The organism is Pseudomonas sp. PGPR40, assembly GCF_022014505.1.
GTDB lineage: Bacteria > Pseudomonadota > Gammaproteobacteria > Pseudomonadales > Pseudomonadaceae > Aquipseudomonas.
Window position 1 is genome coordinate 1 of sequence record NZ_JAKLSP010000011.1, and the last position, 57,671, is coordinate 57,671.

General features: G+C 59.6%; 45 protein-coding genes, 2 pseudogenes and 2 riboswitches (1 of these 49 running past the window's edge). Of the genes and pseudogenes, 17 read left to right on the forward strand and 30 right to left on the reverse strand.

Annotation, left to right across the window (positions count from 1 at the left end):
- The 11 genes from MEB48_RS29125 to MEB48_RS11410 all read right to left on the reverse strand — a co-directional run.
- Positions 1–110: transposase (locus MEB48_RS29125; RefSeq protein ID WP_269137466.1), on the reverse strand; the 110-nt coding region annotated here is incomplete at its 3' end.
- 100 nt (positions 111–210) lie between these two features.
- On the reverse strand, positions 211–1,428 hold the full coding sequence (locus tag MEB48_RS11365; RefSeq protein WP_237884336.1) for an amino acid deaminase: 1,218 nt from the start codon (positions 1,426–1,428) through the stop codon (positions 211–213).
- A 39-nt stretch (positions 1,429–1,467) separates the two neighbouring features.
- Entirely contained in the window at positions 1,468–2,232 is a 765-nt protein-coding gene (locus tag MEB48_RS11370) for an IclR family transcriptional regulator (protein WP_237884337.1), read from the reverse strand.
- A gap of 176 nt (positions 2,233–2,408) precedes the next feature.
- Complete coding sequence (locus tag MEB48_RS11375) at positions 2,409–2,798, reverse strand: RidA family protein (protein WP_038982964.1); 390 nt, start codon at positions 2,796–2,798, stop codon at positions 2,409–2,411.
- Positions 2,799–2,822: 24 nt separating this feature from the next.
- Positions 2,823–3,614: an amino acid ABC transporter ATP-binding protein gene (locus MEB48_RS11380; protein WP_237884338.1), complete on the reverse strand. Its 792-nt coding sequence runs from the start codon at positions 3,612–3,614 to the stop codon at positions 2,823–2,825.
- Positions 3,611–4,273, reverse strand: coding sequence for an amino acid ABC transporter permease (locus MEB48_RS11385; protein WP_237884339.1), 663 nt, complete (start codon positions 4,271–4,273; stop codon positions 3,611–3,613). The genes MEB48_RS11380 and MEB48_RS11385 overlap by 4 nt, the downstream gene beginning before the upstream one ends.
- 10 nt (positions 4,274–4,283) lie before the next feature.
- Positions 4,284–4,946 (reverse strand): amino acid ABC transporter permease, encoded by a 663-nt coding sequence (locus MEB48_RS11390; protein ID WP_237884340.1) that lies wholly within the window; start codon positions 4,944–4,946, stop codon positions 4,284–4,286.
- A 53-nt stretch (positions 4,947–4,999) separates the two neighbouring features.
- Positions 5,000–5,848: a transporter substrate-binding domain-containing protein gene (locus tag MEB48_RS11395; protein WP_237884341.1), complete on the reverse strand. Its 849-nt coding sequence runs from the start codon at positions 5,846–5,848 to the stop codon at positions 5,000–5,002.
- 310 nt (positions 5,849–6,158) lie between these two features.
- A complete protein-coding gene (locus MEB48_RS11400) occupies positions 6,159–6,440 on the reverse strand; it encodes a type II toxin-antitoxin system RelE family toxin (RefSeq protein ID WP_237884342.1) in 282 nt (93 codons plus the stop codon).
- Positions 6,430–6,678, reverse strand: coding sequence for a type II toxin-antitoxin system Phd/YefM family antitoxin (locus tag MEB48_RS11405; RefSeq protein WP_205887946.1), 249 nt, complete (start codon positions 6,676–6,678; stop codon positions 6,430–6,432). The genes MEB48_RS11400 and MEB48_RS11405 overlap by 11 nt, the downstream gene beginning before the upstream one ends.
- A 248-nt stretch (positions 6,679–6,926) precedes the next feature.
- Positions 6,927–7,331: a MerR family transcriptional regulator gene (locus tag MEB48_RS11410; protein WP_237884343.1), complete on the reverse strand. Its 405-nt coding sequence runs from the start codon at positions 7,329–7,331 to the stop codon at positions 6,927–6,929.
- Between the two features lie 77 nt (positions 7,332–7,408).
- On the opposite strand from MEB48_RS11410, the gene MEB48_RS11415 reads away from it, so the two are divergent.
- Entirely contained in the window at positions 7,409–8,632 is a 1,224-nt protein-coding gene (locus MEB48_RS11415) for an NADH:flavin oxidoreductase/NADH oxidase family protein (protein ID WP_237884344.1), read from the forward strand.
- 123 nt (positions 8,633–8,755) lie between these two features.
- Here the strand turns inward: MEB48_RS11415 and MEB48_RS11420 are convergent, their stop codons facing one another.
- The 5 genes from MEB48_RS11420 to cobW all read right to left on the reverse strand — a co-directional run bounded on the left by MEB48_RS11420 (position 8,756) and on the right by cobW (position 17,158).
- Positions 8,756–10,402: a phospholipase D-like domain-containing protein gene (locus MEB48_RS11420; RefSeq protein ID WP_237884345.1), complete on the reverse strand. Its 1,647-nt coding sequence runs from the start codon at positions 10,400–10,402 to the stop codon at positions 8,756–8,758.
- The gene (locus MEB48_RS11425; RefSeq protein ID WP_237884346.1) at positions 10,390–10,959 is read right to left on the reverse strand and encodes a vWA domain-containing protein; all 570 of its coding nucleotides are present in this window, start codon (positions 10,957–10,959) and stop codon (positions 10,390–10,392) included. Before MEB48_RS11425 ends, MEB48_RS11420 begins: the two co-directional genes overlap by 13 nt.
- A gap of 119 nt (positions 10,960–11,078) precedes the next feature.
- Positions 11,079–12,086, reverse strand: a complete 1,008-nt coding sequence (locus MEB48_RS11430) for an ATP-binding protein (RefSeq protein ID WP_237884347.1) — start codon at positions 12,084–12,086, stop codon at positions 11,079–11,081.
- 140 nt (positions 12,087–12,226) lie between these two features.
- Entirely contained in the window at positions 12,227–16,093 is a 3,867-nt protein-coding gene (gene cobN, locus MEB48_RS11435; RefSeq protein WP_237884348.1) for a cobaltochelatase subunit CobN, read from the reverse strand.
- A 3-nt stretch (positions 16,094–16,096) separates the two neighbouring features.
- On the reverse strand, positions 16,097–17,158 hold the full coding sequence (cobW, locus tag MEB48_RS11440; protein WP_330932702.1) for a cobalamin biosynthesis protein CobW: 1,062 nt from the start codon (positions 17,156–17,158) through the stop codon (positions 16,097–16,099).
- Between the two features lie 102 nt (positions 17,159–17,260).
- A riboswitch (cobalamin riboswitch) is annotated at positions 17,261–17,474 on the reverse strand.
- Between the two features lie 277 nt (positions 17,475–17,751).
- Positions 17,752–17,978: riboswitch (cobalamin riboswitch) on the forward strand.
- Between the two features lie 120 nt (positions 17,979–18,098).
- Here cobW and MEB48_RS11445 point away from each other — a divergent pair.
- The 4 genes from MEB48_RS11445 (at position 18,099) to cobM (ending at position 20,248) form a co-directional block, all read left to right on the forward strand.
- Positions 18,099–18,290 (forward strand): CbtB domain-containing protein, encoded by a 192-nt coding sequence (locus tag MEB48_RS11445; RefSeq protein WP_237884349.1) that lies wholly within the window; start codon positions 18,099–18,101, stop codon positions 18,288–18,290.
- Positions 18,291–18,301: 11 nt separating this feature from the next.
- Positions 18,302–19,009, forward strand: coding sequence for a CbtA family protein (locus MEB48_RS11450; protein ID WP_237884350.1), 708 nt, complete (start codon positions 18,302–18,304; stop codon positions 19,007–19,009).
- Positions 19,006–19,419 carry a cobalamin biosynthesis protein gene (locus MEB48_RS11455; RefSeq protein WP_237884351.1) on the forward strand — a complete coding sequence of 138 codons (414 nt, stop codon included), beginning with the start codon at positions 19,006–19,008 and terminating at the stop codon, positions 19,417–19,419. The genes MEB48_RS11450 and MEB48_RS11455 overlap by 4 nt, the downstream gene beginning before the upstream one ends.
- 82 nt (positions 19,420–19,501) lie before the next feature.
- Positions 19,502–20,248 (forward strand): precorrin-4 C(11)-methyltransferase, encoded by a 747-nt coding sequence (gene cobM / locus MEB48_RS11460; RefSeq protein ID WP_237884352.1) that lies wholly within the window; start codon positions 19,502–19,504, stop codon positions 20,246–20,248.
- A gap of 173 nt (positions 20,249–20,421) precedes the next feature.
- Here cobM and nfuA read toward each other — a convergent pair whose 3' ends face one another.
- A complete protein-coding gene (nfuA, locus tag MEB48_RS11465; protein ID WP_007946504.1) occupies positions 20,422–21,006 on the reverse strand; it encodes a Fe-S biogenesis protein NfuA in 585 nt (194 codons plus the stop codon).
- A 125-nt stretch (positions 21,007–21,131) separates the two neighbouring features.
- Positions 21,132–23,417, reverse strand: coding sequence for a fatty acid cis/trans isomerase (locus MEB48_RS11470; protein WP_237884353.1), 2,286 nt, complete (start codon positions 23,415–23,417; stop codon positions 21,132–21,134).
- A gap of 155 nt (positions 23,418–23,572) precedes the next feature.
- Between MEB48_RS11470 and metH the strand changes: the two genes are divergently transcribed.
- Complete coding sequence (metH, locus tag MEB48_RS11475; RefSeq protein WP_237884354.1) at positions 23,573–27,283, forward strand: methionine synthase; 3,711 nt, start codon at positions 23,573–23,575, stop codon at positions 27,281–27,283.
- Positions 27,284–27,337: 54 nt separating this feature from the next.
- Here metH and MEB48_RS11480 read toward each other — a convergent pair whose 3' ends face one another.
- Positions 27,338–28,219, reverse strand: a complete 882-nt coding sequence (locus MEB48_RS11480; RefSeq protein WP_237884355.1) for an NEL domain-containing protein — start codon at positions 28,217–28,219, stop codon at positions 27,338–27,340.
- A gap of 458 nt (positions 28,220–28,677) precedes the next feature.
- A pseudogene (locus MEB48_RS11485) lies at positions 28,678–30,527 on the reverse strand (dermonecrotic toxin domain-containing protein); the annotation flags it as partial.
- 176 nt (positions 30,528–30,703) lie between these two features.
- Here MEB48_RS11485 and MEB48_RS11495 point away from each other — a divergent pair.
- Positions 30,704–30,925 (forward strand): DUF2970 domain-containing protein, encoded by a 222-nt coding sequence (locus MEB48_RS11495; RefSeq protein ID WP_237884358.1) that lies wholly within the window; start codon positions 30,704–30,706, stop codon positions 30,923–30,925.
- A 6-nt stretch (positions 30,926–30,931) separates the two neighbouring features.
- Here MEB48_RS11495 and MEB48_RS11500 read toward each other — a convergent pair whose 3' ends face one another.
- Positions 30,932–32,017 (reverse strand): ABC transporter substrate-binding protein, encoded by a 1,086-nt coding sequence (locus tag MEB48_RS11500; protein ID WP_237884359.1) that lies wholly within the window; start codon positions 32,015–32,017, stop codon positions 30,932–30,934.
- A gap of 525 nt (positions 32,018–32,542) precedes the next feature.
- Here MEB48_RS11500 and MEB48_RS11505 point away from each other — a divergent pair.
- Positions 32,543–34,201, forward strand: a complete 1,659-nt coding sequence (locus MEB48_RS11505; RefSeq protein WP_237884360.1) for a nitrite/sulfite reductase — start codon at positions 32,543–32,545, stop codon at positions 34,199–34,201.
- On the forward strand, positions 34,185–34,679 hold the full coding sequence (locus MEB48_RS11510; protein WP_237884361.1) for a DUF934 domain-containing protein: 495 nt from the start codon (positions 34,185–34,187) through the stop codon (positions 34,677–34,679). The genes MEB48_RS11505 and MEB48_RS11510 overlap by 17 nt, the downstream gene beginning before the upstream one ends.
- A 72-nt stretch (positions 34,680–34,751) precedes the next feature.
- On the opposite strand, the pseudogene MEB48_RS11515 reads toward MEB48_RS11510, so the two are convergent.
- Positions 34,752–38,641, reverse strand: a pseudogene (locus tag MEB48_RS11515) (dermonecrotic toxin domain-containing protein).
- A 191-nt stretch (positions 38,642–38,832) separates the two neighbouring features.
- Complete coding sequence (gene sohB / locus MEB48_RS11520) at positions 38,833–39,855, reverse strand: protease SohB (RefSeq protein WP_237884362.1); 1,023 nt, start codon at positions 39,853–39,855, stop codon at positions 38,833–38,835.
- Positions 39,856–40,057: 202 nt separating this feature from the next.
- On the opposite strand from sohB, the gene MEB48_RS11525 reads away from it, so the two are divergent.
- From MEB48_RS11525 to MEB48_RS11550, 6 genes are all read left to right on the forward strand, one after another.
- Positions 40,058–40,768: a histidine phosphatase family protein gene (locus tag MEB48_RS11525; protein WP_237884363.1), complete on the forward strand. Its 711-nt coding sequence runs from the start codon at positions 40,058–40,060 to the stop codon at positions 40,766–40,768.
- A 64-nt stretch (positions 40,769–40,832) separates the two neighbouring features.
- Entirely contained in the window at positions 40,833–41,147 is a 315-nt protein-coding gene (locus tag MEB48_RS11530; protein ID WP_237884364.1) for an SCP2 sterol-binding domain-containing protein, read from the forward strand.
- Between the two features lie 306 nt (positions 41,148–41,453).
- The gene (locus tag MEB48_RS11535; protein WP_237884466.1) at positions 41,454–43,301 is read left to right on the forward strand and encodes an amidohydrolase; all 1,848 of its coding nucleotides are present in this window, start codon (positions 41,454–41,456) and stop codon (positions 43,299–43,301) included.
- Positions 43,302–43,481: 180 nt separating this feature from the next.
- Complete coding sequence (locus tag MEB48_RS11540) at positions 43,482–44,345, forward strand: LysR family transcriptional regulator (RefSeq protein ID WP_237884365.1); 864 nt, start codon at positions 43,482–43,484, stop codon at positions 44,343–44,345.
- 110 nt (positions 44,346–44,455) lie between these two features.
- Positions 44,456–45,598: a sterol desaturase/SRPBCC family protein gene (locus tag MEB48_RS11545; RefSeq protein WP_237884366.1), complete on the forward strand. Its 1,143-nt coding sequence runs from the start codon at positions 44,456–44,458 to the stop codon at positions 45,596–45,598.
- Positions 45,595–46,683: an SMP-30/gluconolactonase/LRE family protein gene (locus tag MEB48_RS11550; RefSeq protein WP_237884367.1), complete on the forward strand. Its 1,089-nt coding sequence runs from the start codon at positions 45,595–45,597 to the stop codon at positions 46,681–46,683. Before MEB48_RS11545 ends, MEB48_RS11550 begins: the two co-directional genes overlap by 4 nt.
- 198 nt (positions 46,684–46,881) lie before the next feature.
- Here MEB48_RS11550 and MEB48_RS11555 read toward each other — a convergent pair whose 3' ends face one another.
- Entirely contained in the window at positions 46,882–47,124 is a 243-nt protein-coding gene (locus MEB48_RS11555; protein ID WP_095053496.1) for a hypothetical protein, read from the reverse strand.
- A 218-nt stretch (positions 47,125–47,342) separates the two neighbouring features.
- Between MEB48_RS11555 and MEB48_RS11560 the strand changes: the two genes are divergently transcribed.
- Complete coding sequence (locus MEB48_RS11560) at positions 47,343–47,864, forward strand: DUF4142 domain-containing protein (protein ID WP_237884368.1); 522 nt, start codon at positions 47,343–47,345, stop codon at positions 47,862–47,864.
- Positions 47,865–48,009: 145 nt separating this feature from the next.
- Here the strand turns inward: MEB48_RS11560 and MEB48_RS11565 are convergent, their stop codons facing one another.
- From MEB48_RS11565 to MEB48_RS11590, 6 genes are all read right to left on the reverse strand, one after another.
- On the reverse strand, positions 48,010–50,121 hold the full coding sequence (locus tag MEB48_RS11565) for a hybrid sensor histidine kinase/response regulator (protein WP_237884369.1): 2,112 nt from the start codon (positions 50,119–50,121) through the stop codon (positions 48,010–48,012).
- A 132-nt stretch (positions 50,122–50,253) separates the two neighbouring features.
- A complete protein-coding gene (locus tag MEB48_RS11570; RefSeq protein WP_237884370.1) occupies positions 50,254–53,331 on the reverse strand; it encodes an error-prone DNA polymerase in 3,078 nt (1,025 codons plus the stop codon).
- Positions 53,328–54,743, reverse strand: coding sequence for a Y-family DNA polymerase (locus tag MEB48_RS11575; protein WP_237884371.1), 1,416 nt, complete (start codon positions 54,741–54,743; stop codon positions 53,328–53,330). The genes MEB48_RS11570 and MEB48_RS11575 overlap by 4 nt, the downstream gene beginning before the upstream one ends.
- 7 nt (positions 54,744–54,750) lie before the next feature.
- The gene (gene imuA / locus MEB48_RS11580; protein ID WP_237884372.1) at positions 54,751–55,368 is read right to left on the reverse strand and encodes a translesion DNA synthesis-associated protein ImuA; all 618 of its coding nucleotides are present in this window, start codon (positions 55,366–55,368) and stop codon (positions 54,751–54,753) included.
- Positions 55,368–55,985, reverse strand: coding sequence for a transcriptional repressor LexA (lexA, locus tag MEB48_RS11585; RefSeq protein ID WP_237884373.1), 618 nt, complete (start codon positions 55,983–55,985; stop codon positions 55,368–55,370). Before lexA ends, imuA begins: the two co-directional genes overlap by 1 nt.
- A gap of 239 nt (positions 55,986–56,224) precedes the next feature.
- Entirely contained in the window at positions 56,225–57,112 is an 888-nt protein-coding gene (locus MEB48_RS11590) for a Dyp-type peroxidase (protein ID WP_237884374.1), read from the reverse strand.
- Between the two features lie 238 nt (positions 57,113–57,350).
- Here MEB48_RS11590 and MEB48_RS11595 point away from each other — a divergent pair, with 238 nt between their 5' ends.
- On the forward strand, positions 57,351–57,671 hold the beginning of the coding sequence (locus MEB48_RS11595; RefSeq protein WP_237884375.1) for an NADP-dependent glyceraldehyde-3-phosphate dehydrogenase. It continues 1,305 nt past the right edge of the window; only the first 321 of its 1,626 coding nucleotides appear in the window; it begins with the start codon at positions 57,351–57,353; its stop codon lies off the right edge, out of view.

A 57,671-nucleotide genomic window follows, 5' to 3' on the forward strand; every position in this document is an offset into this window, starting at 1 on the left:
GCACTGATGTCCAGCGACGCGCAGACCTCCTGTACCGAACAACCGTCATCAATCACCATGCTGGCTGCACGATGTTTGAACTCGCGGGAAAAGACTCTTCTTTCTTTCATGGAACCTCCAAATTGGCAAAATCATATCGCCCTTAAGAGGTGTCCGGAATTATTAGGCCAGATCAGGCTTGCCCGCGAAGGCCGCACCTCGGTCTGAACCTTAAAAACAGGTTTCCATGGTTTCGATGACATTCAGTTGCTCATCCACCAAACACCCAACTCGCCACTTGTCGAACGTCAAACACGGGTGCGAAGTACCGAACGAAATGATATCGCCCACCCGCAACTCAACCCCCGGCGCCACGGTCATGAACGCATGCTGGTCCATCACCGCCGTCACTTTGCAGGCACTCACATCATCGCCGACCACCGGCACCACGCCGGCCTTGTAACGCAGCAACGGCACCGGTAAACCGGCGTCATAGGCGACGTCACGTTTGCCCAGGGCGATCACCGCAAAACCTGGCTCCGGCAACGACTGCACATGCGCCCAGACTTCCAGCGCCGGGCGCAAACCTTCGTGCAGGTCGCTGCGACGGTCGAGCACGCAGCATTGCGCTTCTTTGTAGATGCCATGGTCGTGGGCCACGTAACTGCCGGGGCGCAACACGCTGAGGAAACGCCCACCGGCGTTCTGAGCTTCGAAGGATTCGGCAATCAAGTCGTACCAGGCCGAACCCGAAGCGGTGATGATCGGCTTGGCAATGGCGAACGCACCGTTGTCCTGCAACTGCACCGCCAGACGCACCAGCGAATCGGCAAAATCGCGAATACCAGTCACCGCGTGATCGCCGTGAATCACCCCTTCGTAACCCTCGATCCCGGTCAGCGCCAACGCCGGTTGCGCCGCGATAGCCTTGGCCAGCGCCAGCACTTCGGCTTCGGTGCGGCAACCGCAACGACCGCCGACTACGCCGTATTCAATCATTACGTTCAGGCGCACACCGCGAGAAGCGAAATACGCGCCGAGGTCCGCGACGTTATCCGGGTGATCGACCATGCAATAGAAATCGAAGCCCGGATCTGCCAACAGATCGGCGATCAGCGCCATGTTCGGCGTGCCGACCAATTGGTTAGCCATCAGCACCCGGTGCACACCATGGGCGTAAGCCGCGCGGGTTTGCGTGGCACTGGCCAAGGTGATGCCCCAGGCACCGGCGTCCAGTTGGCGACGAAACAGCGCCGGGGTCATGCTGGTTTTACCGTGAGGCGCCAGTTCCGCGCCGCTGTGGCTGACGAAGTCCTGCATCCAGCGAATGTTGTGTTCCAGCGCATCGCGGTGCAGCACCAGCGCCGGCAGGCTGACGTCACGCACCAGATTGGCGCCAGTGTGGGCAAAGCCTTTTTCCACGGAGGCAATGTTTTTGGCAGAAGACATGGTCGAACTCCTCACACACGCGGCCGCAGGCAGCCGCTGTTATTCGTTGATACGCCGGGCGAGGCTATTGGCGCTGTCGATCAGCACCCGGCGATAGTCGTTGTAATTGTTCTTCGCATCGGCCCGTGGGGCGACGATGCACAGGGTCGCGATGGCGATGCCGTTCGGGTCTTTGACCGGGGCGGCGAAGCAATGGGTAAAGGTGTCGGCGACGCTATCGAAGGAAAAGAACCCATCAACACCGGCCTGGCGGATTTCCTCGAGAAACCGCTCCAGCGGCAGACGTTCGCCATCGGGCAGGATGAAGTCGTCGGGGTCAATCAAATCGACGATCTGCTGATCGCTCAGGTGCGCCAGCAGGAGACGCCCGGAAGCGGTCCAGGGGATCGGCGCGTTCTCCCCTATGTCCGAGGAAATGCGAAAATGCCGCTCGCCCTCTTTCATTAACGCAACGGTGTATTTGCGCCCGTTGAGCAGGCACATCTGCGCGGTTTCGCGGGTCTGGCTGACGATCTCCTGCAAGGCATGGTCAGCCTCGCGGGTCAGGTCGAAATGGCGCAAATGCGCCTGCCCGAGGAAGTACAGCTGACGGCCGAGGTAAACGTGACCGTCCTTGCCCACGGGTTCGAGAATGCGTCGCTCCAATAAGGAGGCGACCAGTTCGTAGACCGTGGATTTCGGGCTGCCAATGCCGCTGGCGATTTCATTCGGGCGCAGGGGCTGGCCGATTTCCTTGAGGAAATCGAGGATATCGAACGCCCGGTCCAGACCGCGAGCCCGGCGCTTGATGGTGTCTTCGGTCATGTTTCAGGTTCCCATTCAAAGTGCCGGGCAATCTACCAGATCATGCCCTTGATGATCGTTCCCACGCTCCGCGTGGGAATGCCGCCAGGGATGCTCCGCGTTCCGCTTCCGAGAGTGACGCAGAGCGTCACGGGATGCATTCCCACGCAAAGCGTGGGAACGATCGGTGCCAGAAATCAGGCCTTTTTCTTGTACGCGACGCAATCAATCTCGACCTTGCAATCGACCATCATGTTCGCCTGTACGCAGGCCCTCGCCGGGGCGTGTTCGCTTTTGAAGTATTCGGAAAACACTTTATTGAAACTCCAGAAATCCCGTGGGTCTTCCAGCCACACGCCGGTACGGACTACGTCTTCCAGACCGTAACCGGCTTCTTCCAGGATCGCGATCAGGTTTTTCATGGTCTGGTGAGTCTGCTCGACAATCCCGCCCACGATAATTTCGCCGTCCAGCGCCGGCACCTGACCGGACACGTGCAGCCAGCCATCGGCTTCGACGGCGCGGGCGAAAGGACGGGGCTGGCCGCCACCGGCGGTGCTGCCGGTGCCGTAACGAGTAATGCTCATGAGTGTTTCTCCTGATTGAAAAAGTTAAAAGCGAGTGCTCTTGAGAAATTCCGCCAGACGCGGCGATTGCGGGCGCTCGAACAGTTCCTTGGGTGGCCCCTGCTCTTCGATCCGCCCCTGATTCATGAACACGATCTTGTCCGAGACTTCGAAGGCAAAGCGCATTTCGTGGGTCACCAACAGCATGGTCATGCCGTCTTCGGCCAGGCCCTTGATCACGTTCAGCACTTCGCCCACCAGTTCCGGATCGAGGGCCGAGGTGACTTCATCGAACAGCATCAGGCTGGGGTTCATCGCAATCGCCCGGGCAATCGCCACGCGCTGTTGCTGACCACCGGACAACTGACCGGGGTAATGATCGCGACGTTCCAGCAACCCAACCCGCTCCAGCCATTTTTCCGCCAGCGCCACGGCCTCATCCTTGTGCAGCTTTTTGACCTTGAGCAAGCCGAGAGTGACGTTCTGCAATGCGGTGAGGTGCGGGAACAGATTGAATTGCTGGAACGCCATACCGGTCATGGCGCGATGGCGGGCGATGACTTTTTCCGCGTGACGCACGCGCTTGCCGTTGACCTCGTGATAGCCGATGGATTCGCCATCGAGCAGAATCTGCCCGCCCTGGAACTCTTCGAGCATGTTCACGCAGCGCAGCAGCGTGGTCTTGCCCGAGCCGCTGGAACCGATCAGCGTGACCACGTTGCCGCGCTGCAGGGTCAAGTCGACGCCCTTGAGCACTTCGAGCTGGCCGTATTGTTTGTGCAGGCCACGAATGTCCAGCAGCGCTTGATCCTGTGTCGAAACTTGAGCTTGTGTCATGGCAAGGCCACCCGCTTTTCAATGTGCCGGCCGAGTAATTCGATGGCGTAATTGATGATGAAAAAGAGCAAACCGGCGAACAGGTAAAACTCCAGGGTCATGAAGGTCCGGGCGATGATCTGCTGGGTGCTGAGCAGCAATTCGGCAACGCCGATCACCGACAGCAGCGTCGAGGCCTTGACGATCTCGGTGGACGAGTTGACCCAGGTCGGCAAGATCTGCCGCAACGCCTGGGGCAACAACACGTAGCCCAGTGCCTGGTAAAACGTCAGGCCGATGGCCTTGCTCGCTTCCATCTGGCCACTGGGCAACGCTTGCAATGCACCGCGCACAATCTCCGCGACGTGGGAGCCGCAAAACAGCGTCAACCCCAGGGTGCCGGCCCCGAATGCGCTGATTTGCCAGCCCAGTGCCGGCGCCATGTAGAAGCAGGCCAACACCAATACAAACACCGGCGTGCCACGAATGATGTCGACGTAAAAACGGAACGGCGCGCGCATCCAGAACGTGCCGTAGGTGAGCACCAGGCCTGCAACGATGCCGACCAGCGTGCCCAAGAAAATCGCCAGCGCCGAGCATTGCACACTAGTCAGGAAGCCTTGCCACAGGACTTCCCGCGCCACCCATAATTCATGTAGCCAACTGGGGGATTCGTACATGGGGAACCTCCTATCGGCGAATCGCCAGACGCTGTTCGAGGTAACGCAGCATCATGGCAATGAGGTAACAGGCCGCAACATAGAGCGCCGTGGTCACCAGCCAGGTTTCGATCACCCGGTAGCTCTCGACATTGATCTTGCGCGCGTAATAGGTCAGCTCCGGCACGGCAATCGCCGCCGCCAACGAGGTGTCCTTGAACAGCGAAATGAAGTTGTTCGACAGCGCCGGCAGCACATTGCGCAGCATCACCGGCACGGTGATGTAGGCCTTGACCTGCCACTCGCCCAAACCGATTGCCAAGCCGGCTTCACGTAGCCCCTTGGGAATGCTCAACAGACCACCGCGAAACACTTCGGTCAGGTACGCCCCGGCATACAGCGACAGGGTGATGATGAACGACGGGATCTTGTCCAGACGAATGCCCAGGCTGGGCAATGCGAAGTAGATCAACAGAATCAACACCAGAATCGGCGTGTTACGGATTACCGTCACATACACCGAGGCCATCACCCGCAATGCGCGATGCTTTGACAGCAAGGCAAACGCCATCAGCAGGCCGATCACGCAGCCGATGGCGATCGACACCAACGCCAGTTCAAGGCCCAAGCCGAGCCCCGCTAGCAAGGTATCGAAATCGCGCCACACGGCGGCAAAATTCAACTGATAGTTCATGGTCAGCAGTACCTTGAGCGGGGCAATTTAAAACCGCCCCGCCCTCACCGGGATCATTTGTATTCGACGGGGAAACCGATCGTTGGGGTCGGCAGATCGACACCGAACCACTGCTTGAACGATGCCGCGTAAGTCGGGAACTCAACGCCTGTCATGCCTTCATGCAGCACGGTGTTGACGAAGTTCAGCCAGTCCTGATCGCCGCGTTTGACCGCACAGGAATAGGTTTGCGGGCTCCAGGCATAGGCCGGGCTGCGATAGCGACCAGGGTTCTGCACCATCAGGTATTTCACCGACGACTGATCGGTGGCCGCGGCGTCGGCCCGGCCGGAGTTCACCGCCTGATACATCAAGTCCACGCTGTCGTACTGATCGACCTTGGCCTTGGGCAGCGCCTGATGCACCAATTCTTCGGCATACACGTTCTGCAGCACCGCCACGATCACACCGTCACCGGCAGCTTTCAGGTCGTCGATTTCCTTGTACTTGCTGTTGGCCGGCAACAACAGGCCAACGCCTTCGCGGTAATACGGCAGCGTGAACGCAACTTGTTGGGCGCGGCTGGCGGTCACGGTGATGAACTGACAACTCATGTCGACCTTGTCGGTCAGCAGATTAGGAATCCGCGCATCGGACGACTGCACCACGAACTCGACCTTGCTCGGGTCGTTGAACAACCCTTTGGCCACCATTCGCGCGATATCAATATCAAAACCCTGCAACTTGCCATCCGCTCCCTGGAAGTGCCACGGCGCATTGGTACTGCCCGTGCCCACGATCAATTTCCCACGGGCCAGCACGCTGTCGAGCTTGCTATCCGCCGCTTGGGCGACACCCATGACAGCGGCCGAAGCCGCGAACAGAAAAACACACGCTTTAAACAACGAAGGTCGGCGATGCATGGCAAGCACTCCAGGGTCATGTTTATTCCGCTATACCGGAATACGGTATGTAACAACGGAATAAACAGCAGAAAGTGTGCCACAGGATGTGTGGCGTAATCTTGGGGAATTGAAAAGTGTTTTGAATCAGATGGATGCGCGTTAGCGCGAGGAAGGCGTTACAAAATGGACAATTGAATGAACGCTACCGTTGGCCACAACGCACGGGTACTTGCACCACAGTTGAAGGTATAACGATTTAAAACAAGACAAGACAACCTCGCCTTTGACCTACCCGCATGAATGCCGAAGCTCGGGGACTTTTGCATCTCTACCGCTCGCCTGCGCCCTTATAAACATCTCCCCGCTTTCTTTTTCCTACTGCTATCACCGTCACGACCAGAACCTCATCAACAACCCGATAAACCAGGCGATAGCCGGCACTACGCAGCTTGATCTTGTAAGCATTACCCAATCCACTCAGCCGATCCGCTGGAACATGCGGATTAGCCAACCGCTCCTGAAGCTTTTTCTTGAACTGCTCCCTCAACGTTGACCCAAGCTTCTGCCATTCCTTCCAAGCTTTCTCAGAAAACTCCAGCTCATAGGTCATCGAGAGAAACCTTGATTACAGGATCGTTTTCTCGCTCGCGGCAAAGGGCAATCAGTTCCATGTCTTCAAGCCGGTCCATCATCGCTTCGTATTCTTTGGCGGGGACGCAGTAGAAAGCGGGTTCATTACGGTTGAGGATCGCGACGGACAACCCACCACCCGCAGCGACTGTACCCATCGGGTTTTTCTTTAGTTCGGATATGCTCGCTACAACCTGTGAAAGCACGATGTGTGTCATACGCTACTCCTTGAAGTGCTTTTAATAGCGCTAAAAATAGCACTCTAAACCGAGTCTGGCATGAAGCTCAAGGGGATTGCGTCTGACAGATCGCTATCGCGAGCAGGCCCTGATACCGGTAAGACGCAGTACCTGTGGGAGCGTGGCTTGCCCGCGAAGAACGATGACGCGTAAGACCTGAAAAACCGCGGTGCATTCTTCGCGGGCAAGCCTCGCTCCTACAGGTTCTGCGTCTTGGCTTACCAGCATTAGTGCTTGAGCGACGCCAACACACGCTCGGTATTCGCCCCGCAAGCCATGCCTTCGGGCCGTGTCTGGATGTTCTCGATCACCTCCAGTAACTGCGCCTTGCTCTGGGCCAGGTGCAGTTGCATCGCTTCGATCTGTTCGACCTTGCGCCTAAGGCTTGCCACCAGTTCGTCGTGATTGAACTCACCCGTCGTAGCATCCGGTAGCAGCAGTTTCAGCTCTTCGAGGCTGAAGCCGGCCTGCTGTGCGCACTGGATGATTTTCAGGGTTTGCAACACTTGCGGCGGGTAACGCCGATAGCCGTTGGCCTGCCGCTCGACCTGACGAATCAGGCCCTGGGCCTCATAAAAACGAATGCGCGAGGCGTTCAACCCACTCTGCTGCGCCAATTCACCAATCTTCATCACAGCCTCGTTTGCACGCTTGACATTAAAGTTAACTTTAAGCTTAGCCTCTACTCTTCACTGATGAGGAGTCAAGCATGTCGCCCTTCCAAGCGTTGAATTTGCCCAACGGCCAGACCATCGGCAATCGCATCGCCAAAGCCGCGATGGAAGAGAACCTCGCCGATACCGGGCAAGCACCTTCCGGCGAGTTGTTTCGGCTGTATCAAGCCTGGGCCAAGGGCGAAGCCGGGCTATTGCTGACCGGCAATGTGATGATCGACCGCCGCGCCATGACCGGCCCCGGCGGCGTGGTGCTGGAAGACGAGCGACACCTCGAACGCTTTCGCCAATGGGCAACCATCGGCCGGGCCGGTGGCGCGCAGTTCTGGGTGCAGCTCAATCATCCCGGCCGCCAGACCATGGCCAACCTCGGTCAGCAAGCGTGGGCACCCTCGGCCGTGGCGCTGGATCTGGGCGGGTTTTCGAAGATGTTTGCCGAGCCCAAACCCATGGGTGAAAACGACATCGCAGAGGTCATTCAACGTTTCGCCACCAGCGCCGCTCTGGCGGAAAAGGCCGGTTTCACCGGGGTGCAGATTCATGCCGCGCACGGTTATCTGATCAGTCAGTTTCTCTCGCCGCTGACCAATCGTCGCACCGACCGCTGGGGCGGTTCTCTGGAAAATCGTGCGCGCCTGCTGCTGGAAGTGCTCAGCGCTGTTCGCAAATCCGTATCACCGCAGTTTTGTGTAGCGGTGAAGCTCAATTCCGCGGACTTCCAGCGCGGCGGTTTCGACGCCGACGACGCCCGGCAAGTGATCCGATGGCTCAACGACCAGCAAATCGATTTACTGGAACTCTCCGGCGGCAGTTACGAAGCCCCGGCCATGCAAGGCGAGGCTCGCGACGGTCGGACCTTGGCACGAGAAGCCTATTTTCTGGAAATGGCCGGTGAACTGGCTGGTGTGGCGAGCATGCCGGTCATGGTGACTGGTGGAATTCGGCGGTTGGCGATCGTCGAACAAGTGCTCGACAGCGGCATTGCCATGGCCGGCATCGGCACGGCAATGGCCATTGAACCGGACCTGGCCAAACGCTGGCGTGAAGGCCAGAACAGCCACCCGCAATTGCCACCGATTCGCTGGAAACGCAAACCTCTGGCCGCGCTGGCGAACATGGCCGTGGTGAAATTTCAGCTCCATCGATTGGGCCGGGGACGCAAGCCTAGACCACAGGTCTCGGCGGTATGGGCATTGATCCTCGACCAGTTGTACATCGCTCGGCGTACCCGTCAGTACCGCCAGGCAATGGGCAAATAACCGAAGATGAAACCTGTAGGAGCGAAGCTTGCTCGCGAAGACGGCGGCACAGTCAACATTGATGTCGACTGACACGCCGCTTTCGCGAGCAAGCTTCGCTCCTACAAGGACCCGCCAGGCTGATTATCGTCCGGCAAAGCGCAACCGTGACAACATGCGCAAATCACCTGCGAGGTAATAATCATCGGTCCAGCTGTCATCCGGAGCCAACGGCCGGACCTGCTTGAGCGAGAGTTTTTTTGCGAAATAGCGGAACCGGTAATGCTCGTAAAAACGCAGCAGTTCCAGCCCGTAGCGATCGGCCAGGTCAGTGTCGCCACGGATGATCAGGTAGTTCTCGTCATTGCCGTTACTGGCCGCTTCACTGAGGTTGTGGCTGCCGCTGATGATCGTCGGTGAGTCGCTGGTGAAGTCGACGACGATGGCTTTGGTGTGCACCAGCAGGTTGCCCTTCTGGCCTTTCATGTTTTCCTTGAGCCAGCCTTCCAGGCCGGTGTTGAGCAGTGCGGTGGCGGCAAATTGGGCGGTGCGGTCGGCGTGGAAACCGGTGATGCGGCTGACGGTGTTTTGCAGGCCATAACGCAAGATGTCGTCGTGGGGCTGGCCGAGCAAGGCGTTGAGCACTTCGTCCGGCAAGGCAAAGGCCGTGACAAACAACAGGTCTTTTTTGGCGGCGTTGATGATCTCGACGAACTCACGCAAGTCGCCCTGGCCCGAGCGCGGTGAGAAGCCGGCGAACAGCGCCTGGTCCGGCTGCATCGGATTGTTTTCCGTGAGCCATTCCCGTGTGGCCCCGACATCTGCCGGCGTGGCCCAGACCTGCTCGAAGGTTTGCAGATAGCTGGCGCCGACCTGAGCATCGTCCAACACATGCACTACGTTGGCCTGACGATAAACGCCGTTGGGGGTGAAATTGGTGCTGCCACAGAGTACCGCTTCGGGTTGATGCTGCCCCGCTGCATCGAGCCGGCTCAGGACCATGAACTTGTTGTGAAAAATGTTATGCGTGACCCGCCCGCGCTTGTTCGCCGCCGGGATTTTTTCCAGGCTGGCTTCGTTCAGTGCCGTGGTGTCTTCGTCCGGTTGCGCGTGGTACAGAACCCGAAGCTTTACGCCGCGCTCGAAGGCGGCGTTCACCGCATCGACGATCACCTGCAACTGGTACTCATAGATCGCGATGTCCAGCGCCCATTGGCTATCCTCGGCCCGTTCGATGAACCCCAGCAAGCGTGCGAGCAGATCGTTTTCCAGCCATTGTCGCGGGGCGTCGGGCCATTCTTCGATGGGCAGTTTCTTGTTGGCGCTGAGCAGCGCATCAACGTCGGCGAACTTGCGCTGGAAGGCCTGACTGGCGGCCACCGCCCGGTTGAAGATGACGTTCTGGCCCGTTGGCAGTCCATTGTCGGTTCTGATCGTTACTTCCAGAAACTCGCCCAACAGCGGCGCGTCGGCGGTGCCATAGGCCAGGTGAACCCGATAATGGATCGTCACACCCGGATTGACCGCGTAATCGGCCCAGCGAAATTTCTGCAACGGCGCGAGATCGCTGGGGGTGGCGTGAAACTGGGGGAACGTATGAGCCTTGCCGGGGAAGGTCAGGCTGTTGAACAGAAACAGCCAGGGTTTGCTGCCATGCTGTTTTTCGATGGCGAAACCCAGCAGGCCTTTGCGCCGGGACTCGGCCACGTCGATGGCCAGCAGCACGCCGTTGGTGCCAGCGTAGGCTTTGACGCGAAAATCGTCCTGATCATTGCGGGCTAGAACGCGCATGGGTCACTCCTGTGAAAGATCAAAAGATCATCGATATGCTGGTAATGCGTTTGCAGTTGATCCGCCAACACCTTAGCCCGTCCGAGGCGAATCGGCCCCCGCTCAATGTCGATCAGCAACCCCGGGCAATCCAGTGCCGGCAACGTCGACCATTCCTTCAGCCGTCCATCCGTCACCAGCAACAGCCGTTGCTGCTCTGCCGGAAAGCGCTTTTGCCGTACCGCCAGCCAACGCCCCGCCTCGCCCAGCGCCGCCAGCATCGGCGTACCACCGCCGGCACCGAGCCCTTCGAGCCAGTCGCGCAAACCCGCAGAGGCTTTCAACCCTTGCACCTGCCACTTCGGCACATGACCGCTGGCCGTCAGCAAAGCCAAGCGCGCACGCTGTCGATAGGCATCGTCGAACAGTTGCGCCAGCAGGCCCTTGGCATCGCTCAATGCCTGATGACGCCGGGTCGAAGCCGAGGCGTCGACGATCACCAGCCATAATTCATGAGGGGTGCGGGTGCGCAGGTGAAACCGCACATCGTCGCGCTGACGCGGTCGCCCATTGAGCAAGGTGCCCGGCCAATTGATTGATCCACTGAGCGCAGCGTGATGCTTGCCCTGTCTACCGCTATCCAGCCGTCCTGCGCGGGGTCTGGCATTCGCCCCCGCGTCTGATCGAGGGCGAATGCCTAGGGCTTTTTTGGCCAGCTCGGCACTTCACGTCGAACGCCGATCGGCAGCGCCTGGGCGGGCATTTCACCCCACTGCCCCTGACCTTCACTCGGGTTGGCGTTCTGGTTGGAGGGCGGCTGTGCTGCCGGGGATTGGTGTGGCGCCGGTGGCGAATGTTCGCGACGACGATGGCGCAAGGCAAACTCGGCGACCGCGTCGATATCTTCTTCGCCAATGGCATTCGCTCCGCGCCAGGCTGAATGAGCCCGGGCCGCGCGCAACCAGACCAGATCGGCCCGCAGACCATCGACGCCGGCAGCAAAGCAACGCTCGGTGATCTGCGTCAGCGCGGCATCGTCGAGAGGAATGCTCGCCAGTGCCGAGCGCGCCTTCTGGCAACGCTCGCGCAATGCGTGTTGCTGGCTTTCCCATTCGGCGCAGAACCCTTGCGGGTCGCTGTCGAAATCCAGTCGACGACGGATGATCTGACCGCGCTCGGCGGGTGCGGTGTGGCCACTGAGGGCGACATTCAGGCCAAAGCGGTCGAGCAATTGCGGGCGCAGTTCGCCCTCCTCCGGGTTCATGGTGCCGATCAGCACGAACTTTGCCGAATGCCGATGGGAAATCCCGTCGCGCTCGATCAGGTTGGTGCCGCTGGCGGCCACGTCGAGCAGCAGGTCCACGAGGTGATCAGGCAGCAGATTGACTTCATCGACGTACAACACGCCGCCATCGGCCTTGGCCAGTACACCGGGAGAAAATTGCGCGCGACCTTCGCTCAGGGCCGCGTCGAGGTCGAGGGTGCCCACCAGCCGTTCTTCGGTGGCGCCCAGGGGCAAGGTGACGAATTGACCGCTGGCCAACAGGTCCGCCAGGCCTCGGGCCAAGGTGGATTTGGCCATGCCGCGCGGGCCCTCGATCAGCACGCCACCGATTTTCGGGTCGATGGCGGTCAGGTACAGCGCGAGCTTCAAGTCATCGGCGCCGACCACGGCGGAGAGCGGGAAATGGGGGGTGTCGGTCATGTGGCATTACTCGTTGTGGTCGGTGGTGTGATCGTTCCCACGCTCTGCGTGGGAATGCAGCCCGGGACGCTCTGCGTCCCAACAGCCGAACGCGGAGCGTCCGTAGAGGCATTCCCACGCAGAGCGTGGGAACGATCCCGCTAACTGTCTTCTTCTATGTCCAACAACAAATTCTCCAGTGCCTCGCGGTATTCGCCTGGCTCTTTCCACATCCCACGCTGCTGCGCTTCGAGCATGCGCTCGGTCATGTCGCGTAAGGCATGGGGATTGTGTTCGCGGACAAACTCCCGGGTCGCTGGGTCAAGCAAATAGGCGTCCGCCAGCAACGCATATTGGTGATCGTCGATCAACTGCGTGGTGGCGTCGAAGGCAAACAGGTTGTCGACCGTCGCCGCCAGTTCGAACGCGCCTTTATAGCCATGACGCTTGACCCCGTCGATCCATTTCGGATTGGCCGCCCGGGAACGGATCACCCGGTTCAGCTCTTCCTTCAACGTGCGAATTTTCGGCAAGTCCGGCTGACTGTGGTCGCCGTGATAACTGGCCGCCGCTTTACCGCTGAGACTTTCGACGGCCGCCAACATGCCACCCTGGAACTGGTAATAGTCGTTGGAATCGAGCAAGTCATGCTCGCGGTTGTCCTGATTCTGCAGCACTGCCTGCACCTGGCTCAGTCGCTGGGAAAACTGTTCGCGGGCCGCAGTGCCTTCATCGGAGCCGCCGTAAGCGTAGCCGCCCCAATTCAGGTAAACCTCGGCCAGGTCTTCGCGGCTTTGCCACAAACGACCGTCGATGGCGCCCTGCACGCCCGCTCCATAAGCACCCGGCTTGGCGCCAAAGATGCGCCAGCCGGCCTGTCGCCGCGCCGCTTCTTCATCCAGACCGGATTCCAACAGCGCTTGCCGCTCAGCGCGGACCTTGGCCGCCAACGGGTTGAGATCGTCCGGTTCATCCAGCGCCGCGACCGCTTGCACGGCGGCGTCGAACAGCCGGATCAGGTTGGCAAAGGCATCCCGAAAGAATCCAGAGACGCGCAAGGTCACGTCCACGCGCGGGCGGTCCAGCAAACTCAACGGCAGAATCTCGAAGTCGTCGACCCGTTGACTGCCCGTCGCCCACACCGGCCGTACACCCATCAGCGCCATGGCCTGAGCAATGTCATCGCCGCCGGTGCGCATGGTGGCAGTGCCCCAGACCGACAGGCCGAGCTGCCGCAGGTGATCGCCGTGGTCCTGCAAGTGCCGCTCAAGAATCAGGTTCGCGGACTGGAAGCCGATGCGCCACGCGGTGGTGGTCGGCAGGTTGCGCACATCCACCGAATAGAAATTGCGCCCGGTGGGCAGCACGTCCAGACGACCGCGGCTCGGCGCACCGCTAGGCCCGGCCGGGACGAATCTTCCGTTGAGGGCATCGAGTAGACCGCGCATTTCTGCGGGGCCGCAGGCGTCCAGGCGTGGGGCAACTATGTCGCGAAGGCTGTCGATGATCGCGCTTACGTCGGACCAACCTGCCTCCTGTGGGAGCGGGCTTGCTCGCGAAAGCGGTGTGTCAGGCAAATCAATGTCGACTGCCACTCCGCTTTCGCGAGCAAGCCCGCTCCCACAGGGGCCGGGTTGGGCTTGAGGCTGGTTCAACGTGTGCGAAATCAGTTGAGTGGCGAACAGCTCCAGACGTTCACGAGTATCCCCCGCCGTACGCCACAGTTCATCGCTGACTGACAGCAATGCGTCCGGCCGAGGACCGTTCCAGGGCTCGGCCAAAACGCAATCCAACGGGTCGAAGCCCAATTCAAACGCCTTGGCCAGCGCCCGCAGCAAGCTCGATTGCGCCCCACGTCCGTCGCCGCGAGGAATACGCAACAAGGCCAATAAGGTGTCGATGCGCAACCGCCCGGTCGGCGATTCGCCAAACACGTGCAGGCCATCGCGGATCTGCGACTCCTTCAAGTCGCACAGGTACGTGTCCAGACGCGGCAACCAGATCGCTGCGTCGGCGTCACTGTCGAGTTTCTCGTCCAGTTGCAGTTCACGGTCGATGTGTGTGTCGCGCACCAATTGCAGAATATCGCGCTGCAGTTCCCGAGCGCGGCGCGGATCGAGCAACTGCGCTTCATAATATTCGTCGGCCAGCAATTCGAGATTACGCAGCGGACCGTAGGTTTCAGCGCGGGTCAGCGGCGGCATCAGGTGATCGATAATCACCGCTTGGGTGCGACGCTTGGCCTGGGCGCCCTCGCCCGGGTCGTTGACGATAAACGGATAGATGTTCGGCAGCGGCCCGAGCAATGCGTCCGGCCAGCAGCTTTCCGACAGCCCGACGCCCTTGCCCGGCAGCCATTCGAGGTTGCCATGCTTGCCAACGTGGATCACGCCATGAGCACCGTAGGTGTTGCGCAACCAGAAATAGAACGCCAGATAGCCGTGAGGCGGCACCAGGTCCGGATCGTGATACACCGCGCTCGGATCCACCTGATAACCCCGGGCCGGTTGAATGCCGACGAAAGTCAGGCCGAAGCGCAGACCGGCAATCATCATTCGTCCGCCACGGAACATTGGATCGTTTTCGGGTGTGCCCCAGCGCTCCAGCACAGCTTGGCGATTGGCCTCGGGCAAGGCGTTGAACATCAGGTTGTAGTCGTGCAGCGCGAGGCTTTGATGGCAGGGACGCTGGTCGAGGGTGTCGAGGTCGTTGCTGACGCCGCCGAGCAATTGCTGGATCAGCGCGGTGCCGCTGTCCGGTAGCTCGGCCGGCAACGGATAACCTTCGGCGTGCAGGGCACGGAGAATATTCAGTGCGGCGGCCGGTGTGTCGAGACCCACGCCATTGCCGATGCGCCCATCGCGAGTCGGGTAGTTGGCAAGGATCAGGGCGATACGTTTTTCGCCGTTGGGCACACGCGCCAGATCGATCCAGCGCCGCGCCAGTTCGGCGACAAAATCCATGCGCTCAGGTGCAGGCCGATAGCAAACCACGTCGGACTGACTGCGCTCACTGCGCCAGGCCAGGTCCTTGAAGCTGATCGGCCGGCTGATGATTCGCCCATCCAGCTCTGGCAATGCGATGTGCATTGCCAGATCGCGGGGACCGAGGCCCTGTTCGCTGGCTCGCCAACCGGGTTCATTGTCCTGAGCGCAGATTGCCTGGATCACCGGAATGTTGCGGCGAAACGGTCGCAAATGCGGTGCTTCAGGGCTGGATTGGGCGAAACCGGTGGTGTTGAGGATCACCCCCGCTTCGACTTCATCCAGCAGGTCCTCAACCACCGTCAGGCAGCCGGGTTCTTTCAAACTGGCCAGCGCAATCGGCAACGGGTTCAATCCCGCTGCCTGCAAGCGCTGGCAGAAAATATCGATGAAACCGGTGTTCGCCGCCTGCAAGTGCGAGCGGTAAAACAGCACTGCTGCCACCGGCTGATCAGCTTGCCAGTCGGCTTGCCAATCGCTCAGTTCAGCGGGGCTTTTATGTGGGTGGTAAATCGCCGTGCGTGGCAGGGTTTGTGGCTCGGCCCACGTGTAATCGCGACCCAGCCAGCGATTGGCCAGACAGCGGAAAAAATCCAGGGCATTGCTCATGCCGCCCTGGCGTAAAAACTGCCAGAGCCGGTTGCGGTCTTGCGCGGTTACGGTGCTCAGGTCACTGAGTTCCGGGTCCGGACGATCGTCCCCCGGTACCAGAATCAGCCGTACGCCGCGCCCGGACAATTCCACCAGACGCTCGATGCCGTAACGCCAATAGGCGATGCCGCCGTGCAGCGAGATCAGAATCACTTTGGCGTGGCGCAGCACTTCGTCGACGTAGAGATCGACCGACGCATGATTCTGCACCTGCATCGGGTTGGCCAGGCGCAGGCTCGGGTAATCGTCGGGCAACTGCTGCGCCGCTTCGGCGAGCAACGCCAGGCTGGAATCGCCGCTGCACAGGATCACCAGTTCGGCGGGGGTTTGTCCAAGGTCGGCAATGTTGTCATCCGACACGAAACCGCCGGGCTGGGTCCTGAGCAGGTGCATGGATTAAACGCTGAGCGCAGCGCGCAATTGCGCTTCGAGCGTAGTGGCATCCAGATCCTGACCGATCAATACCAGACGGGTAGTGCGCGCCTCTTCAGCGCCCCACTGACGGTCGAAGTGCTTGTCGAAGCGCGTGCCCACGCCCTGGATCAGCAGACGCATCGGCTTGTTCGGCACCGCTGCAAAACCTTTCACCCGAAGAATGCCGTGCTGAACTACCAATTGAGTCAGCGCATCCATCAGCAGGCTTTCGTCGGCTTGCGGCAGCTCGATAGAGATGGAATCGAACGCGTCATGGTCATGGTCGTCTTCACCTTCATGGTGATGATCGTGATGGCTGTGGCGGCTGTCGATGTGTTCTTCCGAACCGGCACCGAGGCCGATCAGCACGTCCAGTGGCAGACGACCGCTGCTGGCTTCGATGACTTTCACCGCTGGCGGCAGTTCTTCGGCGACTTCCAGGCGCACACGGGCCAGGTCTTCAGGGCTGATCAGGTCGGCCTTGTTGAGGATCACCAGGTCGGCGCTGGCCAGTTGGTCGGCGAACAGTTCGTGCAGCGGTGATTCATGGTCCAGGTTCGGGTCGAGTTTGCGCATGGCGTCGACCTGATCCGGGAACGCAGCGAAGGTGCCAGCGGCGACGGCCGGGCTGTCGACCACGGTGATCACCGCGTCGACGGTGCAGGCGCTGCGGATTTCTGGCCATTGGAAGGCTTGAACCAAAGGCTTTGGCAGGGCCAGGCCCGAAGTTTCGATGAGAATGTGGTCAAGGTCGCCACGACGCGCGACCAGTTCGCGCATCACCGGGAAGAATTCTTCCTGAACGGTGCAGCACAGGCAGCCGTTGGCCAGTTCGTAGACGCGACCGTTGGCTTCTTCTTCGGTGCAACCGATCGAGCACTGCTTGAGGATTTCACCGTCGATGCCCAGCTCGCCGAACTCGTTGACGATCACCGCGATACGGCGGCCCTGGGCGTTGTCGAGCATGTGGCGCAGCAAGGTGGTTTTGCCCGAGCCGAGGAAGCCGGTAACGATGGTGACGGGGAGTTTGGCCAGTGTTTTCATCGGATGCCCTTTGGCAAGGTGGCGGGCATACGGGACGACAATCGCTGCGGCAGGTGCGCGCGCGCAAGAGTTTCGCCACCGGATCACCCCGCCCGGTTGAAAGTGAGAATCTGTGTCGAGGCAGGTCTCCTGGCTGACGGTGTGCCAATCGTTCGACTGGCGTTTGCTGCGCCTTCCCGCGAACCTGATGGATCAGGGCTTGCAGTGGCGTGGCAGCGAACATCACCGTTCACAGTTGCGGGGGCAGCCGCGGCATCGACCGCGTTCCCTTCTTAGCTTCGGCAAACACCGAAGAACCTCGAAAGCGCAAGGCTACGCATCGTGTCGGGGCGGGTCAATGTCTTGTGGCACCCCGACCGGCCCCTTCGCGGGCAAGCCTCGCTCCTACAGAACGTGGTCGCCCACAATTTATCTTGATCGTTCCCACGCTCTGCGTGGGAATGCAGCCCGGGACGCTCTGCGTCCCATTCAGAGCCGAACGCGGAGCGTCCGTTGAGGCATTCCCACGCAGAGCGTGGGAACGATCAATGGAAACGCCTCGGTATCGAGTTGAGAACCCCTGCCAATTGACGCCCAACCCCCGCCCATGCTCTCCTACACGCCTTGTTACGGGTGCCCTTCACAGGGTGAAACGGGAAACCGGTGAATCATGTGCTTTACTCTAAAGCCATGTCATTCCGGTGCTGCCCCCGCAACGGTAAGCGAGTGAAGCGTCAGATCCACTGTGCCCGCATAGGGCATGGGAAGGTGATGCTTGCAGGTGTCGGCGCAAGCCCTGCCCCTCGCGAGCCCGGAGACCGGCCCGCAACACAAAGTGACTTTTACGTTCACTGAATAACAAATCCGCGGTGGGCGGGCGCTGTTCGAAATCTCTGCGTGCCCGGCGTGCGGAGGTTTTCATGCGCTCTATTCACCCGCTGACAGACCAGAGGGAAGCGCCATGTCGATCATCAGCAGTACCGCCAATAGCACCGCCAGCACCACTTCAACCTTGAGCCAACGCCTGACCGCCGCTTTTTGTGCGTCGATCCTTGGCGCTAGCCTTGTGTATTTCGCCGGTTTTTCGCACATCGAAGCGGTACACAATGCCGCGCACGATACCCGTCACAGTTCCGCCTTTCCGTGCCATTGAGACCTGCTGACATGATCAAGCGTATTGCGCAAACCGCAGGTTTCACCGGGCTGCTGGCCGCCCTGCTATTGACCCTGCTGCAAAGCTTCTGGGTGGCGCCGCTGATCTTGCAGGCCGAGACTTACGAAAAATCCGAACCGGCCGCTGTTGAAATCCACGAGCACGCCGCGGGCGCTGTCACCGCTCATACCCATGATGCCGAAGCCTGGGAGCCGGAAGATGGCTGGCAGCGCGTGCTGTCGACCACCGGCGGCAATCTGGTGGTAGCGGTCGGTTTCGCCCTGATGCTGGCAGGTCTCTACACCTTGCGCGCTCCACGCCGTACCTCCCAAGGTCTGCTCTGGGGTCTGGCCGGTTATGCGACGTTCGTGCTGGCGCCAACCCTCGGCCTGCCACCTGAGCTGCCGGGCACTGCCGCGGCGGATCTGGCGCAACGGCAGGTCTGGTGGATTGGCACTGCCGCATCCACCGCTGTCGGCATCGCGCTGATCGTGTTCAGCAGCCACTGGCTGATGAAGATCCTCGGCGTGGCGATTCTGGCCGTGCCTCATGTGATCGGTGCGCCGCAACCGGAAGTCCATTCGATGCTCGCTCCGCAAGCCCTGGAAACACAATTCAAAATCGCTTCGCAGCTGACCAACATGGCGTTCTGGCTGGCCCTGGGCCTGATCAGCGCCTGGTTGTTCCGCCGCAAAAGCGATGGCCAATACTCCGCATGACGGACGTCAGCGCAGCGCCGACCCTGGTGGTCGGCCTGGGTTGCCAGCGCGGCTGCCCCGTCAGCACGCTGCGGGCGCTACTCGATCAGGCGTTACAAGCCCATCAAATCGAGCTTCATGAGATCAAGGCCTTGGCCAGCATCGACCTCAAGCGCGAAGAACCTGGGCTGATCGAACTGGCCGAACAGTTGGCATTGCCCTTGACGTACTTCAGTAGCGAACAGTTGGCGGCCTATCAACCGCAACTCAGCCACCACTCAGACATCGCGTTCGAACGCACTGGCTGTTATGGCGTAGCGGAAAGTGCCGCGCTGGCACTGGCCGAACATTTGGCGCAGGCACCGGCAAAGTTGCTGATACCACGACAAAAATACGCCCAGGCCACCCTGGCATTGGCCAGCGCCGCGTAAAATCCCCGATAATCCCCGCCTTCGATCATGAGCAATCTTCATCTGAAATGTGCTCATGCCCTTTTTCTGACAGGAAACGACGATGACCGTCTACTTCATTGGCGCTGGCCCCGGCGACCCGGAACTGATCACCGTCAAAGGCCAGCGGCTGATTCGTAGCTGCCCGGTCATTATCTATGCAGGCTCCCTGGTGCCCGCCGCCGTGCTGGAGGGCCACCGGGCCGAACAGGTGGTCAACAGCGCCGAATTGCACCTGGAACAGATCATCGAGCTGATCAAGACTGCCCATGGCAACGGCCAGGACGTGGCCCGGGTGCATTCCGGCGACCCGAGCCTGTATGGCGCGATTGGTGAGCAGATTCGTTACCTGCGGGAACTCGACATCCCTTTCGAAATCATTCCCGGCGTCACCGCCACCGCTGCTTGCGCGGCGCTTTTGGGTGCTGAACTGACCTTGCCGGACGTGTCACAAAGCGTGATTCTGACCCGCTACGCCGACAAGACCGCAATGCCGGCCGGTGAAGAGCTCGGTAGTCTGGCGCAGCATGGAGCGACCATGGCAATCCACTTGGGGGTCAATCATCTGGAGAAAATCCTTGCCGAATTACTGCCGCACTACGGCGCCGATTGCCCGATCGCGGTGATTCATCGGGCGACCTGGCCGGATCAGGATTGGGTAGTGGGGACGCTTGAAGACATTGCCGAGAAGGTTCAAGCCAAGGGATTTCGCCGTACGGCGTTGATTCTGGTGGGTCGGGTGTTGGGCAGCGATCACTTCAGTGAGTCGTCGTTGTATCGCGCGGGGCATGCGCATTTGTACAGGCCCTGAGATGATCGTTCCCACGCTCCGCGTGGGAATGCAGCCCGGGACGCTCCGCGTCCCAAGAGCAGACGCAGAGCGTCCGTTGAGGCATTCCCACGCAGAGCGTGGGAACGATCAAAAACCGCCCATAAAAAAACGGTGCTCACGGGGCACCGTTTTTTATGTTTGCAGCGAACACCTTAGTAGTAGGCGTTTTCTTTCTGCGTGTGGTCAGTCACGTCACGAACACCCTTGAGCTCGGGAATGCGCTCAAGCAAGGTGCGCTCAATGCCTTCCTTCAAGGTGACGTCTGCCTGGCCGCAACCCTGGCAACCGCCGCCGAACTTCAGTACGGCAATGCCGTCTTCGACCACATCGATCAGGCTGACCTGACCGCCGTGGCTGGCCAGCCCCGGGTTGATCTCGGTTTGCAGGTAGTAGTTGATGCGCTCGTTGACCGGGCTGTCGGCGTTGACCATCGGGACTTTGGCGTTTGGCGCCTTGATGGTCAGTTGGCCGCCCATGCGGTCGGTGGCGTAGTCGACTACCGCATCGTCCAGAAACGCTTCGCTGAACGAGTCGATGTAAGCGGTGAAGCTTTTGAGCCCCAGCGCCGTGTCTTCAGGTTTTTCTTCGCCCGGCTTGCAGTAGGCAATGCAGGTTTCGGCGTACTGGGTGCCAGGCTGGGTGATAAAGACGCGGATGCCGATACCCGGGGTGTTCTGCTTGGAGAGCAGATCAGCCAGGTAATCATGGGCGGCGTCGGTAATGGTAATAGCGGTCATGGAAACTCCTCGCAGGCTTGGACGCAGTTTACGCCAATCATCGCGCAGCACAAAGTCCCAGTATTTTTGTCGGGAAAGATGCACCTGTCGATGATCCTCTGATCACCGCCGGGATAAACGGTGTTTCAGAGGTTTTCGTAGCGGTTCATGTCCAGCACGCCCTCTTCCACCGGATTGGTGTCATGGATATAGCGGCTCAGATCATGGAAATACTGCCAGAACTGCGGATGGCTGCGGCGAATGCCCCAACGTTCGACGATCTTCTCGAAACTGGCAGCGTCCTTCGCGTTTTCCATCGCGTCGACGAACGCAGGCACTTGGCCGGCCGGGATGTTGAACATGAAGTTGGGGTAGCTGCTGAGCACACCCGGATACATCGTCAACGTGTCGAGCCCCAGCTGATAGCGCAGCGACTCACCGAGCAGGAACGCCACGTTGCTATGAGCCCGGTTGCGCAGCAGGCTGTAGACCTCGCGCTTGCCGCTTGGGGTCTCGATGCGCAGCATCGTGGCTTCCGGCAACAGATCGATGACTTTCAAACCGGCGGCCGGGCGTGACGTCAGTCGGCTCAAGGCCTGTTCAGCGTTCTGCAACGCCTGATCGATGTTCGGTCGCGAGCAATAAGCGCCATCGCAGCGGTTGATCGGGTCTGGTTTGGCGTTGAGCTCGCCGTATCGGGCCAGCAATTGCAGGGCGAAATCGCGTTTCGGATCCTTTTCGTCCAGATTCAACGCCGTCGGCTTATCGTTGTCGATGTACTCGTAATCCAGCCACATCTTGAACTGGCCGCTGTTCTGGTACCAATCGTCGAGAAAGCCGTCCCGTGAGTCGGCCGGCATCAAACGCAGGAAGTTCTGCTCGGCACCGTTGCGGATCAGATCGAAGTACAAGCGGGTCTGAGCCTGATGGGACAGGTTGCCAAACACATCGAAATTGACCGCCAACTGGTAATAAGTGCGTTCCAGCAACGGGTAATCGAACAGCCACATTGTCTGCGGCACGTCACCGATCAGACCCTTGCTCACCGAGGCGCTGTCGAAATGCCGGAAGATGCTCAGCAACGCGTTGTCATTGCCGGCCCACAGAGTCGACCAGCTCGGTGCCGGCAGATCGGCGTAGCTGTCGCGGCGCAGGGCTTCATATTCGTTGCGCTTGTCGCGGTAGTCGTGCCATAGGCTCAGAACACTGCCGACGTCATCGTTCTGCCCTGGCATCGCCAGCAACGGCGTAGCCTGGCCGCGATAGTTCGGATCGGTGATGTAAAGGTCATGCTCCGGGGCCTGGAACAGCGCCCAGAAGTTGTCGCGGATCACGTCGGTGGCGATCTGTCCACGGCAGACCGGGCCACGAATAAAGGTGCGCACGAAGTACTCGGCGTTATCGAGCATGAACTGGTAACGCGCCTGAGCCGGGATGGCCTCAAAGGTCGTGAACGGATTGGCCCGTCGCTCTGGCCCGTAACCCGGCAAAGCGTCGACCTGCCAGTTGCCGCTGTAAAACAGGCTTTTGACCCGCGCCATCTTCGCCGCGCTCAGCGGGTAGGTGATGTGGGTCTTGTGCACGATCACGCCTTGCACCGGCCACAGGCGGTAATAGACCTGAGTGCCCGGATCGTCATTCGGACGGCGGGTATTGATCAAATCAATTGGCTGGCCCGTCGGCGTGCGCGAACGTACCCACTGAAAGAAATGCCCCGGCTCGCCGTCCTTGAAATAGAGGTGCGCAAGGAACCAGTGTTCGAACAACCAGCGCCCCACCAGACTCTCCCGAGCGCCCGGCGCGTTGAGCAGGTTTTCCCATTGCACCACCTGCAAGGCTTCCCTGGCGCTGGGCACCAGACCCTGCTCATCGATTGGCGCACCGGACGTCAGCCAGCGTTGCAGCGTCTGGTATTGCTGATCGGTCAGGCCGGTGACCGCCAGCGGCATGCCCTCCTTCGGATGGGAACCGGCGTAGCCGTCGAACTCCGCCGGCATGGCGCAGATGTTTTCCCGGTTCAGGCCCAAGACGATGTCTTCCGGTAATTTGGCATTGGGTTGCAACGGGGTTTTGTGGCCCAGTTCGAGCATCCGCGCCATCAGCGCCGCCTGGCTGCCTTGAGCGTCGAGCACCGAATAAAAGCCTTTTTGCTGCCAGGCACGTTTGCCGAACGCGTCATAAAACAGCCGGGTCGGTGCTGCGGCCTGACGGCGTTCGCCGTCATAGACCGGCGCTTTGGTCGCGCCCCGGGCCGCCCCTTCGCCACTGCCCAGATTGAGCTGACAGGCGGAGTCGTAACAGGCATGGCAGGCCACGCACTTTTCGGTGAAGATCGGTTGAATGTCGCGGACGTAGGAAATATCCGGACCTTGCGCAGCGGCGCCCCCGCTTAAAAACAGCATCAATAGGCTGGTGACGACGCGATACGACATATCCCTGGTCCTGATCATAAGAAAACGCCGCGATTCTACCGGTCAGGCCCGCGCACCAACATGAACGATATTCATGCAAAACCCGCACATGCTCCAAAAGCGCACAGGTTTGTTATTATCCCGCTCCTTCGTCATGGCCATACCGAGTAGTCCAAATGTCCGATCGCAGCGTTCGCCTTCAAGCTCTCAAGCACGCCCTCAAAGAGCGCATCCTGATTCTCGATGGCGGCATGGGTACGATGATCCAGAGCTACAAGCTCGAGGAGCAGGACTACCGTGGCAAACGCTTCGCCGACTGGCCGAGCGATGTAAAAGGCAACAACGACCTGTTGGTGCTGACCCGCCCGGACGTGATTGGCGCTATTGAAAAAGCCTACCTGGATGCCGGCGCCGACATTCTGGAAACCAACACCTTCAACGCCACCCAGGTGTCCCAGGCTGACTACGGCATGCAAGGCCTGGCGTACGAACTCAACGTAGAAGGCGCACGCCTGGCGCGCAAGGTGGCGGATGCCAAGACCCTGGAAACCCCGGACAAGCCGCGTTTCGTCGCCGGCGTGCTCGGGCCTACAAGTCGCACTTGCTCGCTGTCGCCTGACGTGAACAACCCCGGCTACCGCAACGTGACCTTCGATGAATTGGTGGAAAACTACACCGAGGCCACCAAGGGCCTGATCGAAGGCGGCGCCGACCTGATCCTGATCGAAACCATCTTCGACACCCTAAACGCCAAGGCTGCGATCTTCGCCGTGCAAGGGGTTTACGAAGAGCTGGGCGTCGAGTTGCCGATCATGATCTCCGGCACCATCACCGACGCCTCTGGCCGCACCCTCTCCGGCCAGACCACCGAAGCGTTCTGGAACTCCGTGGCCCACGCCAAGCCGATCTCCGTCGGCCTGAACTGCGCCCTGGGCGCCAGCGAACTGCGCCCGTACCTGGAAGAACTGTCGAACAAGGCCAGTACCTACGTATCGGCGCACCCGAACGCCGGCCTGCCGAACGAGTTCGGTGAGTACGACGAACTGCCATCGGAAACCGCCAAGGTTATCGAAGAATTCGCCCAAAGCGGCTTCCTGAACATTGTCGGTGGCTGCTGCGGTACCACGCCGGGGCACATCGAAGCCATCGCCAAAGCGGTGGCCGGTTATGCGCCGCGCGAGATTCCGGACATTTCCAAGGCCTGCCGCCTGTCGGGCCTGGAGCCGTTCACCATCGATCGCAGCTCCTTGTTCGTCAACGTCGGCGAGCGGACCAACATCACCGGTTCCGCCAAGTTCGCCCGCCTGATCCGTGAAGACAACTACACCGAAGCCCTGGAAGTCGCCCTGCAACAGGTCGAAGCCGGCGCCCAGGTGATCGACATCAACATGGACGAAGGGATGCTCGATTCGAAGAAGGCCATGGTGACCTTCCTCAATCTGATTGCCGGTGAACCGGACATCTCCCGCGTCCCGATCATGATCGACTCTTCCAAGTGGGAAGTGATCGAAGCCGGCCTCAAGTGCATTCAGGGCAAGGGCATCGTCAACTCGATCAGCATGAAAGAAGGCGTCGAGCAATTCATTCATCACGCCAAACTCTGCAAGCGCTACGGCGCCGCAGTCGTGGTGATGGCCTTCGACGAAGCCGGCCAGGCCGACACCGAGGCGCGCAAGAAAGAGATCTGCAAACGCTCCTACGACATCCTGGTCAACGAAGTCGGCTTCCCGCCGGAAGACATCATTTTCGACCCGAACATCTTCGCCGTGGCCACCGGCATCGAAGAACACAACAATTATGCCGTGGACTTCATCAACGCCTGTGCCTACATCCGCGACGAACTGCCATACGCCCTGACTTCCGGCGGCGTGTCGAACGTATCGTTCTCGTTCCGTGGCAACAACCCGGTGCGTGAGGCGATTCACTCGGTGTTCCTGCTGTATGCGATCCGCAACGGCCTGACCATGGGTATCGTCAATGCTGGCCAACTGGAGATCTACGACCAGATCCCGGTGGAACTGCGCGACGCCGTCGAAGACGTGATCCTCAACCGCACCCCGGAAGGCACCGATGCCCTGCTCGCCATCGCCGACAAGTACAAGGGCGACGGCAGCGTCAAGGAAGCCGAGACCGAAGAGTGGCGCAACTGGGACGTCAACAAGCGGCTGGAACATGCGCTGGTCAAGGGCATCACCACCCACATCGTTGAAGACACCGAAGAGTCGCGCTTGTCCTTTGCGCGCCCGATCGAAGTGATCGAAGGCCCGTTGATGGCCGGCATGAACATCGTCGGCGACCTGTTCGGCGCCGGTAAAATGTTCCTGCCGCAAGTGGTCAAATCCGCCCGCGTGATGAAGCAGGCCGTGGCCCACTTGATCCCGTTCATCGAGCTGGAAAAAGGCGACAAACCGGAAGCCAAGGGCAAGATCCTCATGGCTACCGTGAAAGGCGACGTGCATGACATCGGCAAGAACATCGTCGGCGTGGTGCTGGGCTGCAACGGCTACGACATCGTCGACCTCGGCGTGATGGTGCCGGCGGAGAAAATCCTGCAGGTCGCCAAAGAACAGAAATGCGACATCATCGGCCTGTCCGGCTTGATCACGCCTTCGCTGGACGAAATGGTGCATGTGGCCCGCGAGATGCAGCGTCAGGACTTCCATCTGCCATTGATGATCGGTGGCGCGACCACTTCCAAAGCACACACGGCGGTGAAGATCGAGCCCAAGTACAGCAACGACGCGGTGATCTATGTCACCGACGCCTCCCGCGCCGTGGGCGTGGCGACGCAGTTGCTGTCCAAGGAATTGAAGGCCGGTTTTGTCGAGAAGACTCGCCTGGAATACATCGACGTTCGCGAGCGCACCGCCAACCGCAGCGCCCGTACCGAACGCCTGAGCTATCCGGTAGCGATCGCCAAGAAGCCGCAGTTCGACTGGGGCAGCTACGAACCGGTCAAACCGACGTTCACCGGCGCCAAGGTGCTGGACAACATCGACCTGAAGGTGCTGGCCGAATACATTGACTGGACGCCGTTTTTCATCTCCTGGGACTTGGCCGGTAAGTTCCCGCGCATCCTCCAGGACGAAGTGGTCGGTGAAGCCGCCACCGCGCTGTACGCCGATGCACAGGAAATGCTTGCCAAGCTGATCGACGAAAAACTCATCAGCGCTCGTGCGGTGTTCGGTTTCTGGCCGGCCAATCAGGTGCGTGACGATGACATCGAAGTCTACGGCGATGACGGCAAGCCATTGGCCAAGCTGCATCACTTGCGCCAGCAGATCATCAAGACCGACGGCAAACCGAACTTCTCCCTGGCCGACTTCGTTGCGCCCAAGGACAGCGGCGTGACCGACTACGTGGGCGGCTTCATCACCACCGCCGGGATCGGCGCCGAAGAAGTGGCCAAGGCCTATCAGGATGCGGGCGACGACTACAACTCGATCATGGTCAAGGCCTTGGCCGACCGTTTGGCCGAGGCCTGTGCCGAGTGGCTGCACCAACAGGTGCGTAAAGACTACTGGGGCTACGCCAAGGACGAGACGCTGGACAACGAGGCGTTGATCAAAGAGCAATACACCGGCATCCGCCCTGCTCCGGGCTACCCGGCGTGCCCGGATCACACCGAGAAAGCCACACTGTTCAAGCTGCTGGACCCGGAAGCGGAAGAACTCAAGGCCGGCCGCAGCGGCGTGTTCCTCACCGAGCACTACGCCATGTTCCCGGCGGCAGCGGTCAGCGGCTGGTACTTCGCTCACCCGCAGGCGCAGTATTTCGCCGTGGGCAAGATCGACAAGGATCAGGTGCAGAGTTACACCTCACGCAAAGGTCAGGAGTTGAGCGTGACCGAGCGTTGGTTGGCGCCGAACCTGGGTTACGACAACTGAGACACCCTTGAAATCAGGATTCCGGCGCCGGTTAACCCGACGCCGGAAGGCTGATTATCGGCTTGAGGTTCCCGGCAGCGGTGCTGCGCCAGAGGAGCGCTCAATCGCCTCGACCTCTTGTCGAGACAGTTCGATCATCTTTGCGTTACGTGCGGCTGTCAGATCAAACAGCTGCTCCATGAGTTTCGCATCGTCAACATCCATCCCGTCATCCTGTTCCTGCGACAGGTCTGCTTCGTCGAGTGCCCTGAATGCTTGGGGGTATTTTTCCTTGAGATAACTTACCCAGTAATCACGCTGGATAAGGTCCTCAAAAAAAACGTCGCTGTGCTCGGCCTTCATCACTTCGCGGCGGGCTTCGGCCAATTGCCGGGGTGTTACCCGCCCCACAATCTCGTTCATCGCCTTGGGCGTCTGCATCACGCGTTGAGTCCAGTCTTTCAGTTGACGATCGAGCACGCCTGACGTCTGGCTCAAGGCATCGATCGCCTCGAACCGTGCATCTGCCCCCGGCCACTGTTCGAAAAACCGGTTGAACATGCCTTCGAGCGACTCGTTCATCCCCACTGCAAGACGCGACAGCTCACCCTTGCAGTAGTCCCTGACCATTTCCTCCCGATCAACCAGGTGCTCGGGGTGATGGGTGACGTACTCAAACGCCGGTTTGAAGTGTTCACGCGAGAAGTTCGACCAGTCCAGGGACAAGCCGGACCACAGTTTTTCATTCTTCGGGAAAGCCCCGTCGGGCAATGTTCCGATCCCGGTATCTTTGAGGTTCAGACGTTCCAGCATTGGTAAATCAAGCACCCCGACCGGCCATTCACGCAGCGCGCGCGAGGAAATTGCCAATCTGCGCAGATTGCGTAAACGACTGACATCCAGGGCCATCGGCGTGAGATCCGAAAAATAAACACTGAGCTCCTGCAGCGTCGTCAATGCACCCAACCTTGAGGGCATACATTGGCGTCAAGCAGAACGCTTCGGGCTGCAGAATCACTCAGCCCCGGGCAAGCCCGCCGCAGCTTTTCGATGAATCTCGCGCTGCTTTCCTCAGGATCAATGCAACGGGAGGTGAATTCAGCAATGTGCCCGAGGGGTTGGGCGCAATGCGGGAACTTACAGGGCTGAGCCTTTACTCAGACTCATCCCACGAGCGGCACCTATCATCGAACAGGAAATTCAATCCGGGGAAATTTGCCAACAGTGCATTGGCATTGGCATCAGTAATGCACCGCCCACGGATGCTCAGTTCACGCACATGGGAAAAATCCGCCGACAGCAGAGGTATCGGGTCGTCACAGGTCAAATTCAGCGAACTGAAGAAAGGCAATTGCTCTGCCAACGGCGAATTACGCCAGCATTCCTTGAGGTTTCGCGCGACAGCGCTTTTGCCCCGTTGCATAGACTTTGCCGGCCTGCCGGATACAGGTTTTGCCATTGACCCGGTACTGCCCCAAGGCATCCGGCCGGACGTCGGCCGCCAGCACGACATCAAGCTCATAGGCACGCAAATCCGGCTTCCACAGCCGGGTGTCACCATTGGGCAATTTGATTTGCTCCAGGCGCTCGACCACAGGCTCGGGTTTCACCGCTGCCAATTTACCCAAGCCCTTGCCTGCGCCGGCCATCATGGTGATCAGCGCAAGATTTTCCGCCACGTCGATCAGGTGCGCCTTGGCGGCGTTGCGATCACCTTCACTCCATTCGATCGCGCCCTCGAAAGACTCATACAGCAATTGACCCGCCATCACCGTCAGCATGATTTCGCCCAGTACCGGCACGAACATCGACACCAGGTTCAACCCCAGCATGCCGACTTCCAGCAGATGATTGAGCTTTTCCGCACGTACCCTGGCATCGACGTCAGCCGTGGGAACCGCATGGCTACGCGCATCGGCAATGACTTTTGCCCCGTTTTGTTCGTAAAGATACGTCCATGGATCGGTGTTGGCAGACCAGATTCCTGCCATGCCGACACGATTGATTTCGCTGGGCTTGAGATAGGGATCCTCCACCGGTTCCCGTTTGCCCTGATGCTCAGGGGGCAGTTCCTTGACTCTGACGACGTCAGAAAACGGAGGAATGTACTGAACAACCTTGAACCAGATGGAATGTAACGGATCCGTGGGTGAACCCACCGCTTTACGAGTGAACTGGCTGAAGTAATAAGGGTGTTCGGCATAAGCCACGAACTGGCTGAAAAAGCGCTGGTGCGCCGTCGGCCCTCCATTATCGGCTGACGTTGTATCCCGAGTGGTGAACTGCCGCTTGAACTCTTCGCGCCACTGCGCGGAGGTGTAGCGCTTGAGCGGATGCTGCGGGTCATGAGGTACATAAACAATCAACTCATCGGTATAGCGGTACTGTTCGCAAATGGCGAACACGACGCAACCGGTCATCCTGCGCTTCATCAGGCTCAAGTCACGAAACCAGACTGGCTTGCCACCCAGCCGGGGATGGACTTCACCATCAATGACCGAAAGGATCATCCTGTAGTCTGCGGGCTCGATATCCTTTTTCAGCAACGCCAGTTCCGCAGCCGCCCTCATTGCGGTCTTCTGACTGTCGATGAATTGCTGGCGTAGCGTCGCTTCAAGCTGCGCCTCGGCAGGCTGGAAAAACGCCTTCACATAGGTTTGATACTGCGCGCCGATATCCAGCGTGCGGCACAGGGACAGGAACTGCCTGATCGTGAGGTTAATGCTGGCAACTGGAATGTGCCAGGGGTCGACGTTTCTACAATAAAAGCGGATTTTTCATGAAAGGCGCCCTTTTCGCACTCGGACGCTTCGAAGTTATGCAGTGCTGCCTGCAGCAATGAAAGTTTCATCACCTCGAATGTTGAGACTTCTACTTCCAGCACACCCATTGCCAGCGGCCGCCGCAGACACACCAGGGTCTTGTCGACATCTGCGTCAACCCCAAACCGGTCTTTCAGGGCCTTGACCAGTAAGGGCCTGGCGAACGTGTCGATGTCTTGAAGAGTCGACAGGGTCTTGTCCAGCCGGGTCTGCGAAACAAGGCTGGCGCTGAAGCGCTCTCTCAACACATTCTGTTGCTGGATGGATGCGCGCTGATACCAGCCTGGCAATTGCGAGCCGGCCTCCTTCAATGCAACGCGTCGTTCCGGCGTTGCATTGATCAACCAGTCGGGAGTCTTGCGTTGAAGAAGCTCACTGTGGATGCTGCTTTTTCCTGACACCCACGGCTTCAATGCGGCAGCGTTATCGTTTGAAATGGACATAGTGTTTTCCTGACAAATGGAGCGTCAGGACATCACGTCAGGAAGGCGAATCTGCGGTACATAGTTATTGCCAACGGTGGACTGGTTACAAACTGCTTCAATCGCAACCTGGCCGCTCACGGCATCGACGCCGGGATTGGCTATGCTCTGGGAACCTACATACAGGCGAGGGATTTATGGACGATCCAGTCGACAACAACAAACCGCCGACCTTCTGGCAGATGCTGCACAGCGTGCTGGCGGCCGCGTTCGGGGTGCAGAGCGGGAAGAATCGGGCCCGGGATTTCACCCACGGCAAACCGAGTAATTTCGTGATTCTGGGGATTCTGTTCACGGCAGTGTTCGCGTTGACACTGTTTGGCATCGTCAAACTGGTGGTGTACCTGGCGGGTATCTGAACCGGCTCAGTGCATCAGGGCTTGCAGGCTGAACGGGTAGCGATACGACGTCGGTCGCCCCTTGGCCGAGAGTTTCTGGAAGTCCACCGCGTAATCCTGAGTGGTGCTCAAAGCCAGCAATCGCTTGGCTTGTGCGTGATCGATCAGCTGCAACAACGGAATCTGCCGGTCGCGCCCACCGTACTGGCTGACATCCACCCCCTGATCGTAGTCATGCAGTTGCACCAGCGCCCAACCACCCAGAGTGAAGTGCCCGCCCAACAGCACACTCAACCGCCCTTCCAACAGCGCCTCTAACGCGGCCGGTGAATTGTTGATGGCGCTGAACAGCGCGTCCTTACCGGGCTGGCCTCCGGTTTCGGCGTAAGCCTGCATGGCGCCAAAGGCCATTTCATCGTTGGCCGACCAGACCAGCGAGGTTTGCGGATAACGCTTGAACAATAACCTGGCCTGTTCATAGGCGCGCTCACGGGTCCAGCTGCCATAGACCAACTGGCGCAACCGCACTTCAGGGTGTTCGGCCAATGCCCGCATCATGCCCTTCTCACGCTGTTGCGCGGCTGGCGTGATCTTCAGGCCGGAAAAGGCCACCAGATCGATGACCTGACCGGGCGCGACCGGGCGATGCAGGCGAATCAGCTCCTTGAGCATCAAGTAGCCGCCCTCCTCATTGTTGGGCACCAGGCTGCCCAACCAGTCGGGATACTTGTCCGGCTGAGCGCCGAGCAGACGCATCTGATCTGCGGTCAGGCCGTTGTTGACCAAAAACAGCTTCACACCACTGCCTTGAGCCAGACGCAGGATCTCGGGCGCAACGTACAGTTCGTTGACGAATACCAGGTAGTCCGGTCGATTCGGCCCTTGCAGGACTTCGCGCGCCTGCTTGAGCGTGGTTTCAGCGTTTCGCTCGGAATACTGGATGTGCAAATCCATGCCCAGGTCCTTGGCCGCGGCCTGCATGAACTGCGAGTAACTGACCCAGAACGTCTCTTGGGTGGTCCCTGGATTGAGGAACACTACGGACGCCGCCTGGACACACGGTCCCCAGACCGTACCCAGCGCCAGCACTACACCACAGAAGAACTTCAACATTGAATCGTCCGAGCCACCAAAATCCGCTGCGCATTATAGCCAGCGAAGTCCCTCTGGAATGGCGCTTATTCCGATTTCTGTCCGACAACCGTCGGCATTGGGCCCGGACGGGGTCGTTTATTGATGGCTGACCCAGAATACCGCTGTGCCCACGACCAGGATGATCAGGAACAAAATCGCCCAGGCATCGACCGTGCTATCGCTTTTACTTGCTTTGGTTGGGTTGCTCATTGCATCGCCTCTTGTCGGTTTTATCGGTGATTGCATAAAGACTCGAGCACAGTTAAGACGATGATTGCCCGCACCACAAATGGGGGTTTTATCTCCATGAGTTTCATTAGTCGTTTTGGTTCTTTACATATACTCAAACATCACTTTTGCGCATAACTGCAAACTGGTATCTTGCGTCCGCTCCGTTGGGAGTGCGCGGCCGTGCGCGCAGAATTGCCGAGGCAGCATCGGAGACTTCAGCAAGCGAAAAACGCAACTGGATCCGACCGGCCCAAGCCTGAGAACAGGACTTATATGTACGTATACGACGAGTACGATCAGCGGATCATCGAGGACCGCGTCAAGCAGTTCCGTGATCAGACCCGACGCTATCTGGCAGGCGAACTGAGCGAAGAAGAATTCCGCCCCCTGCGCCTGCAAAATGGCCTTTATATCCAGCGCTTCGCGCCAATGCTGCGGGTGGCGGTGCCTTATGGCCAACTGACTTCGCGCCAGACGCGAATGATGGCCAAAGTTGCCCGCGACTATGACAAGGGTTACGCCCACATCAGTACGCGGCAGAACGTGCAGTTCAACTGGCCGGCCCTGGAAGACATCCCGGACATCCTGGCTGAACTGGCGACCGTGCAGATGCATGCGATCCAGACCAGCGGCAACTGCCTGCGCAACGTCACCACCGACCAGTTCGCCGGTGTCGCGGCCGATGAGTTGATCGACCCGCGTCCATGGTGCGAAATCGTCCGTCAGTGGACCACGTTCCACCCGGAATTCGCTTATTTGCCGCGCAAATTCAAAATCGCCATCAACGGTTCGACATCCGACCGTGCGGCCATCGAAGTCCATGACATCGGCCTTGAGCCGGTGCACAACGCCGCGGGCGAACTGGGTTTCCGTGTGCTGGTTGGTGGCGGCCTGGGCCGTACACCGGTGGTGGGCGCGTTCATCAACGAATTCCTGCCATGGCAGGACCTGTTGAGCTACCTCGACGCCATCCTGCGGGTCTACAACCGCTACGGTCGTCGCGACAACAAGTACAAGGCGCGGATCAAGATTCTGGTCAAGGCCCTGACGCCTGAAGTGTTCGCGCAGAAAGTCGACGCGGAAATGGAACACCTTCGCGGTGGCCAGACCACGCTGACCGACGCCGAAGTGCATCGCGTGGCCAAACACTTCGTCGATCCGGACTACAAGGCTCTGGACAACCGGACAGCCGAACTGGCCGAGCTCGACAAGCAGCACCCGGGCTTCGCCCGCTGGCGCACCCGCAACACCCTCGCGCACAAAAAGCCGGGTTATGTGGCCGTGACGCTGTCCCTGAAGCCGACTGGCGTTGCGCCGGGCGACATCACCGACAAGCAGCTCGATGCCGTGGCCGACCTCGCCGATCGTTACAGCTTCGGTCAGCTGCGCACCTCACACGAGCAGAACATTATTCTGGCCGATGTCGAGCAGAGCCAGTTGTTCACCCTGTGGGGCGAGTTGCGCGAGCAAGGTTTTGCCACGCCGAACATCGGTTTGCTGACTGACATCATCTGCTGCCCGGGCGGCGACTTCTGCTCCCTGGCCAACGCCAAATCGATCCCGATCGCCGAGTCGATCCAGCGCCGTTTCGACGACCTGGACTACCTGTTCGACATTGGCGAGCTGGATCTGAACATCTCTGGCTGCATGAACGCCTGTGGTCACCACCACGTCGGCCACATCGGCATTCTCGGGGTGGACAAGAAAGGCGAAGAGTTCTACCAGGTGTCCCTGGGCGGCAGCGCCAGCCGCGATGCGAGCCTGGGCAAGATCCTCGGCCCGTCTTTCGCACAGGAAGCCATGCCTGATGTGATCGAGAAGCTGATCGACGTGTACATCGAACAACGTACCGAAGATGAGCGCTTCATCGACACCTATCAGCGTATCGGCATCGACCTCTTCAAGGAGCGCGTCTATGCAGCGAATCATTAAGAACAACGAAGTCGTCGACGAAACCTGGCACCTGCTGCCCAAGGACTTCAACATCGACGAGATCACCAACTGCGACGACTACATCGTCCCGCTGCAGTTGTGGCGCGAACACAGCCGTATGCTCCTGGCTCGCGACGGCGGCCTGGGCATTTGGCTGGATGCCGATGAAGAAGCCGAAGAAATCGGTGACGACGTGGATCAGTTCAAGGTCATCGCCTTGAACTTCCCGGCCTTCACCGATGGTCGCAACTACTCCAATGCTCGCCTGCTGCGTGACCGTTATGGTTTCAAAGGCGAACTGCGGGCAATTGGTGATGTGCTGCGCGATCAATTGTTCTACATGCACCGCTGCGGTTTCGATGCGTTCGCGATCCGTGCCGATAAAGACCCGTACGAAGCCCTTGAAGGTCTCAAGGACTTCTCGGTGACCTATCAGGCCGCCACCGACGAACCGCTGCCGCTGTTCCGTCGCCGTTGACAACATGAAGCCCTGAACCCACTCGGGATCAGGGCTTTATCGTCTCGCTGTGCTACCCCAAAACTGCTATCGTCACAGCGGAATCGGTTTCCTCAAAGCCACCCAGTCCCGGTACAGCTGCGCACGGGTTTCCAGTGCCGTGAACACCGCAATCGGGTTCTCGAAAGTGCTCACCGGCATCGGTGAATTCCGGGTCAATCGCCCCCACAATTCATCCGAAGCATCGGCGTTGGTCAACAGACGCCAGACTCGGGCCTGAAGATCCAGATAATTGACCCGGAAATCCGCGGTAAGCGTCAATGTTTTCATGGCCCCTAAAAACCGCCCGCCGCCCTGCCTGAGTGCCAGACGCTGCCAGACCCCAAGCCGGGCGCTTCCCTGCGTGACTTCAACTCCGTTCAACCAGGCCGCCGGATCCAAATAGTCAGGTCCTGGCGCACTTAGCCACAAGTTAATACCCGTTTGCTCTCGATGCGTGACCAGCCGCTGCAGGGTGTCCTCATCGGTCAGCGGGTTGTTCCACAGCAGTACCCGGTCCCTCGAGATGGCCTGATCGAATATCGCCTGCGGAACGCGATGAATCTGGTTATTCCTCAAATCCAGCAGCGTCATGTAGGGCTGATTCATCACACCAACCGGGCACGTAGAGATTCCCGTATCGTTGAGCCTTAACGTTCGCAACTCGTTCATCCCCAGCACTAAGGGAGGCACACCCAACGGGTTATAGCTCAGATCCAGCGCTTGCAGGTTAACCAGTTGACTTAACTGCGCGGCGGTATCTTCCCGAAAAGTCAGCTGCGTTGCCCGTAGATTCAGCGATTCGAGGTGCTGCAATTGGGGGATCACAGACGGTAATACACTTTCCAGTTGCCCGTTGATATTGGCCAATCGCAGATCGGTCTCTTCCAGATTCAAGGTACGTAAATCGGGAAAACATTGCAGAAAACCATCGAGGGTTTCTCGTTCGACTAAATGGAAGTTGTTCAGCTTCAGCTCGACCACATCATTGAATCGGGCGTTGAGCGCCGGCAGTCGATGAAAGTCTTCGTAGCCCATATTTATCGTAAAGCCGACAACATGATCTCCCGAGTAGTGGCTGTTTTGCTGCGGCGTCCGCTTTTGCAAGATAGCAATCAGTTCATCACCCAGCTCGCCTCTGGCTTCGCGTTCATACGTCATCGTATCCTGCAGTAGTTCTGCATTGCGTAATCCGATTTGCAGGTGAGTGAGTCCCTCCGTTCCGGGATCACCCATTTGCAGGAAGTCGACGTCCATATCGTCGATGTCTACCGCCACTTGATCGAACCATGTTTCCAGATCCACGTGCAGTTGCTGCAATAGCAGTTTCTGCTCGTCAAGGTACGCCTGAGCCCTGCTCCCCAGCCGCTGCATCATTTGATTGGCATCGGCGTCGGAAAACTCGGGATAAAACTCTTTGTACTGCAACCTGAGCGTATCCTGCGCCAACGTCACAGCCTGCAATGAGCCAAAGCTGCCACCTTTCAATCCCTGTCCCTCGAAAGGCAGCCCTGAGTCCATTCTATGCAGTCCGAGGACAAGTTCGGTACGAGGCAACGCATGGTTGCTGATTTTGAGTTTTAGCTCGGCGCCCGGGTCCGGGGACAACAGTTGCAACACCGAACGCTCATCTTCGGACAGCACGCCAACCAGCGCCTCATACACATTCGTGGGCGCATTGGACAGGCCATGATGCTGGTAGCGGGCTCCCACTTTGATCAGACGTCGACACTCGGGCGCATCAAGTGGACCGCTACGATCCAGGACACGACCTGTGATGGAACCATCAAGCACTTCGACTCGCAGCCCCTTTGGCCACCCGGGCATATTTTTCAGTGAATGCAAGGCCAGCGTGTCTGACTCGGAACTCACCACTGACCTTAGAAAGAGCCCTTCATAAGCCCGATTGAGGCGCACATGCTGCTGGTATTGGCGCGCCTTGCTGTCCAGCTGTTTGAATAATTGCCTGGCTTCGGCGAGTTCCGGGGCTGCCGTGAAGTCGACGCCGTAACGATCGAGCATTTGCTCCACGGCGGCTCTGGGCAGATTGGGATACTGCCGTTGAAACAACCGGACCCATTGGTGTTCGGTCTGTTGCAACGTCTGATACCGACGGTTGAACAACTCGGCGGGAACGGTAGATGGATCAGCCAGCGCGGCGACCTCTTGATCGATCCTGAAGCGGTCGATGGTGTCGGCCAGCAAAGGCGTTGGCGTTCGCCCTGCCTGCATCAGACGCAGCATGTCGTCATCGACCGCGCTGACCTTGCCGATCTGTGCCAGCACCTCATCACTGAAAGTCCCTACAGGCGCACCGACGCCACGCAAAAGGTCAACACGGGTCGGCAACGGCAGGATTGGTGATTCGATCACAGCTGATTCGGAAATAGCCCTGGAACCGGACTGCGCCAACGGTTCTGCTCCGCCGTGCTCTGTCCTGACCAGCGTAGCCACATCCGCCCCTTCGCGGCTAAGCGAGGCGACGCCTGCGGCCAACGGCAGCGCATTGAGCAAGCCAAACACTGTACGGGTGAGCCCCTGAGAACGGTCACTGGCCGTCTTGCCACTAATAACCTGACCCAGGCCAAAACCGGCATCGATAAGTCCGGCCAGGGCCAACAACCCCTCGCCTCCCGGTACAAATAACGCTAAGGGACCGAAACGGTTCACCCACTGCACAATCGGCTCGACGACAGCACTCAAATTGTCGCGATTGACCTGAGCATCGTCGCGAATGGTTTGCTTACTCGCTATGGCCGCCTGCTTCATGCTGAGTACCAATTGCGCAAACGGATCAGTGTTCGAGGAAACAAGGTCGACGCCGATGTAGTCGGCCGGGTCCCAATAACCATCGTTATTGAAGAAACCCGCCTCCTTGGTCAAGTGATGCTGTCGCGGAAAAATCGCCATGCCATCGAGCGCTGTGAGCACTCCGGCATGAAACGTACCGTCCTCGCGATCCTCGTCGGCGAAGTGCGCGGCCAGTGCCTGCTTCGTTTCAGTAGCCTTGCCCTGTTCGACTAGCCATTGACGCAGCTGCCCCCTGTCGGCAAATTCATGAAGGGGGGAAGAGTTGCCGGAGATATACAACAGCACTCGGTCGCTGGATCGGTCTCGGTAGCACCAGATATCCCTCGCCGTGTATCGATAGAGCTTCAAACGGCTAGCCTCGACGCTTGCTGACAGTTGCGTCGGCGCTTGCAATTGTCCGATCGTCAGTCCTTCCCATGCTTGATCGGGCGGCAGCCCCGCCGCCCGCATGGCCAGTTCCAAGCCTTTTTTTGACAGGCAGTATTCATGATGCTGCAGCCACGCTGTCATGACAAAAGCGGCCTTGACCGACGTTCTCAATGCGTACGGTCTGGACGCAACCAGTATCTCGTCCGACGGCCAGACCCCGTTCAAATAGTTTTCATACAAATACTTCAAATCCAGTTCCCAGACCCATTTTTTGAAATCGGCCGGCCGCAACTTGATCTGTGTATCGGGTCCATACGTTTGCGGTTGTGTCTGGCGATATACACCTTCGTAAGTACTGTGATTGCCGCTACCGTGATCAGCGAATTCGTCGACGTTTCGACAAGACGAATCACTGGCCCGATATCTGGCGGCGTATACAAACCAAAAACGGTTTCACCAAAACGTCCGTCGCCGACGGTCTGGTAGTTGGAAAGCAGCGTTTGCACCAGTGTGCGCGAACTTCCCACTTGCCCTTGATGAATGTCGTTCTGGGCAGGATGGCCCTTGTAGTCGTAATCGAGGGTCACCAGCAAGGCGGTCTGCGGATCGATGCCCGCCCCCCACTTTTCCTTGATCAACTGTTCGCCAAACTGGCTTGGGGTTTGCGGAAGTGCGGTGTCCACCGCCGCTTTCAGCTCATCGCGCATTCGTAGAGGTGATACAGGGTGCGGAGCAGAAACTTGATCGTGAGAAAACGTGTTCATGGCGCATTCCTTTGCGGTCAATTCGGGAGACCACCACCTTATCCAATCTGGCTTCTCTGCAACGTCGGAGTGATCGACAGCAATGTTAGGAAAGTTCGCTGCTACCGGATGAAAAGCGATCCTGAAAGCAAAAAAAAACCGTGGAAGCTGTCCACGGTTTTTCATTTGTCATGACGGTGTTTCTTCGAAAGTTACCAGAAACGCTGCTGGGTCAAGCGGCTCCACCAGTTCAGCAATACGCGATCAACCGAACCGCTGGCCGCGATACCGATGCGTTCCTGCAGGCTTTTGCGTTCGGCGTAATGCAAGTGATAGAGCTCGGACTGCTTGGCTCGTTCGGCAAGGTATTCATCGCTGGTCTTGAGTTCATCCACCAGTTGCTTATCCAGGGCCGAGACGCCCAGCCAGATTTCCCCGGTGGCCACTTCGTCGATGGCCAGTTGCGGGCGATAGCGGGACACGAAGTTCTTGAACAGCTGATGAGTGATGTCCAGGTCTTCCTGGAATTTCTCCCGGCCCTTCTCGGTATTTTCGCCAAATACCGTCAGGGTGCGCTTGTACTCACCGGCCGTCAGGACTTCGAAGTCGATGTCGTGCTTTTTCAACAGGCGATTGACGTTGGGCAACTGCGCCACCACGCCGATCGAGCCGAGGATCGCGAACGGCGCGCTGATAATCTTCTCGCCAATGCACGCCATCATGTAGCCGCCGCTGGCCGCGACCTTGTCGATACACACGGTCAACGGCACGCCGGCGTCACGAATCCGCGCCAGTTGCGAAGATGCCAGGCCATAGCTGTGGACCATGCCGCCGCCGCTTTCCAGGCGCAGCACCACCTCATCCTTTGGTGTGGCGAGGGTCAAGAGCGCGGTGATTTCGTGGCGCAGGCTCTCAGTGGCCGACGCCTTGATATCACCGTCGAAATCCAGCACGAACACCCGTGGTTTTGCCTCGGGTTTCTTCTTTTGCTTTTTCTCGGTTTTAGCCTGGGACTTGCGCAGGGCCTTGAGCTGGTCCTTGTCGAGCAAGGTTTGCTCCAGGCGTTCGCGCAGCCCTTTGTAAAAATCATTGAGTTTGCTGACTTGCAGCTGGCCCGGCGATTTGCGCCGACCTTTGCTGCGCAACGCCGCAAAACTGGCCAGGACCACCAGAATGGCGATCACCAAGGTGACGGTCTTGGCCAGAAAAATGGCGTACTCGGACAAAAGCTCCACAGGGACTCCTTCAATCAAAGCGCGGGTTGAACACACGCGGGATACCTCCAGCATACCCATGCGCCGGCCAGACGACCAGCCGTGACACCTCTGGCAACAGGCTTGTAACGGGCATTTCAAACAAGCGTATGTTTTTTCATTGACAGCTCACTGTCATCCTCATAACCTCGCCAAACCTTCAACGTACCGGGATGACGCGGACGTGGGCAGCATCTACTTGATTCGACATGGCCAGGCCTCCTTCGGTGCAGACGACTATGACGTTCTGTCGCCGACCGGAATTCGCCAGGCAGAACTCCTCGGCCAGCACCTGGCCGAACTCGGTGTCAGCTTCGATCGCTGCCTGTCGGGCGACCTGCGCCGCCAGCAACACACCGCCAACAGCGCGCTGGAACAATTCGCCGCCGTCGGGGTGCCGGTGCCGGTGCTGGAAATCGATTCCGCCTTCAACGAATTCGACGCCGACGCAGTGATCCGTGCCCTGCTGCCGGCCATGTTGGAGGACGAACCCCAAGCGCTGGATATCCTGCGCAACGCCGCACAAAACCGTGCTGAATTCCAACGCATCTTCGCCCTGATCATCGAACGCTGGCTCGCCGGCACTTACGATACACCAGGCCTGGAAAGCTGGCTGGGCTTCGTCGAACGCGTGCAGGCTGGTCTGCATCGATTGCTCGAACACGCCGACAACACGCAGAAAATTGCCGTGTTCACTTCCGGCGGCACCATCACCGCCCTGCTCCACCTCATTACGCAAATGCCCGCAAAGCAGGCCTTTGAACTGAACTGGCAAATCGTCAACACCTCGCTCAACCTGCTCAAGTTTCGCGGTCGCGAGGTGGCCCTGGCTTCCTTCAACAGTCATGCACACCTGCAACTGCTGAAGACCCCGGAACTCATCACGTTTCGCTGAGTCCGGATTATTGTGACCCTGGCTGTAATCACCCAGCTCTAATTACCCAAGAAAGGATCGAACCATGACCTCCGTAGCTGATGCCGTACAAGCAATGAAAGCCAAGTTCAACCCAGCCGCTGCTGCCGGTCTGGACCTGGTCTTCGGTTTCCGCATCGACGACACCAAGAACTTCTCGCTGATCGTCAAAGACAGCACCTGCGAACTGCAAGAAGGCGAGAACCCGGATGCCCAGGTCACGCTGGTAATGGACGGTGAAACCCTGCAAGGTATCGTTGACGGTTCGACCGACGGCATGCAAGCGTTCATGGGCGGCAAACTGCGCGCTGAAGGCGACATGATGCTGGCCATGAAACTGTCCGAGCTGTTCCCGGGCTAAGCACGCCGCTCCCGTCGTTCGGGAGCACGTCTGGCTGCAAACGAATCCCGCCCCTCTTGGCGGGATTCGTTTTTTTTCGCCCTCCGAAAACGGCTATCTGCGGATTTGCCGACTATATTCCTTCTGGCCGCATGCGTCAGACATCGGCTGTTTGCCCTCACTTCTTTTGTGAAGACCTTAGTGGAGAGCGCTGCCATGAGCCCACCTGACGAGCCCAACGACTTCAATCGTCGCCGTGTACTGCAAGGCCTCTCGGCAGGCGCCGTCGGTGCCTGGGTCAGCCCACTATTCGCAGGGAGTAAAACCATGCCCGATGCCCCGGCCGATCTGATTCTTTACAACGGACGCCTGCACACCGTCGACCGCAAGAAACCCCAAGCGAGTGCCGTCGCGATCAAGGACGGACGCTTCGTGGTGGTCGGCAGCGACGCCCAGGCCATGGCGCTGCAAGGTCCCGGCACTCAGATCATCGACCTGCACGGGCGCACGGTGATTCCCGGTCTCAACGACTCCCACCTGCACTTGATTCGTGGTGGCCTGAACTACAACCTCGAACTGCGCTGGGAAGGCGTGCCATCCCTGGCCGATGCCTTGCGCATGCTCAAGGAACAGGCCGATCGCACGCCCACACCGCAATGGGTGCGGGTAGTCGGTGGCTGGAACGAATTCCAATTTGCAGAGAAGCGTCTGCCGACAATTGAAGAACTAAACAAGGCTGCGCCGGACACCCCGGTGTTCGTCCTTCACCTCTATGACCGCGCACTGCTCAACCGTGCAGCGCTGAAAGTGGTCGGTTATACCCGCGACACGCCGAACCCGCCGGGCGGCGAAATCCAGCGCGATGCCAATGGCGATCCAACCGGCATGCTGATCGCCCGCCCCAACGCAATGATCCTTTACTCGACCCTGGCCAAGGGGCCGAAGTTGCCGTTGGAATACCAGGTCAACTCGACCCGCCAGTTCATGCGCGAACTCAATCGACTTGGCGTCACCAGCGCCATCGATGCCGGCGGCGGTTATCAGAATTACCCGGACGACTATCAGGTCATCCAGCAATTGGCCAAAGACCAACAGCTCACAGTGCGCATCGCCTACAACCTGTTCACTCAAAAACCCAAGGAAGAGCTGACCGATTTCAGAAACTGGACCAGCACCTCCCATTACGGCCAGGGCGATGACTTCCTGCGGCACAACGGCGCCGGGGAAATGCTGGTGTTCTCCGCAGCGGATTTCGAAGACTTCCTCGAACCTCGCCCCGACCTGCCGCAAACCATGGAGCAGGAGCTGGAGCCGGTGGTGCGGCATCTGGTGGAACAGCGCTGGCCCTTTCGCCTGCACGCCACCTACAACGAATCCATCAGCCGCATGCTCGACGTGTTCGAGAAGGTCAACCGGGAAATGCCGTTCGACGGCTTGCCGTGGTTCTTCGATCATGCTGAAACCATCAGCCCACGGAACATCGAACGGGTCAAAGCCCTCGGTGGCGGCATTGCCATCCAGGATCGCATGGCGTTTCAGGGCGAATATTTCGTCGACCGTTACGGCGCGAAGGCAGCCGAAGCGACCCCACCGATCGCGCGCATGCTCGCCGAGGGCGTGCCGGTGGGCGCCGGGACTGATGCCACGCGTGTGTCCAGCTACAACCCCTGGACCTCGATGTACTGGCTGGTCAGCGGCCGCACCGTCGGCGGGCTGGCGCTGTATCCGCAAGGCTTGAGCCGCGATACCGCACTGGAACTCTTTACCCACGGCAGCGCCTGGTTTTCCTCCGAACAAGGCAAGAAAGGCCAGATCAAGGTCGGGCAACTGGCGGATCTGATTGCGCTGTCGGCGGACTACTTCCACATCGAAGACGAAGCCATCAAATGGATTGAGTCGGTGCTGACCATTGTCGACGGCAAGATCGTCTACGGCAGCGTCGAGTTCGAAAAACTGGGACCACCGCCTATCCCGGTGGTGCCTGAGTGGTCGCCGGTGGTGAATGTACCGGGACACTGGAAACCACTGGCGCCACTGACCGCGCAAGTGCACCAGTGCGTGGGCGCTTGCGCGGTGCATGCCCACAGCCATGAACGGGCGCGGCTGTCGTCAGCGCCGGTCAGTGACTTTCAAGGGTTCTGGGGGGCGTTTGGCTGTTCGTGTTTTGCGTTTTGAGAAATATTTCCAAACACCATCCATCTAATGTGGGATCGCCGCACCGGCTCCCACATTAAATCCGAAGTATTAGGGCAGGCAGTGAAACCTGTGGCGAGGGAGAAAGCTCCCTCGCCACAGACGGTATCCGCTGGCAGCAGCTGCTCTTACAATGCCCGCACCTCCCGCATCGGCCTGCCCATGGACATCGACCTCGCCCGCACCTTTCTGGAAATCGTCCGCCACGGCAGCCTGGCCGCAGCGGCTGAAAAGCTGTACGTCACTCAGACGGCGATCACCGCCCGGGTGCAAAAGCTCGAAAGTCAGCTGGGCAGCACGCTGTTCGTGCGTAACCGCGCCGGTGCGCGCCTGACGCCGAACGGTGAGGCCTTTGTGGTTTACGCCAATCAACTGGTGCAGACCTGGGAAGCGGCGCGCCGGGACTTGCCGCTGCCCGAGGGCTATCGCGACGTGCTGCACATCGGTGGCGAGGTCAGCCTGTGTAACCCGTTGATGCTCAGCTGGGCTGGCGAGTTGCGCGAGAAAATTCCCAGCCACGCCCTGCGCATGGAAATCCGCGATGGCGAAAACCTGCTGCGTCAATTGGAGCTGGGGGTGCTGGATGCGGCGTTGGTCTATCAGCCCGAGTACTGGCCACGCCTGCAAGTCGAGCAAGTGCTGGAAGAAAAACTCATTCTGGTACGCCTGGCTGGACGGCCCGATCCTTACGTGTATATCGACTGGGGCCCGGATTTCCGTCGTCAGCACGATGCCGCGCTGCCGGAAAAAGCCAAGGCGGCCTTGAGCTTCAACCTCGGACCGCTGGCCCTGCAATACATCCTGGAAAACGGCGGCAGCGGTTATTTCCGTACCCGCGTGGTCCAGAGCTATCTGGAAAGCGGCGTGCTGGAGCCAGTGCCCAAAGCCCCGGAGTTCAGCTATCCGACTTACCTGGTTTACTCCCGGGACCGCGACTCGGCGACCCTACAACGAGCCTTCGATTTGTTGCGCGAAGTGATCAAGACGGATGACGACTGGTCGCAACGCTGGGACCCCTTGACCTGACGCCAGGCGTCTTGCACCGGAGCATGGCGCATGTGTCCTCAAGGTTGGGCCAGCCTCTGCGGCGGGATCGGCTAATCTGCTGGTTATAACAATAACCACAGGTGAACGCAGTGAGGCAGACCACCGAAGCATTCCGCGCGCACTACCGTGCCGACATTCATCCACTCTACAACCCCTGGCTGCATGGCGCCTTTGTGTTGCTGTTCGGGTTGCTGGCCATCGGCGCGTTCTGGAGCACCGTGCATCAGGTACACCCCCTGGAATGGCTGGCGGTGCCGCTGACCCTGTTGTTTTTCAACTTCGGTGTCTATGTCGTGCATCGGCATCTGGGACACCACAAAAAGCACCTGGCGCGAATGTTCTACGCCCGTCACGCCGGCGACCATCACAGCTTTTTCACCCCCGGCCACATGACCTATGACAACGCGCGCGACTGGCGAGTGATTCTGTTTCCGGCCTGGCTGATTGTGTTGCACACCCTTGTCATCACCGCGCCAGCCTGGTGGTTGCTGGCTCAGCTCAATGGCAACGTCGCGGGGCTGTTCGGCGGCTGCATGGTCCTCGGTTACCTGACCTATGAAGTGTTCCATGCCTGCGAACATCTGCCACCCGGCAACCCGCTGACACGTTTGCCGTGGATTCGCCAGATGCGCCGTCTGCATGAACTGCACCATCGCCGTGAGCTGATGCAGGAGCGCAATTTCAATATCGTGTTTCCACTGATGGATTACCTGTTTGGCACCTTGTACTGGGAACCGGAACAAGCGCCTCCCCACCTGACGAGAACGCCCACCCGCCTGCAGCACGTGATCGATATCGCTGGAAATCCGCTCGCCATACTCGCCTACGCCAGCACGGCGACACGTTGGCCGGAGTGGCATCCGTCCTCCCTCAAGGTCGATGGCCAGACTGGCCCGCTGTATGCCGGGGCGCGGTTCGAGGAAGACATTCGGGCCGGCGGACGTGAAGGGCATTTGCGCTGGGAGGTCGATGAATACCTGCCCGGTCGCCGCTGGAGCGCTCGCGCCCGGAGCGATCATGGATTGTCGTTGAGGGTGACTTACGAGTGCGAGGCTGAGGGCGACGGCACGCGGTTTGTCCGCACCCTGGAATATGGCTTTAGCGGTGTGGTGATGCGCATTGCCAATCGACTGCTGCTCAAGCGGCGCATTGAGCGCGAATCGGCGCAATCGATGCTGGCGTTACGCGAGATGGCGCAAAAACATCTGGCCTCGACAGGAGTCACCGCGTGAAAAGAGCCCTCAAATTTCGCCATTTGTTGTTGCTGTTGATCATTGTGATTGGCGGCTTCCTGTTGTTATTACCCACCAAAGTCCAGCCGATCGCCTGGACACCGTCACCGGCGCCCTCCCTCATCGATGGCCTCTACACAGACAATCAGCGCCTCAAAGGCGTAGAACGTGTCGGCGCCGCTGACATCGATGGGCCGGAGGCGTTGTTGCTGGAGGAAGACGCCCTCATCACCGGCCTGCATGACGGCCGGCTGATTCGCACCAGCCTCGACGGCAAGACCACCAAGGTACTGGCCGATACCGGCGGCAGGCCATTAGGCCTGGCGCGGCACCCCAACGGTTTGCTGGTGATCGCCGACGGGATCAAAGGTTTGCTGTCGCTCGATGCTCAGGGCCGGTTGATTGCATTGAGCACCACGGCCAACAACGTGCCCTTTGGTTTTACCGATGACGTGGCCATCGACAAACCCGGGCATTACGCCTATTTCAGCGATGCTTCCAGCCGTTGGGGTTACGGCAAGGATGGCGAAGCAATCATCGAGCATGGCGGCGACGGCCGTTTGCTGCGTTATGACTTCCAGACCGGCAAAACGACGGTCCTGCTGGAGAAACTGGAGTTCGCCAATGGCGTGACCCTAGGGCCTGATGATGCGTTTGTGCTGGTCAACGAAACCGGCGCCTATCGCATCAGCCGCTATTGGCTGACCGGGCCGAAAGCCGGAAGCCACGATCTGTTCATCGACAATTTGCCAGGACTGCCGGACAACCTGGCATTCAATGGCCGCGACCGTTTCTGGGTGGCGCTGTATACACCGCGCAATGCACTGCTCGACGCCACGGCGCCCTATCCTCTGGTACGCAAAATGATCGTGCGCGCGATGACGATCCTGCCCAAACCGGTGGAGAACCGAGCCTTCGTCCTCGGACTGGACCTCGACGGTAAAGTGATTGCCAATTTGCAGGACGCCAGCAGCGGCAACTACTCACCCATCACCACCGTGCGCGAGTATGGGGACTGGTTGTATCTGGGATCGTTGAAAGCTCGGCACATGGTACGGCTGCCGTTGAGTACGGCATTGCAGTAGTAATGGTGATCAAAACTGTGGGAGCAGACCTGCTCGTGAATGACGCCATGCCAGTCAATGTTGAATTATGGGGAAAGGCTGGACGGGCATGGGGCACCTCGCACGGGCCGCAAAGTCGGGCTCTGATCGTTCGAGGTGCCGGTATTTATCCCCGTTACAATTTTTCAGGTGCCGGTCGTCGGGGGTTTGATATGGACGTCAGGACGGCGTCTGGAGTCGTTCAACGATCTTCTTCTTGAACTGCACACGCTTCTCCTTGAGCTTCTTGAGTTCGTCATCGCTAAGTGCATTCGACAATGCAGACTCGGCTTTCAACACTTCCGCGTCCGTCTGTGAGTACTTGTTGAGCAGTGAATCCAGTAACGGGTCCTTGGTGCGTTTTTGCTGGATCTCTTCCTTCGTGCAGCGTAAATCCTGATAAAGGTCATGAGTCACCGGCATGGAACACCTCCGTTGGTTAATCGGCGGCAAACGCGATCAATTGCGTTCAGCAGCTATCAGAATGGCCTTGCTTACCCTGTTCTGTCGACCGTCTATCAGACCAGCGGCGTCCGTTCGTCGTCCTGTCGCAAATGCGATAAAACCTTTGCATTAGCGCCCGCCTCCATTGATTAACGATCATCCGGATCGCCCATATAAACCTGAGTGGAGAATGACCAATGGACGGATTCAATCTGCGTCACCTCGCCTTGGCCGTTGCCTTGAGCACCAGCATGGGTACAGCTTTCGCTGCCGATTCCAATGACTTCGTCGATGACGCCACCGCCGGTGGCATCGCGGAAGTCGAAACCAGCAAATTGGCCCTGGAAAAAAGCTCATCGGCTGACGTCAAGGCGTTCGCCAACATGATGATCACCGATCATTCCAAAGCCAATGATGAACTGGCGGCACTGGCGAAAAAGCATGACATTGAGGTACCGGACACGACGACGTTGGTCAAACAAGCCAAGGAAAAAATTCTCGACTGGCGCGATGAGTCCTTCGACAACGCCTATGCAAACAATCAGGTAAAAGCTCACGAAGAAACTATTGAACGGTTCAAAAAACAAGCCAATACAGTGACGGACGATAAGACCAAAGGCGCGACCGAACTCAAGGCCTTTGCGCAAAAAATGTTGCCGGCGCTGGAAAAACACCTGGATATGGCGAAAAAACTCCAGGCGGCTCATCCCGATAAATAATCCCATTCCTTGATGCCAGGTGCGGAACCTGGGGGAGCGGGCTTGCTCGCGAAGATGGCGTCACAGTCAACATCAATGTTGCCTGATACACCGCTTTCGCGAGCAAGCCCGCTCCCACATGGATTGCGTCCCTCTTCATATAGAATCAACCACCCAGCACGCTACGGATCTTACTCAACAGTGCTTCAGGGCCATAAGGTTTGCTCAGCAGATAAGTGTCGGGGCTGAGTTGGTGATTGCGCGAAATAATGTCCCGGGTGTGGCCGGAGGTAAACAGCACCGCCACCGGAGGATTCTGCACCTTGGCCCAGGCGGCCAGGTCCGAGCTTTTGATCAAACCGGGCATGACCACGTCGGTGAAGATCAGGTCTACCGTCACGCCATCGAGCAACATCTGCATCGCCAGGTCACCGTTGGCCGCGGTCAAAACCTGATAGCCCTCTTCACCCAACAAGTCCACCGCCGAGCCACGCACCGCTTCATTGTCCTCAACCACCAGAATGGTTTCGTGCCCGCCACGGTGCTGCGGATCATGGCGCATTGTTTCACCGGGCAACGGGCGCAAGCTGCGCGGGAAATACAGCTGCACCCGGGTGCCCTGCCCGACGACGCTGGAGATTTCGATATGCCCGTCGCTCTGTTTGACGAAACCGAACACCATGCTCAAACCCAGGCCAGTGCCCTGACCATCACCCTTGGTGGTGAAAAACGGTTCGAAGGCCTGTGCGAGCACTTGAGGCGGCATGCCGACACCCGTGTCAGCCACCGCGACGCAAACATAGTCGCCAGCGACGATACCCTTGCCTGCGCAAAACTTGCGGTCGAGGACAATATTCTCGGCACTCAGGGCAATGATCCCCTCGCCGTTCATGGCGTCTCGGGCGTTGATCGCGAGGTTGAGAATGGCGTTTTCCAGTTGATTGCGATCCACGTAGAGATGCCATGGATCGTCAGACGCTGTCACCTTGATCTGGATGGTTTCCCCCAGCGCTCGCTGCAACAATTCTCCCAGTCCTTCGAAGATTTGCCGTGGATCGCAGACCGCCGGTGACAATGGCTGACGACGGGCGAATGCGAGCAACTGCGACGACAATTTGGCACCGCGCTCGACCGCGGCAATCGACGCACTGACCCGGCGTTGCACGTTGGGGTTGTCCGGTTCGTGACGCGCCAGCAAGTGCAGGTTACCGGCGATGACCTGCAACAGGTTGTTGAAGTCATGGGCCACGCCGCCGGTGAGACCGCCGATGGCTTCGAGTTTCTGTGACTGACGCAACTGCTCTTCGGCCGCCAGCCGCGCTTCAACTTCGTCGGCGACTCGCTGCTCCAGGTTGCGGGTGAACTTGAGCAAGGACTCTTCGGCAGTCTTGCGTTCGTGGATGTCAATCAACACCCCGGGAAAGCGAAATGCCTCGCCTTGCTCATCGAATTCGCAACACCCGCTGGCCAGCACCCACAGGTAACTGCCATCGGGACGCAGAACCCGGTATTCGGCGTTATAGGGTACGCCGGTTTCCACCGACTGTTTGATCCGCTCCTGAACCCAACTGCGGTCGTCGGGATGAATCTGCATTTCGGCGATGAGGGGTGGCAGGTTGGCCAGGTCCTGGTCGGGCGGATAGGAAAACGTACGGGCGAAGCGTTCGTCGGCAGACAGCACGTCAGCCTTGATATCCCAGACGAACGAGCCGAGCAAAGCCCCGGCATTGAGAGCCAGGCGAACCCTTTCGTTGTCGGCGCGGTAAGCGTTTTCGGCTTCCTGGCGTCGGCGCTCGGAAATCACATGGTCAGTGGTGTCAACCACCATCGCCATGACCCCGGCGGGATGCCCGTCATCATCGGCGACGGGACTGTAGTAAAGATCCATCCAGACGTCTTCGGGTACGCCGTCACGCAACAGCACCAGGGCCTTGTTGTGGTAGGACAAGGTACCGCCCGCAAGGCAGATATCCACCACATGCCGATTGAATTCGGCGACCTCTGGCCAGCCCAATTCCACCGGGGAGCCCAACAGGTAAGGATGACGCCCACCGGCAAACCTCGAGTAGGCATCGTTATAGATCATGTAACCGGGTCGGCCCCACAGCATCACCATCGGCAGCGGTGAGGCGAGCAATAACTGCACCGCGCTGCACAGGCTTGCGGGCCAGGTCTCGATGGGCCCGAGCTCGGTCAGGCTCCAGTCGAACGCACGAATGCGTCCGGCCATCTCGCCGCTCCAGCCGGTACATCCGTGGCTATTGTCTAGAAACTGCATCGACTGGCCTATGTCCTGTGAATGACATGTTTTCAGGCAGTGCAACGGCGTGAGGAGACGGTGCGTGCCCGTTTGTTTCGAGCACCGCCGACGCCAATGGTTTCATAGAGGTATAGCTGAATTGTCGCAGGTTCAGCGGAAATCCCGGCTGCGCACATGGATGCCGTCAAGCAATGAACTCAGGTCGCTCAAGCGTCCGGCAATCAGATGCCGCACCTCGCCTTCCTTTTCCCAGCGCCCATCGACCTTGAGCAATTGCGAGCCGACCAATACCTGTCGTTGCCGTTCGGCCAGGTCGCGCCAGACCACCACGTTGACGTTGCCGAACTCGTCTTCAAGCGTCACGAAGGTCACGCCGCTGGCGGTGCCCGGGCGTTGCCGACCAGTGACCAATCCGGCGACGCTGACCGGTCGGCCGTGCTCGACCTCCATAAGCTCTTTCGAACTGCGGCAACGCCGGGCCTTCAATTCACCCCGCAGCAATGCCAGCGGATGCGGGCCGAGGGTGGTGCCGACACTGTTGTAATCGGCTTGCAGGTCCTCGCCTACGGTGGGTTTGGGCAGAGACACCGCCGGCTCTTCCTGATTTGGCAAACCGGCAAACAAGCCGAGCTGTTTCTGCACCCCCGCCACTTCCCAGCGCGCCCGATGCCGATCACCAGCCAGCCCGCGTAACGCACCGGCATCGGCCAGTTGCTCCTGGGCGCGGGCATCGAGTCGCACCCGTTGGCCAAGGTCGGCGATGTCGGCAAACGCCCCTTTCGACCGTGCAACTTCAATGCGCCTGGCATCGTCCTCGCGAAAGCCCTTGATCATCCGCAACCCCATGCGAATGGCCGGTTGCGCGCCGGTAATCGGTTCCAGGCTGCAATCCCAGTCACTGGCCCGCACGTCCACCGGACGAATCTGCAAATGATGCCGGCGGGCGTCCTGAAGAATCTGGTCCGGGCTGTAGAAACCCATGGGCCAGCTGTTGATCAGCGCACAGGCGAAGGCCGCCGGCTCGTGGCATTTCAACCAGCAACTGGCGTAGGTCAGCAAGGCGAAACTGGCGGCGTGGGATTCGGGAAAGCCGTAATTGCCGAAGCCTTTGATCTGCTCGAAGATCTGCGCGGCGAACTCCTCCGTGTAGCCGTTTTTCTTCATTCCGTGCGCCAGACGTTCCTTGTGCGGTTCCAGTCCGCCGTGGCGTTTCCAGGCGGCCATGGAGCGGCGCAATTGATCGGCCTCGCCGGGGCTGTAGTCGGCGGCGACAATCGCAATCTGCATCACCTGTTCCTGGAACAGAGGCACGCCCAGAGTGCGCTTGAGCACTACTTCGAGTGCTTTCGACGGATAGACCACCTCTTCTTCACCCTTACGCCGCCGCAGATAGGGATGCACCATCCCGCCCTGAATTGGCCCCGGGCGAACGATCGCCACCTCGATCACCAAGTCATAAAAGGTCTTGGGCTTGAGCCTCGGCAACATCGACATCTGTGCCCGGGATTCGATCTGGAACACCCCGATGGTATCTGCACGTCCAATCATCTCGTAGGTTTGCGGGTCTTCGGCCGGCACCGTTGCCAGACTCAGATCGCGGCCACGGTGCCGACGCAGCAGATCGAAACAACGACGAATCGCACTGAGCATGCCCAGCGCCAGAATGTCGACCTTGAGCAGACCGACCGCGTCTAGATCGTCCTTGTCCCACTGGATGATGGTGCGCTCGGCCATGGCGGCGTTTTCCACCGGCACCAGGCTGTTCAGAGGCTGTTCGGAAATCACGAAACCGCCAGGGTGCTGGGACAGGTGTCGGGGGAAACCGATCAATTGTTGGGTCAGGCTCAGTACCCGGCGCAACACCGGGCTGTCGGGATCGAAACCACCTTCACGCAGGCGCTCGACGGGCGGCGCCTGATCACTCCAGTGGCCGCAACAGTCGGCCAGGGCGTTGACCTGATCCGGCGGCAAACCCAGTGCCTTGGCCACATCGCGTACCGCACCGGCACCATGGTAAGTGCTGACTACTGCCGTCAGCGCCGCACGGGTCCGGCCATATCGCTGGAACACGTACTGCAGGACTTCTTCACGCCGCTCGTGCTCGAAATCCACGTCGATGTCAGGCGGTTCGTTGCGCTCTTTGGAGAGAAAACGCTCGAACAGTAGTGTGCTCCGCTCCGGGTCGATCTCGGTGATCCCCAGCACGAAGCACACCGCCGAGTTGGCAGCAGAACCGCGCCCCTGACACAGAATGTGTTGCTTGCGGGCGAAATTCACAATGTCGTGAACCGTCAGGAAATAACTTTCGTACTCCAACTCGGCAATCAGCTTCAGTTCCTTGTCGATCTGCGCCAACACCTCGGCTTCAGGACCTTTTTCCCAGCGCCAGCGAATACCCTTTTCAGTCAAGGCTCGCAGCCAGGACGTGGCCGTATGACCTTCAGGCACCAGCTCCCGGGGATATTGATAACGCAACTGACTGAGGTCGAACGTGCAGCGCCGGGCGATGCTCAGCGTTTCGTCGAGCAGTGCCTGCGGATAGAGTTCGCGCAAGGCGTCGAGGCTGCGCAAATGCCGTTCGCCGTTAGGGTGCAGACGCAACCCGGCCTCGGCCACCGGCAGGTGATGGCGGATCGCGGTCATGGTGTCCTGCAAGGCACGCCGGCCACGGGCGTGCATGTGCACATCGCCGCTGGCCACCGCCGGGATCCGCAATTCCCGCGCCAGAGTCAGCAATGCCGCCAGTCTCCGGGTGTCATCCTGCCCACGATGTAACTGAACGCTCAGCCACAAGCGCTCGGCGAAGGTCTGCTTCAGCCAATGGCCCTGCTCAAAGTCATCGACGGCGTCCGGCACCCACAACGCCAACAGACCCGGCAACGGCTCGCCGAAATCCTCCCGCAGCACCTGATACTGGCCTTTCTGCGTGCGGCGTCTGGCGCGGGTAATCAGGCGGCACAGGGTTTGATAACCCTCGAGGTTTTCCACCAGCAGCACCAGTTTCGGACCGTCTTCGATGCGTATTTCACTGCCGATGATCAACGGCAACTCCACGGCCTTGGCCGCCTGCCAGGCGCGGACGATACCCGCCAGGGTGCATTCGTCAGTGATCGCCAACGCTTGATAGCCCTGTTTTTTCGCCCGCTGAAAAAGCTCAAGCGCACTGGAAGCACCACGCTGGAAACTGAAGTTCGACAGGCAATGCAGTTCGGCATAATCGACACTCATGCGAACCAGCCTTGCAGCCACAACGGACCGCCTTCACCCACCGTCCGATAGGCCCAGCCCTGCTGACCGAAGCAGGTTTCGATCAGGTAGTAATCGCGGCGCACGTCGTCGCCGTCCCACCAGCCCGACTCGATGCGTTCCGGCCCCATGAGAATGCGCGTCGAACCTTCGTGTACTGCCTGCGGTTCAGTCAGTAGCCAGCCCGGGCGTTGCACGGCAGGCAGTCCCCCACAGGCCTGGTTGTCGACACTGGCCTGCCACGCACATTCCGGCCGATGATCGGCCTGGAACCGCAGGCCTTGCACCGCGTCATCCCCCAACCGTGCGCGCAAGCGTTCGCGCAGTTGCTCCCAAGGCAAGGATTGCTGCGGGCGATCATCGAACAGCTCCTGGTACTGGGGCACGAAGGCCGGTAGCTCTTCGGCACACAGACGAAAACCGCGCACCGGCGCCTCGACCTGAACCTGTTCCAGACGCCCCCGGGCCAGTTCGAACAGCAGCGCCGAATCGCGCTCGGCACTGAGCAGGCCGACCTTGATCAGCGTGTCTGGCAACCCGGCGTGCTCCAGGTGCAGGTCAAAACGCTGCACACCGCTGTCCCGTCCGCAGAGAAACGCCGCCAGATCGCCAGTCAGCCTGCGCAACGGAAACAGCAATGCCTGATGGGACTGCACATCGAAATTGAGCTCGATGCGCACATCGAAACGGTCCGGCGGCAGGTAAAACGCCAGCGCCAGTCGTCGCTCGCCGAACAGGGTGTCCAGATGCTTGAGCACCTGAGCCTCGAAACGCCGGGCCAGGCTATGTCGTGGCAGCGCCTGCACCTGACTCAAGGTGCGCAGCCCCATGCGCGACAATGCCGTGGCAACGCTTGGCTCCAGGGCGATTCGGTCGACGGGCAACTGCCCGAGGTGGTGCTGCAAGGCTTGATTGTCCGGCACCACCAGACCGTCATAAACGTTGGCCAGCACCCGCGCCGCCACCGGGTTGGGTGCGGCGACAATCCGGTGACGAAACCCCAGCTCGCCAAGTTCGGCCCGCAAACGCGCCTCGAACTGAGGCCAGGGCCCGAACAAGCCCAGGCTGGACTCGATTTCAAACACCACGGCCCGGGGGTAATGCACGCTGACCTGGGAGCTGAACCGATAGGCCCAGGCCGCCAGGAATTGCTGCCAGTGTTCAATCTCGGCGGCGTCATATTCGGCGGTGACGAACCCTTTGCTCAGGGCTTGGGCGGCGGTCATCGACTGGCCGGGCCGCAAGCCCAGCGCCCGCGCCGAACCGTTGACCGCCTGCAGCACCCGACGCTGGGCCGGGCCGGTCAGCAGTGCCAGCGGCTCATTGGGGTCGGGGCGCTGACGCAGTACCGCGTCCAGCGCCAATTGCGGGAAGAGAATGCAAACCCAGCGCATGGCAACCTCAATGCCCTACGGCAAAGGCAATCGGCGCCGAACGGGCCAACCCGCCCCGGCACTTGAGTACCCGCAATTGCGCAGGTTTGGCGTCGATGGCGATGCGCAGGGCCGCTGGCGACGGGTTAATGGCTTCACTGATCGAGCGATAGGCGAACGCCAGGGTCTGACCGGTTTCCGCCGCCACCTGCAAACGTCGCAACGCCCGATCGTCGGCCTTGTGCGGCCAGCACAACACCGCCCCGCAACTGCCCGAACGCAGACATTGTTCCGCCGCCCATAGGGCATCGCGCTCACTGGCCTGGATGATCGACAGTTGCCGTAAATCGATCCCGGCGTTCTGCCAGGCCTGGGGATATGGCACGTAAGGCGGTGCCACCAGCACGATGCGCTCCCCCGCCGCCGACAGCCGCGCCAGCGCCGGCCACACCAGTTGCAACTCACCCACGCCCTGCCCGGCCAACAGGATTTCAGTCAGCGCCGCTTCCGGCCAGCCGCCAGTGGGCAATGCCGCATCCAGTGCCGCATGCCCCGTGGGTTGCGGGCTGACGGCCGGTGGCGCAGGTCGGCCCTTCCAGACCTGGCCGCCATTGAACAGCGTATCCAACGCAACGACGGCGCCCATCACCCTTGCCTCACCAGACCGCAGAACACGCCTTCGATGGCCAGGTCCTGATCGGCTCGAACAATGATCGGCTGGTAAGCCGGATTGCGCGGTAGCAGGCGAACAGAATCGCCGACCCGCTCGAAACGCTTGATGGTGACTTCGCCGTCGAGCCGAGCCACGACGATCTGACCGTTGACCGCTTCAGGATTGCGCCGCACACCCACCAGATCGCCGTCGAGAATGCCGTCCTCGATCATCGAATCGCCCTGCACCCGCAGCAGGTAATCCGGTACCCGCGAGAAGATCGATGGATCAAGCAGCAAACGGCTGTGAACCTCGGCATCGGCACCGATCGGCGCGCCCGCCGCCACTCGACCGAGTACCGGAACGTCCAGCAGCTCGGGCCGCGGCGGTTGATTCAGCAGCCGGATACCTCGCGCCTGATGCGCATTGACCTCGATAAAACCGGCCTCGGTCAGCGCCAGCACGTGCTTGCGCGCCACGCTACGGGAGGCGAAACCAAAGGCCTCGCTGATTTCAGCGAGGCTCGGGGGCTGACCGTGCTCGGCGATGCGATCGCGGATGAAGGTCAGAATGGCGGTACGGCGGGGAGTTAAAGTCGTCATGGAGTACATTTGTACTCTTTTGAGTTTTACCTGACAAGGACCGCCAGTCTTCTTGCCACTCACCGCACTCCTCCCTGTAGGAGCGAGCGGTGCGGCGATCCGACTTGCCCGCGAAAGCACTTTGATCTGACACACCGCCTTCGCGGGCAAGCCTCGCTCCTACAGGGGTAGGGTTAACCCGGACTTCGACCAAGGCAGAACCGGCATCGGCGTATCCAACTTTGCCCAGCGTGGTGGCGGCTTCTTGTTTAGCCGATACGCAGTGCGCGCAGGTCGAGGCGACCGTCCTTGAGCGGCGGGCACCAGTAGTAGCCGCCTGTGATCGGTCGGCTGATGCGATACAGGCCGTCGGTGATGCCGTCTTCCAGACCGCTCATGCGCCGCAGTTGGGCTTCGAACGCATCGAGGGAAAAACCGAAGGCCAGGAACATCAGACCGGCACGATCGCCTTCGATCCACGGCATCGAGCGACGGACCACGAAGGCTTCGGGTGTGAAGCTTTCCTGGGCGGTGCGTTTGACGTGGGCGGAGATCGGCGCGTCGTCGAGTTCTTCGTTGTCACTCAGGCGACGGCCCATGATGTTGTCTTTCTCATGGGACGGCATCGCGTGAAAGCCTTTCAAGTCATGCTGCCACTGCTGAATCGCGGCGAAGCTGCCACCGACCAGACCGTCCGCGCCTTCGCTCAGCAATGCGGCCGCTACAGCGGCTTCGTCGTGAGGGTTTTCGGTGCCGTCTTCGTAACCGGTCAGGTCATGGCCGTTCATATGGCGAAAGGTTTCGTTCATCTGCACCAGGCGCAGGGCCGGTGCCAGCGCGGCTTCGATCGCATGACTGCGATTGAGCAGTTCGCCACGGTCAACACCGTGCAGCCAGCACCAGAGCGCGTGTTGGGTCGACGGGTTGTCGACGCCAACACCGACCAGCGCAGGAAAGGCGCGCAGCCCGTCGATCTGCGCGTGCAGCGCCTTGACCAGGGATTCACCGAAACCGACCACCGCCGACTTTCCGTCCACCAGGCGCATCAGGTTATCCAGCGCAGCCGGCAGTGCCTCGGCGGATTCAAGGGCGAAGAACATATGACGAGCTTGAGGCGGAACAGGGGTGGCGAGAATGCCCGGCTGGTAATAACTCATATGAACTCCTTTGAGAAAGAGCGTGAAGTTTAACCGGGGGATCGTTACTTGTGTGTTTTCAGGGCAAAAGATCGCCACGTGGCAGCTGCCGAGGCAGCGTTCGACAGTTGCTACGAAGGCTTTCCTGACCGGATGAGTCGATAGCGCCAAAAAATCATAAGATGAGCCATGACAAGCGAGTCCGAGGTCTGCTAAAACGATTCATCAGTGCATCACCCAATCCAGACGGGGTAGCGATATGACCACAGCACAGATCCTTGGCAACCTGTTTCCCACTGCCGACAACGTCCCGGAAAAATACCGCCTCAACGGCCCGACCGAACAGCGCGAGTATCTGGTCGATGGCGAACTGAAAACCTGGTCCGGGCCCCTCGCCCAAGTCCGCAGCCCGGTGTACCTGAGCGGCGCGAATGGCGATGAACAAGTAATCCTCGGCAGCACGCCGCTGCTCGATGCCGATACCGCACTGACCGCGCTCGACGCGGCCGTTCGCGCCTATGATCGGGGCCAGGGCTTGTGGCCGACCATGCGCGTGGCCGAGCGTATCCAGCACGTCGAA

Bases quoted from the DNA above. Each gene is read 5' to 3' on its own strand.
- MEB48_RS11395 (WP_237884341.1), bottom strand. From the start codon at position 5,848: ATGCATCGCCGACCTTCGTTGTTTAAAGCGTGTGTTTTTCTGTTCGCG.
- MEB48_RS11380 (WP_237884338.1), bottom strand. From the start codon at position 3,614: ATGACACAAGCTCAAGTTTCGACACAGGATCAAGCGCTGCTGGACATT.
- MEB48_RS11365 (WP_237884336.1), bottom strand. From the start codon at position 1,428: ATGTCTTCTGCCAAAAACATTGCCTCCGTGGAAAAAGGCTTTGCCCAC.
- MEB48_RS11495 (WP_237884358.1), top strand. From the start codon at position 30,704: ATGGACGATCCAGTCGACAACAACAAACCGCCGACCTTCTGGCAGATG.
- MEB48_RS11410 (WP_237884343.1), bottom strand. From the start codon at position 7,331: ATGAAGATTGGTGAATTGGCGCAGCAGAGTGGGTTGAACGCCTCGCGC.
- MEB48_RS11510 (WP_237884361.1), top strand. From the start codon at position 34,185: ATGCAGCGAATCATTAAGAACAACGAAGTCGTCGACGAAACCTGGCAC.
- MEB48_RS11500 (WP_237884359.1), bottom strand. From the start codon at position 32,017: ATGTTGAAGTTCTTCTGTGGTGTAGTGCTGGCGCTGGGTACGGTCTGG.
- MEB48_RS11400 (WP_237884342.1), bottom strand. From the start codon at position 6,440: ATGACCTATGAGCTGGAGTTTTCTGAGAAAGCTTGGAAGGAATGGCAG.
- MEB48_RS11375 (WP_038982964.1), bottom strand. From the start codon at position 2,798: ATGAGCATTACTCGTTACGGCACCGGCAGCACCGCCGGTGGCGGCCAG.
- MEB48_RS11565 (WP_237884369.1), bottom strand. From the start codon at position 50,121: ATGCAGTTTCTAGACAATAGCCACGGATGTACCGGCTGGAGCGGCGAG.
- MEB48_RS11455 (WP_237884351.1), top strand. From the start codon at position 19,006: ATGACGGACGTCAGCGCAGCGCCGACCCTGGTGGTCGGCCTGGGTTGC.
- imuA (WP_237884372.1), bottom strand. From the start codon at position 55,368: ATGGGCGCCGTCGTTGCGTTGGATACGCTGTTCAATGGCGGCCAGGTC.
- MEB48_RS11390 (WP_237884340.1), bottom strand. From the start codon at position 4,946: ATGAACTATCAGTTGAATTTTGCCGCCGTGTGGCGCGATTTCGATACC.
- MEB48_RS11540 (WP_237884365.1), top strand. From the start codon at position 43,482: ATGGACATCGACCTCGCCCGCACCTTTCTGGAAATCGTCCGCCACGGC.
- MEB48_RS11575 (WP_237884371.1), bottom strand. From the start codon at position 54,743: ATGCGCTGGGTTTGCATTCTCTTCCCGCAATTGGCGCTGGACGCGGTA.
- MEB48_RS11405 (WP_205887946.1), bottom strand. From the start codon at position 6,678: ATGACACACATCGTGCTTTCACAGGTTGTAGCGAGCATATCCGAACTA.
- MEB48_RS11555 (WP_095053496.1), bottom strand. From the start codon at position 47,124: ATGCCGGTGACTCATGACCTTTATCAGGATTTACGCTGCACGAAGGAA.
- MEB48_RS11570 (WP_237884370.1), bottom strand. From the start codon at position 53,331: ATGAGTGTCGATTATGCCGAACTGCATTGCCTGTCGAACTTCAGTTTC.
- MEB48_RS11530 (WP_237884364.1), top strand. From the start codon at position 40,833: ATGACCTCCGTAGCTGATGCCGTACAAGCAATGAAAGCCAAGTTCAAC.
- MEB48_RS11420 (WP_237884345.1), bottom strand. From the start codon at position 10,402: ATGCGCGTTCTAGCCCGCAATGATCAGGACGATTTTCGCGTCAAAGCC.
- MEB48_RS11450 (WP_237884350.1), top strand. From the start codon at position 18,302: ATGATCAAGCGTATTGCGCAAACCGCAGGTTTCACCGGGCTGCTGGCC.
- cobM (WP_237884352.1), top strand. From the start codon at position 19,502: ATGACCGTCTACTTCATTGGCGCTGGCCCCGGCGACCCGGAACTGATC.
- lexA (WP_237884373.1), bottom strand. From the start codon at position 55,985: ATGTACTCCATGACGACTTTAACTCCCCGCCGTACCGCCATTCTGACC.
- cobW (WP_330932702.1), bottom strand. From the start codon at position 17,158: ATGAAAACACTGGCCAAACTCCCCGTCACCATCGTTACCGGCTTCCTC.
- cobN (WP_237884348.1), bottom strand. From the start codon at position 16,093: ATGCACCTGCTCAGGACCCAGCCCGGCGGTTTCGTGTCGGATGACAAC.
- MEB48_RS11470 (WP_237884353.1), bottom strand. From the start codon at position 23,417: ATGTCGTATCGCGTCGTCACCAGCCTATTGATGCTGTTTTTAAGCGGG.
- MEB48_RS11415 (WP_237884344.1), top strand. From the start codon at position 7,409: ATGTCGCCCTTCCAAGCGTTGAATTTGCCCAACGGCCAGACCATCGGC.
- nfuA (WP_007946504.1), bottom strand. From the start codon at position 21,006: ATGACCGCTATTACCATTACCGACGCCGCCCATGATTACCTGGCTGAT.
- MEB48_RS11590 (WP_237884374.1), bottom strand. From the start codon at position 57,112: ATGAGTTATTACCAGCCGGGCATTCTCGCCACCCCTGTTCCGCCTCAA.
- MEB48_RS11430 (WP_237884347.1), bottom strand. From the start codon at position 12,086: ATGACCGACACCCCCCATTTCCCGCTCTCCGCCGTGGTCGGCGCCGAT.
- MEB48_RS11370 (WP_237884337.1), bottom strand. From the start codon at position 2,232: ATGACCGAAGACACCATCAAGCGCCGGGCTCGCGGTCTGGACCGGGCG.
- metH (WP_237884354.1), top strand. From the start codon at position 23,573: ATGTCCGATCGCAGCGTTCGCCTTCAAGCTCTCAAGCACGCCCTCAAA.
- MEB48_RS11560 (WP_237884368.1), top strand. From the start codon at position 47,343: ATGGACGGATTCAATCTGCGTCACCTCGCCTTGGCCGTTGCCTTGAGC.
- MEB48_RS11505 (WP_237884360.1), top strand. From the start codon at position 32,543: ATGTACGTATACGACGAGTACGATCAGCGGATCATCGAGGACCGCGTC.
- MEB48_RS11445 (WP_237884349.1), top strand. From the start codon at position 18,099: ATGTCGATCATCAGCAGTACCGCCAATAGCACCGCCAGCACCACTTCA.
- MEB48_RS11535 (WP_237884466.1), top strand. From the start codon at position 41,454: ATGCCCGATGCCCCGGCCGATCTGATTCTTTACAACGGACGCCTGCAC.
- MEB48_RS11385 (WP_237884339.1), bottom strand. From the start codon at position 4,273: ATGTACGAATCCCCCAGTTGGCTACATGAATTATGGGTGGCGCGGGAA.